The following is a 48,019-nucleotide window of genomic DNA, read 5'->3' as shown; positions in this document are numbered from 1 at the left end:
TACGGACCTACGGCCCTGCGCACCTCACCATGAGGGCTAATCTTCCGCGCAATATGGCACTTTCACCGGAAATGGGTTTCATGCAGCCGGAATTGGTTTAATGCGACGTTGCTTATTCCATCCTCATCCTGAGGCGCGAGCCCGGAGGGCGAAGCCTCGAAGGACGAGGATGGCCCGGGATAGGTGGCAACCGCGTTATGGGAGGAGCGCAAAAATCCCGCCAACGTCGCCTTTAGGCTCGACTCTTTCGAAATTTCATGTCACTCCGCTGCCATGAACCCCGATATCAAAATTTGCGGTCTGAAGACGCCGGAAGCGGTGGATCGTGCTCTCGAGCGCGGCGCCACCCATATCGGCTTTATCTTCTTTGAAAAAAGCCCGCGCTATATCGAGCCGGATCTCGCCGGCGAGCTTGCCGAGCGCGCGCGCGGCAAGGCGAAGGTTGTCGCCGTCACGGTCAACCCGACCAATGACGATCTCGATGAGATCATGTCGCTGGTGAAGCCGGATATGCTGCAGCTCCACGGCAATGAGAGCCCCGAGCGTGTCTTGACCATCAAAGCGGTCTATAATGTCCCCGTCATGAAGGCCATGTCGGTGCGAGACGCCGACGATCTGAAGCGGGTGGAATCCTATATCGGCATTGCCGACCGCTTCCTGTTCGACGCCAAGCCGCCTGTTGGTTCGGAGCTGCCGGGCGGAAATGGCGTATCCTTCGATTGGAGCCTAATGAGTTGGGTCGACGATCGAGTGGACTATATGCTGTCCGGCGGTGTCAACAAGGACAATGTCGCCGAAGCATTGGCCTCCACCAAGGCCAGCGGCATCGATCTTTCCTCGGCGCTGGAAAGTGCGCCTGGTGTGAAGGATCTCGGCAAGATCGACCAGTTTTTCGACGCTTTTGCAGAAGCATGTCTGCCGGAACCGGCAGCAGGGAGTAGAAAGTGAACCAGACGCCTAAACCCAATTCCTTCCGCTCCGGCCCCGACGAGGATGGCCGTTTCGGCATTTACGGCGGACGTTTCGTAGCCGAAACGCTCATGCCGCTGATCCTGGATCTGCAGGAGGAATGGGCGAAGGCGAAGGACGATCCCGCGTTCCAGGCGGAGCTGAAGGCTCTCGGCACCCATTATATCGGTCGCCCGAGCCCGCTTTATTTCGCTGAGCGCCTGACGGCCGAGCTTGGTGGCGCCAAGATCTACTTCAAGCGTGAAGAGCTGAACCACACCGGCTCGCACAAGATCAACAACTGCATCGGCCAGATCCTGCTCGCCAAGCGCATGGGCAAGACCCGCATCATCGCTGAAACCGGCGCCGGTCAGCATGGCGTGGCCTCGGCGACGGTTGCCGCCCGCTTCGGCCTACCCTGCGTCGTCTACATGGGCGCGACCGATGTCGAGCGCCAGGCGCCGAACGTCTTCCGCATGAAGCTCTTGGGCGCCGAGGTTGTTCCGGTAACGGCCGGCAGCGGCACGCTGAAGGACGCCATGAACGAAGCCCTTCGCGACTGGGTCACCAATGTCGATGACACCTATTATCTGATCGGTACGGCCGCCGGCCCGCATCCCTATCCGGAAATGGTTCGCGATTTCCAGGCCGTGATCGGCACCGAAGCCCGCGCGCAGATCCTGGAGGCCGAAGGCCGCTTGCCGGATCTCGTCATCGCGGCTGTCGGCGGCGGCTCGAATGCCATCGGCATCTTCCATCCGTTCCTGGATGACGAGGGCGTCAAGATCGTCGGCGTCGAAGCCGGCGGCAAGGGTCTGCAGGGTGATGAGCATTGCGCCTCCATCACCGCCGGTTCGCCCGGCGTGCTGCATGGCAACCGCACCTACCTGCTGCAGGATGGCGACGGCCAGATCAAGGAAGGTCATTCGATTTCGGCCGGCCTCGATTATCCCGGCATCGGCCCGGAACATTCCTGGCTGAATGATATCGGCCGCGCCGAATATGTGCCGATTATGGACCATGAGGCGCTCGAAGCCTTCCAGACGCTGACGCGCCTTGAAGGCATCATTCCGGCGCTCGAGCCGAGCCACGCGCTCGCCGAAGTGATCAAGCGCGCCCCCAAGATGGGCAAGGACCAGATCATCCTGATGAACCTCTCCGGCCGTGGTGACAAGGACATCTTCACCGTCGGCAAGATTCTGGGAATGTGAGTTAGACGCCATGACCGCACGTATGGACAAACGCTTCGCCGCTTTGAAGGCTGAAGGCCGCCCGGCACTCGTCACCTATTTCATGGGCGGCGATCCCGACTACGAGACCTCCCTCGGCATCATGAAGGCGCTGCCCGAAGCCGGCGCCGACGTCATCGAACTGGGCATGCCCTTTTCCGATCCGATGGCCGACGGCCCGGCGATCCAGCTTGCCGGCCAGCGCGCCTTGAAGGCCGGCCAGACGCTGAAGAAGACGCTGCAGCTCGCTACCGATTTCCGGAAAGTCGATGCCGATACGCCGATCGTGATGATGGGCTATTACAATCCGATCTACATCTACGGTGTCGAAAAATTCCTCGATGATGCGCTGGCTGCCGGCATCGACGGCCTGATCGTCGTCGACCTGCCGCCGGAAATGGATGACGAGCTTTGCATTCCGGCGATCCGCAAGGGCATCAACTTCATCCGCCTGGCAACGCCGACCACCGACGACAAGCGCCTGCCGACGGTTCTGAAGAACACGACCGGCTTCGTCTATTACGTCTCTATGAACGGCATCACCGGTTCGGCGCTGCCCGATCCGTCGCTGGTGTCGGGCGCCGTCAAGCGCATCAAGCAGCACACCGAGTTGCCGGTCTGCGTCGGCTTCGGCGTCAAGACCGCCGAGCACGCCAAGCTGATCGGCGCTGCCGCCGATGGCGTCGTCGTCGGTACCGCGATCGTCAATCAGATTGCCACCAGCCTCACGAAGGATGGCAAGGCAACAGCAGACACCATCCAGGCTGTCGCCACCCTGGTGCGCGGCCTGTCGACGGGAACGCGTTCCGCCCGCCTTGTTGCCGCCGAATAGCTTTCCCATATAGGCCTCTCATCAATCCCCTGCGGATTGAGGGGAAAAGCCTATGGGCATTTGGTGACGACTAGGATATCGATTAATTCGGTCGATTAGGAGTTTCGAATTGAACTGGATCACGAACTACGTCCGCCCGCGGATCAATTCCATGCTGGGCCGTCGCGAGGTTCCGGAGAATCTCTGGATCAAGTGCCCGGAAACGGGCGAAATGGTCTTCCACAAGGATCTGGAAGAGAACAAGTGGGTCATCCCCGCATCCGGCTTCCACATGAAGATGCCGGCCAAGGCCCGTCTTGCCGATCTCTTCGACAACGGTGAATACGAAGCCCTGCCGCAGCCGAAGGTCGCGCAGGACCCGTTGAAGTTCCGCGATTCGAAGAAATATACCGACCGCCTGAAGGACAGCCGTTTGAAGACCGAGCAGGAGGATACGATCCTTGCCGGCCTCGGCAAGGTTCGCGGCCTGAAGCTCGTGGCGGTCGTGCATGAATTCAACTTTATCGGCGGTTCGCTCGGCATGGCCGCTGGCGAAGCCATCGTGAAGGCTTTCGAGCGCGCTATCGCCGAAAAATGTCCGCTGGTCATGTTCCCGGCTTCGGGCGGCGCCCGCATGCAGGAAGGCATCCTGTCGCTGATGCAGCTGCCGCGCACAACGGTCGCCGTCGACATGCTGAAGGAAGCTGGCCAACCCTACGTCGTGGTTCTGACCAACCCGACGACCGGCGGCGTCACGGCCTCCTACGCAATGCTGGGTGACATTCACCTTGCCGAACCCGGCGCCGAAATCGGCTTTGCCGGCAAGCGCGTGATCGAGCAGACGCTGCGCGAAAAGCTTCCCGAAGGTTTCCAGACTTCGGAGTATCTGCTGGAGCACGGCATGGTAGACATGGTCGTCAAGCGTCATGACATTCCGGACACTTTGGCGACGCTTCTGAAGATCCTGACCAAGGCGCCGGCAAACGACGTATCGGTCAAGAACAAGAATGGCGCGGCACTGGCGATAGCAGCGAGCGCCTGACATCATCGATTGCCGACGGGCGGAGGTGCGGGATGACGTCTATGGATCAGTCCGCAATGAGCGAGGCAGCACGCGAGATCGAGAAGCTCATGGGGTTGCACCCCAAGGGCTTCGATCTTTCTCTGGAACGAATAACCCGCCTGCTCGACGTCCTCGGCAACCCTCATAAAAAATTGCCGCCGGTGATCCATGTCGCCGGCACCAATGGCAAGGGCTCGGTGACGGCCTTTTGCCGCGCGCTGCTCGAAGCGGGCGGCTATAGCGTGCATGTCCATACCTCGCCGCATCTCGTCAACTGGCACGAGCGCTACCGCATCGGCGTCAAGGGCGGCCGCGGCAAGCTCGTCAACGACACCGTGTTCGCCGATGTACTCAAGCGCATCGCCAAGGCAAATGACGGACAGAAGATCACCGTTTTCGAAATCCTGACGGCCGCGACCTTTCTTCTCTTTGCCGAGCATCCGGCCGATGTCGCGATCATCGAGGTCGGACTTGGTGGCCGTTTCGATGCCACCAATGTCCTTTCCGATCCGGCCGCTTCAGTCATTATGCCGATCTCGCTCGATCACCAGCCCTATCTCGGCGACCGCGTCGAACTGATCGCAGCGGAAAAGGCAGGCATCATGAAGCCGGGCCATCCCGTCGTCATCGGCCATCAGGACTATGATGCCGCGCTCGACGTGCTGATCTCGACGGCCGAGCGGCTTCGTTGCCCGACCGCCGTCTTCGGCCAGGATTTTTCCGCCCATGAGGAATATGGCAAGCTGGTCTATCAGGACGAGTTCGGCTTGGCCGATCTGCCGCTACCACGCCTGCCGGGCCGTCACCAATATAGCAATGCCGCTGCCGCCATACGCGCCGTCAAGGCCGCCGGTTTCGTCGTCACCGAGGCGATGATGGAAAAGGCGATGACATCGGTCGAATGGCCGGGCCGCCTGCAGCGGCTGACCGAAGGCGAACTGGTTGCGCATGCGCCGGAACGCGCCGAGATCTGGGTCGATGGCGGCCACAATCCCGGCGCCGGCGAAGTTATCGCCGAAGCCATGGCCAATTTCGAGGAACGCCGGCCACGGGCCTTGTTCCTGATCACAGGCATGATCAACACCAAGGACCCGATCGGCTATTTCAAGGCCTTTGCCGGCTTGGCCGAGAAAGTCTATTGCGTGCCGATCCGAGGCAGCGAAGCCATGGTCGATCCGGTCATCCTGGCCAATGCCGCCTATGATGCCGGCCTCATAGCCGAGCCCATGTCCAGCGTCGTCGAGGCGCTGGATGCCATCAAGGCTCTGGCTGTGCCAAATTCGCCGGCACCGCGCATCCTGATCGGCGGTTCCCTCTATCTGGTCGGCGATGTCCTTGCCGACAACGGCACACCGCCGCGGTGATTTTGGTCGGGTGGTCAGCCACCCGCCCTCGTGCTTCGAGATGGCCTGGGGCCTCCTCAGCATGAGGGCTGACCTTTGCGCCCAGCCGCTCCGGGCTCATTTCGTCGTTGCCTCTGCGTTGCCATGGCGACGAGCCTGCTCCATCCTCCCCCTGAGGCGCGAAGCCTCGAAGGGCGAGGATGGCCCGTGCTCTCCGACCAACAAAAAACCCCGCCGAAGCGGGGCTCTTGTTCCATACGATCGATACCGATCAGGCTGCGCTGGAAATCCAGCTCTGCAGGGCCGTCTTGGGAGCGGCGCCGACCTTGATGTCGGCAACTTCGCCGGCCTTGAACATGGCGAGCGTCGGGATCGAGCGAACGCCGAACTGGGCGGCCAGTTCCGGGTTTTCGTCGATGTTGAGCTTGGCAACCTTGACCTTGCCTTCGAACTGCACGGCGAGTTCTTCCAGAGCCGGGGCGATCATCTTGCACGGACCACACCATTCGGCCCAGAAATCAACGACGACAGGCTCTGCAGACTGCAGCACTTCGGTGGCGAAGTTGGAGGTATCGACTTTAACGGTAGCCATAGGCTGCTCCTTACCAGGATTTGCGGGTTGCTAGATATGTGATGGTGCGGTGCCCAGATGTCAATATTTGGTATTTCACTTTGTCTCGAGCTCCGCAAGCGCCAATGTAAGCGCCCTGTCGGACAGCGTATGGATCGAGGCATTTTCGGTGTAGACCAGCATGCAGTCGATGCGTTTTCCTGGATAGAGCGGCGCAAGAATCTCGCGGTAGATGGCAAGCTGCGCCCGGTGGGCAAAGGGAATAGCGCTTTCCTCAGCAGGCGGCACGCGATTCGTCTTGTAGTCGAGAATGATGACGCGATCATCCAGGTCCGCGAGGCGGTCGATGCGGCCTGAAACGGCATAGGACTGGCTGCCGAGCTTCAGCGTGCCCATGATCGAGACTTCGGCCTGCGCATGAGTGCTGAACGTGCCTTGCAGATCTGGGTGCACCAACAGCGCCAGGACCGAACCGACCAGCGCATCCCGCTCGGCCTGCGGCCAGAAACGCGCCGCCCGTTCAGCGTAGCGTCGGGCGGCATCGGCGCGTTCCTCGGGCGCGATTTCAGGCAAGGTCTGCAGCATACGGTGAATGAAACGACCCTTCTGCAGGGCGCGGTCGGATTTCGCCTTCTCGCCGAAGAGCGCTGACGTGACAAGCAGATCGTCGGCTTCCTCATCGATGACCGTGCCGACGCCGGAGGGGCTTAGCGGCCGTGGTAGGCTTCTTTGCGGCGGCAGTGGCCGATTGAGACCATCAGGCAGGCCGACGCGCTCCGAACGCTTCTCATGCCCTTTTTCGGTCTCGAATTCGAGCTGGACCTGGGCAACCCGCCAGCTCAAGCCCTGCCAGTCGCCATCCGGGCCGGTGAAGGTCTTCTGCGTGCAGTTCAGTTCATGCCCGCGCAGCGCTGCGGAAATCATCGCATGCCAGGTATCGGCATTCTCGCGGATGCCGCGGTAGCCGCAAATGATCAGGCGGTCGGCGGCGCGTGTCATGCCGACATAGAGCAGGCGGCGATATTCCTCCTCCGCCAATGCCTGCAGCCGCGCCGTATCGGCCTGTGTCAGCGAATTGGCGAGCGCCGAGACCGGAACCCAGACCGGCAGCGGGATTTCGTCCTTACCGGTTTCGATCAGCCGCATCTTTGGCAGATGGGTATGGGTAAAGGCCTTGCCGCCACCATCGACGAGGAAGACGATCGGTGCCTCCAGCCCTTTCGAGGCATGCACGGTCATGATCCGCACCTCGTTGCGGTCCTTGTCCTGCTCACGCTTGACCGTTGGCGCTTCCAGCTCCAGCGTCGAGATGAAGGATTGCAGGCCGGGCAGGCCGCTCGTCTCGTGATCGAGTGTGAAGGTCAGGAATTCGTCAAGGATATCGCTGACTTCGGTGCCGAGCCGCGCCAGAAATTTCCGCCTGCCGCCGAAGCTGCCAAGCACGCGCGCATAGAAATCGTGTACGGGCAGGCTCTTGGACAGAGCAAGAAAGGTTCTCAGCCGTTCGACCACCTGCCCGAAGCGGTCATGTCCGTCTGCGGCAAATCTCTGCAGGTGGCTCCAGACGCCTTCCTCGTCATCGCGATAGGCGGCGACCGCAAAGACATCCTCTTCGCTGAGGTCGAACAAGGGGCTCTTCAGCAGCGCACAGAGCGAGAGATCGTCCTCCGGCAGCAACAGGAAACGGCCGAGCGCCAGAAGGTCCTGAATGGCGATATGGCTGGTCAGCACCAGACGATCGGCGCCGGCGACCGGAATGTTGCCGCGCCGCTTCAGGGCGCGGGTCAGCGCGTTGACGAAGCTGTCGCGCTTGCGCACCAGCACGAGAATGTCGCCGGCTTCGATGAAGCGGGCTTTACCCTTCTCGATGATCGTTTCCCGGCCGATGAGATTGCCGATCGTATGCGCCATCCGCCGCGCCAGGATGGCAGCAGGTGCGCTCTCCGGGGTCGAATCGAACGGTGCCGTCCAGTCCTCTTCCTTGGCGGCCGGCTCCGGCGCAATCATTTCCCAGAGGTCGACGGCGCCGGGATGGCCGATGCGGCTGGAACGATGCACGACAGGCTCGTTAACGGCGCTAAGCCCCCGGGCATTCTCCGGACTGGTGAAGACATGATCGACGGCGCCGAGCACATCGGCCGTCGAGCGGAAGGACAGCGGCAGGCGGATCGATGAGAATTGCTGACCGCTCGCTGCCACGCGCCGTCTTGTGCGGTCGCTCTCCTCGGAGAATCGTTCGGGACGGGCGCCCTGGAACGAATAGATCGATTGCTTCTCGTCACCCACGGCAAAGATCGTGCGCAGCGTCGGCCGGGCGCTGTCACCGGAGAAGAAATCCTCTGCCAACGACTGGATGACGCTCCACTGGATCGGACTCGTATCCTGCGCCTCGTCGACGAGAATGTGATCGATGCCCTGATCCAGCTTGTAATGGATCCACGGCCCGACATCCTTCTTGGTCAGAAGATCGGCCGTGCGGGTGATGAGATCTTCGAAATCGAGCTGGCTGCGCCGCTTCTTCAGTTCCTCATAGTCGCGGTTCAGACGATCGGCGAGAATAAGCGCGGCATGGGTGGCCCGATACATCCGCATCAGCTTCAGCCGGTCGCGGCTGGCAACGACATGGGCTCGCGCCGCAGCCACGGCATCGGCGAGGGCAGGCGCATCGGCGAGCATTGCCTTGACGAAGAACTGGCTGTCCGATTTCGGCTCGCCCTTGGCGGTCAGCATGGCCTTTTCGAGGATCTCGGCGCGGGCGAGCGGATCTGCCTCGCGCTTGGCAAGGCGCAGCGCATAAGCCACTTCCTGCGCCTTGGCGCCCCCCTTGTCGTCGGCAAGCGTTAGGTAAAGCTCCAGCGTTGCACCAGACAGACCGGGCAACGGCCAATATTGCTCAGCAATGCTCGTTTCCGTCTCACCGGGCGAAAGGCCAAGTCGAGCAAGCAACGCAGTTTCGACGCCCCCGTTGCGTTCGGCCGTCTCGGTAAAGCGGCGGATCGCATTGCGATTGGCAATGATATCGCCAAGCAGCGTCTCAAGGCCGGATTCATCACCGAGATCGAGCACATAGTCGAAAGCACGCGCCAGTTCGGCGTCGCCGTTCGGCGTCGTTGCCGTCAGCAACGCGCGGCGGGCATCGTCGAGCAGCACTTCAGCGGCGCGATCGTCGAGAACGGAGAAATGTCCGGCGACGTTTGCTTCGAGCGGGAACTGGTGCAGCAAGGCCTCGCAAAAGGCATGGATGGTCTGGATCTTCAGCCCACCCGGCGTTTCCAGCGCCTTGGCAAACAGCCGGCGCGCCTCGGCGAGCTTGAAGAGATCAGGCTCCTTGCCCTCGATATCGGCAATGCGCGTCTTCAGCTCCTCATCCGGCATGGTTGCCCAGGCCGCGAGCCGATCGAAGACGCGGTTCGACATTTCGGAAGCGGCGGCCTTGGTATAGGTCAGGCAGAGGATCGCCGAGGGCCGCGCGCCGGAAAGAAGCAGGCGGATGACGCGTTGCGTGAGCACATGTGTCTTGCCGGAACCGGCATTGGCCGAAACCCAGGCCGAGCGTTCGGGATCGGAGGCGATCGATTGCTGGATCGTCGTCCAGCTGATCCAGACGCCGGGATCGTCGCTTTCGGGCAGGATGGCGATATCATCGGCGGGAAAATCACTCATCGCCGCCGCCTTCCTGCTCGGTCTCGGCCGTCGACCATTCCGAAACGCGGGCGAGGTGATCGTAGTCACCGCCATATTCGAACTGCTGGGCCGGGATCAGCCGCGAGGAAAACCCCTTCTCGCCCGATTGCAGCAGCGAGACGAATTTCACCAGCTGGTCCATCGATTCCTGCGCGAGATCCATAGCCGACTTGGTTTCCGTCTTGCCGCCGCGGCTGGAATGCTCATTGTTGACCTGGTCGACCTTGAAGCGATCGCCGGGCCGCAAGCGGACATAGAGCAGGTTTTCGGGTATGAGTGCGCCGATATTGCGGAAGGCACCGGCCTTCAGCGCATAGGCTTCCAGTGCCAGCTGTGGATCGAGCAGCGCACGCGCCTGTGGCGGAGAGGGATTGTAGCCGGTCTTGTAGTCGATGAGATCGGCACCCTCGTCGCTTTTGATGTCGATACGGTCGGCAACGCCGGTCAACCGAATGCCGATCGGCTCGATCTCGACGCCGGCCGGCACCTCCGTCGCCGTTTTGCGAACCGCCGGCCGCCGTTCCGCTTCCCAGTCAAGGAAGGCGCGCGCCACTTCGCGGAAACGCGGTCGCCAGACGCTGTCGATATGAACGGGCAGCCGCTCGGCATCGAAGAGCTCGGCGATGATCCGATCCATGGCCAGCGCCGCATCCGGCGTGCCGGCCACATGCCCTTCGCGGACGAAACGATCGATGATCTTGTGATAGAGCGTACCACGTTCGGCTGGGCCGGGATCGCGATTGAACGGCTCCACAGGATCGAGCCGCAGCACGCGCCGGGCGTAGATCGCATAGGGATCGCGCCGGAGTCGCCCCACTTCGCTGAAGGAATAGCTTTTCGGCTGCAGCTCTGCAGGGGGCTTCGGTGCCGGCCGCAGCGCCGGCGCCTGGTTTTCTCCCTCGTCGATCATCCCTGCCCACTGGCGATACTGGTCGCCGCGCGCCTTCATTGCGTCCTCTAATTCTTTGCCGCCAAGCGCTATCAGCCGCTGCAGCCAGCGCGACGCGACTGTCGGTGTCGAGCCCTGACGCAGCGCGCGGGAATAGATCAGATCGCGCGTGCCGTTCGCCATTTCGAAATCGTGCGCGAGCTGGCCGATGCGGCGCTCCGGCGGCTCCAGGCCGATCTCTGTCTTCATGCCGCGCGAAATGAAGGGATTGTTTGCCGTCTGCCCCGGCCAAGATCCTTCGTTCAACCCGCCGAGGATCAGCGTGTCGACGCTCTGTAGGCGTGCTTCCAGCGTACCGAAGATGAAGAGGCGAGGATGGCTGAGCGCGCGGGGTTTCACCGCCTGACCCACGCAGAGCGCTGCCATGATATCGATCCACTGCACACCGTCGGCTTCGAGCTGGCCATCGGTCTCGATGACGTCCCGAAGCAGGCTGGCAAGCGTGTCCCCGGCTTCGCCCGCCCAAAGGCCCGCCAGGCTGCCACGTTCATCGACGGCTGTGGCTTCCAGGGCACGGCCTGTGCGTTCGGCCCAATTCGAAAGTGTGAGGAGACCCTCTGACGCGGGCAGGGAAAGCGCCGATATCAGCGGTTCGCATGCCGCGGTCACTCGCTGGGCGAGCGCCCGCGCATGCTCGATGGCCTCAGGCGGCAGCGCTTTGCGCCATTGCGGCGCGTGGCGGTCATGGGCCTGCTCCGCCACGCGGTCGTCGAGCAGGGCTTCCAGCCTGCCGATATCGATGTTGTCGACACCGCCCCTGAGCGCCAGGATCTCCAGCGCATCGACGCCTGGCTGGTGTATCTCTGCCGGCAGGCCGAACAAGGCGAGGGGATGCTTGAGCAGTGAGACGACCGCAACGGGATCGGCAGGGCGAAGGGATGCCTCCAGCAGCAATTGCAGCAACGTACCCTGTGGCGTGGCATTCAGCGGCGTTCCGGCCGAATCGTCGGCGGTGATGCCGAAACGGGCAAGCTCGGCCGTTACGCGCCGCGCGAGATTGCGGTCGGGCGTGATCAGGGCTGCCTGGCTTTCACCGCCGTTGCGCCCCGGCTTGTCCAAAGCGAGCCGCAAGGCGATGGCGATAGCGGTCGCCTCCTCGCGCTCATTGGCCGCCTCGATCAGCGCCACGTCGGCGAACGCATTCGAGATGGCATCGGGAGCGAGCGTCTTGCGCCAGCTTCCCCAGCCGCTCGTCGCCTTGGCCGGCGCCAGCGCTCGCGACAGAATCTGCGCCCGCATCTGCATGGTATCAGACGCATCCGCGACAGGTTCGACATCGCGCCGGGTGACGTGCAATCGTTTCAGCAGCAGCGAAAGACCATATTGCGGATGGCTGCGGGTGGTTGGATCGGCTCTCTCGCCAATCGATGTCTCCGGCGCCACCAGCTGCCAATCTTCCTCCGGCATCGCAAGATCGAGGCCAGGCAGGACGATCACGCCCTGCGGCAGGGCGGCGACGGCTGCGATCAGTTCCGCAGTGGCCGGCACCGAGCCCGTCGAGCCGGCAATGATGACTGGGCCAGGGTGCCGCATGGTGGACATACGCTGCGCTTCGGCACGCAGAATGGCGTTGCGGTTGCGGGCGGGCGATGATTTGCCGAGTTCTTCGAGGCGCGCCGGCCAGAAGGCGCTGGCGATCGCCAGGAATTCGGCCGTCAGCTGCCACCAGAGCGCATGATCCTCCGCGCTGAGGCTGGCAAGCTCGCTCCATTCGCGATCCTCGGTCTCCAGCGAATCGATGAGCTCGGCGAGATTGCGTGCGAGCCATATGGCATCCGCCGGGCTGGCCGGCGCCACCAGCGGCGAATCGGAGTGAATGTCGCGGACGATCTGCGGCAGCTTGTTGCGCCACGCAAGGATCAGCCGCGCCAGCTCAAGAAGCCGCGCCGTATTGGCAAGCGGTTGCGCGAGATCCGCCGTTTCGGGCAAGGCTTCTTCGAAATAGCCGCTGTCATCGTCCGTTTCGCCCAGCGGGCGAATGATCGGCAGGATAGCGGAGCGGCCGCCGAGCAGATCGACGAATTCCGAGCGCAGCACGCGCGCCGCGCGCCGCGTCGGCAGGAAGATGCTGACCTTGGCGAGCGACAACGGGTCGCTCGGATCATGGCGGAAATGCTCGGTCAGCCGCCCGTCGCAGAGCGCCGTCGCCAGCGTTTTCAGGAAGGGCAGGCCTGCCGGAATCGTCAGAATGCGCTGCCGGTGTCCGCCTGCCATAGGCTCACGCAAACGCCCGGAAAGTCCGGATCGTTTCCTCCGCCTCGCCAACAGCCTCCGGCGTGCCGACAGTCAGCCAATGGCCGTCGAGCATGGTGCCATAGAGCCGGCCGCGCTCGATGGCCTTGTCGAAGTAGATATTGACGTTGAAGGCATCATCAGGCGCATCATCGAGGAAAGAGGGGCTCATCGCGATTGCGCCGGCATAGACGACACCGTCGCGTCCGACATCGCGGTAGCGGGCGAGCCTTCCGTCTTGCGCCATGGCGAAGTCATTCTTGCCGTTATGGCCTGTGGTCCGTTCTAGTTCGACGCAGAGCATAGCCATGTCCATGAGCTGCTCGTCGTAGAATCCGGCTAACTTTTCCAGATTGGTGGGATGGCCTGGCTTCTCGCCGATCCAGAACAGATCGGCGTTCATAACGAATACCGGATCGCGGCTCAGAAGTTTCAGGCCTTTGACGAGGCCGCCGCCATTGTTCATCAGCGCGTCCCGCTCGTCGGAAATCAGGATTTCAAGGCCGCGATAGCTGCGGAGATGCGCCTCCATCTGGTCGGCATGGTGATGGACGTTGACGACGGCCCGCTCGACACCCGCCTGCACCAACGCATCCAGCGCATAATCGATCATCGGCTTGCCGGCGATCTTCACCAGCGGCTTCGGGATAGTGTCCGTGATCGGCCGCATGCGGGTTCCAAGCCCCGCCGCCAATACCATGGCTTGCTTGATGGTCATTTCGTCTCGAACTTTCGATTCATATCTTCTTTCCATAGCACAAGGCCGGAAAGCCGTCGCCAGTCCCTGGCTGTTATGCTCGACCGATTCCGGCCTTTTCGCACCATTCTCGCAGAGGTGCGAGCGCTTCGTGCTCGAAGGCGATGGCGAGGTAGGCGAGTGTGCGCGGCATGTGCTTCAGATATCCCGGCTTGCCGTCGCGTTGGAGCAGCCGCACCCAGAGGCCGGCAAGCTTGCAATTGCGCTGTGCCGACATGATCGCCCAGCTCTTCAGGAACTTGGCTTCGTCGAAGCCGCCCTGAGCATGGCGCAGTGCGAGATAATCGACCATTAGCTGGTCATGCAGATCGCGTTCGATCGTCACGCGCGCATCCTGCACCAGCGAGGCGACGTCATAGGAGGTCGGCCCGATCATCGCATCCTGGAAGTCGATGAGGCCGATACGCTTTATGCCCTGTTCATGCGCCCGCCAGATGATGTTTGGCGAATGCATGTCACGCAGCAGCAGGTTCTTTTCCGCATCCTCGAGCTGATCGATCAGCTTGTCCCAGATCGCGAGATAGTCGGCCCGTTCCTCATCGCTTGCCGGCGTGCCGCGCTTCCAGGGTAGATGCCAGTCGAGCAGCAGCCGCGCTTCCATCTTCATGGCGGTCCGGTCGAAATCCGGAATGTGATGGATGTGATCCGGCGTGACTGGAATATCGCCGGGAATCGAAAGGCTGTGTAGATGCGCAAGGCAGGCAACGCTGGCCCGATAGCGCTCGGCAATCGGCTTGCCTTCGGCATCGAGAACGCCATCGGTGCCGAGGTCCTCGATCAGAAGAATACCCTTGTCGTAATCGGCGGCAAAGATTTCCGGAGCGGCAAAGCCGTTTTCGCGGAGGATATTGGCGATCGCCACGAAGGGATAGGCATCCCAAGCCAGATGCGCGACCTTCGGATAGGGTTTCCCATCGAGCACCGGCGGCCCTTCCGGGAGGCGCGGCCAATCCATCAGGATCACGCGGCTGCCGCCATCCTTTGGATAGATGGACTCATAGGCACGCAGCGAGGCATCGCCCGTGAGGAAACGTCTGGCGGCACTGCGATAGCCGTGCGAATCGAGAAAGGCGCGGATGGCCAATACGCGCTCGATGCGCGCCATCTGCTTGGCCGGTGCCGCAATCACGGCGCACCGCCCTTCGCCTTCATGCGTCAGCTTGAGGTCGACGCGCTCTTTTGGCAATTCGTCCTCGGCCATTTCAGGCCATTCCACAAGGCAGATCCCGGTCTGCAGGGCCTCGTCGAAGCCGAGTTCCGTCAATTCGCTGGGATCGCCGAGGCGATAGAGATCGAAATGCGAGACGGGGATACGCAGCTCGTAGGATTGCACGAGCGTAAAGGTTGGGCTTGGCACGTCCAGTTCGGCATCGTCGGCCATGGCGCGCAGCAGCGCGCGTGCCAGCGAGGATTTCCCCGCACCGAGATCGCCTGATAGCGCCAGACAGTCGCCGACCTTCAGGGCCAGCGCCAGATCTTCGCCGAGCTGAGCCGTGGCGGCGTCATCTGCGAGGAAAAGCGAAATGCTGCTCTCTGAGGCTGTCATTCTGCTGCGACGGAGTGAGGCAGTTCCGCCGAAGGAATCCGGCAGGTGACCGTCGTTCCCTTGCCCGGCTGGCTTTCGATCGAAACCTCGCCTTCATGCAGGCTGACGAAGCTTTCGACTATGGAAAGGCCGAGGCCGGCGCCGCTGCGCTTGCCACCCTTGCCGCCGGAGGCGAAGCGGTTGAAAACCGTGTTGATCAGATCCTCGGGAATGCCTGGACCTTTATCCGAGACAGAGAAGACGAAATCCGTGCCTTCGCGTCCGCATTTCAGCGAGATCGTCGATCCCTCGGGCGCGAAATTGGCGGCATTGGTCAGAAGTTTCAGCAGGATCTGCTTCAGCCGCTGCTGATCGGCAACGATAGAGCCGAGATGCGCCGGCACGGTGATTTCAAGCATCACGCCGCTTTCCTGCAGCCGGTCGGCGATCTGCATCGAGACTTCGTCGAGCAGGTCGTTGAGCATGATTTCGGAATAGTTCAGCCGCATGATGCCGGCATCGAGCGTCGCAAGATCAAGAATGTCGTTGACCAGCGTCAGCAGCACGGACGACGAGGTGGAGATATGGTCGATATATTCGGCCTGGCGCTCGTTCAGCGAGCCGATGCCCGGCGTCTTCAGGAGGTCGGTAAAGCCGATGATATTGGTCAGCGGCGAACGCAGCTCGTAGGAGACGTGCTGGACGAAATCGTTCTTCAGCTCGTCCGCCTTCAGCAGCGCTTCGTTCTTCTCGGTCAGGGCGCGCTCGGCGCGCACGCTGTCGGTCTTGTTGACGAATGTCAGCATGGTCTGTGCATTCGGCAGAGGAATGACGGCGTAGTCGAGTACAAGATTGGAGTAAAGTTCCAGCGTGCCCTGCGATGAGGGCCGCTCGTCGTCGAAACTGGTGATCTGCTCGGCAAACCGCTTCCACCCGTCCGGCCGGTCGTAAGAAGGCGCGCACGCCTCGGCCAGGGCTTGAATATGCGTCCCAGGCTTCGCCTGTGCCTCTGTGATGTTCCAGAGAATGCGGAAGGCCGGGTTCGACAGGCGGATGCGGCCATCGGGACCGAAAACGGCGACGCCTTCGGACAGATGGTCGATGGTTTCACCCTGGACCTTGAGCAGCGTGTTGTAGCGGGTTTCGAGATCGACCTGTTCAGTCAGGTTCTCGAACACCCAGGTCGCACCCCCTTGAGGATGCGCCGTGGCGAAGACCCGGAGAATCTGGCCGTTCGGCAGATGCCAGAGATCGGTCTGTGTATCGAGTGCGCGATAGACCGAAAGAACACCGTCCTTCCACGTCTTCCAGTTCAGCTGCTCGGGCAGCTTCTTGGCGCTGCGCAGCCTGTCCAGAAGCTCGCTGTTGTCGGGGCGCTTTTCGAGGAATGCGATGTCGAGTTCCCACAACTGGACGAAAGCCTGATTGTAGAATTGCAGCCGCCGATCGCCGTCGAAGATCGCAACCGGCGTTGCCAGATGATCGAGCGTCTCGGCGTGGCTCTTCAGCGTGCGTGCGAGCTCCGCCCGAACGCCTTCCGCCTCGGAGACGTCGATGGCGATGCCGGCGGAACCGTTCGGAGCCTTCACATCGACGACATCGAAGAAGATGCGGTTGCCATGCACGACGGTTGAAATCTTGTCGTGGAATGGCGACTCCGGCGTGGCTGCCGCACGAATGCGCTCGCGGGTCACGGTCGTCAGGAATTCCCGTCCCTCTCGCACGGCCTCATCGGTCGAAACTGCTTCCACGGCCTCGCCATAGGCCTGATTGACCCAGGTGAGCTTGCCTTCCGCATCGCGCTGCCAGACCGGCAGGTCGATGGCATCGAGCAGGTTCTGGAAGGTGGAGATCGAGGTCATCAGCCGGTCGCGTTCGATCTTCAGCTCGGCGAGTTCGGCGCGCAGGTTGTTGAGCGCGATGAAGCGGACGAAGGCGCGCCCGCCGGAAATGCGGCCTTGCGCTTCCAGAATTTCGTCGCGATTGGTCTCGACCACCATGTCGAAGCTCTGGCCGCTGCTGCGCAGCGTGTCGATAGCCTTGTCAAGCTCGCCGGCCGACCATGATTTCAACCAGCGGCCGAAGGCGAGGAATTCATTGTCCTGCGGCGCGCCGGTCTCGACCGGAAGCTGGCCGAGCAGTTCGGGCCGCGCATTCGGGCCATCCCAGATGACGATGCGGCGGTTCTTGTCGGCAATCAGCGCCTGATATTGCGAAATACGCTGGTTGGCGTCCGAAAGGGCCGTACGGATCTCGCGGCTTTCGCTTTCCATGTTGCCGCGTTGGCGCACCATCCACATGGTCGAGAGGAGCGCGGCGGAGATCACGCCGATAATGACGGAGAAGACGGCCATTTCCGAAGAGGTGAAAAGGCGCATGCTCGCCTGCGCGGCATCATTGCTCTGAGCGAGAACGGGACCTGCCAGGCCGGTCATGAGACCGCCGAAAACGCTGAGCCGCAGTAAGCGGGCCAGACGCGCCAGCCGACCTTTGCCCTGCTTCGTTTTTGTTGAAAGCCGATATGCACTACCCCGCTGCAACCGCGTCGCCACTCGATGTAGCGCTGGTTGATGCAGGTTGTCTTCCCCTTCAAACATAAGAGGTCTGTCTCCGTCCTATAATGTGCCGCATCCTGACAAGACATCCCATTTTCATGGCTCCGGGCACGCCCGGTTCGTCACGAATCAAGTGTAAAAACAATACTGCCTAGGAGAATCTGGGGGAAGGGAGCTGGCTAAAAAATAAGCCCCGGCATTTGTCAATGCCAGGGCCACAAGATGTTGTGGATACTGTTTTAATAATCAGTATCTGTAGTGGTCTGACTTAAATGGACCCTGCGGCGTCACGCCGATATACGCAGCCTGCTCGCTGGAAAGCTCCGTCAGCTTCACGCCAAGCTTGGCAAGATGCAGACGGGCAACTTTCTCGTCGAGGTGCTTCGGCAGAACGTAGACTTCGTTCTTGTACTGGCCGGGTTTGGTGAAAAGCTCGATCTGCGCCAGCGTCTGGTTGGTGAAGGAGGCCGACATCACGAAGGACGGGTGGCCAGTGGCGTTGCCGAGGTTTAAGAGGCGACCTTCCGACAGCAGGATGATGCGGTTGCCCTTGGCGAACTCGACCATGTCGACCTGCGGCTTGATGTTCGTCCACTTCAGGTTCCGCAGGGCGGCAACCTGGATCTCGTTGTCGAAGTGGCCGATATTGCCGACGATCGCCATGTCCTTCATCGCGCGCATATGGTCGATGCGGATGACATCCTTGTTGCCCGTCGTGGTGATGAAGATGTCGGCCGAGGAAACGACGTCCTCGAGCTGAACGACTTCATAGCCGTCCATGGCAGCCTGCAGGGCGCAGATCGGGTCGACTTCCGTGACCTTGACGCGGGCGCCGGCGCCGGAGAGCGAAGCGGCAGAACCCTTGCCGACATCGCCGTAACCGCAGACGACGGCGACCTTGCCGGCCATCATGACGTCGGTGGCGCGGCGGATACCGTCGACCAGCGATTCCTTGCAGCCATACTTGTTGTCGAACTTCGACTTGGTGACGCTGTCGTTGACGTTGATGGCCGGGAAGGGCAGCAGGCCCTTCTGGCTGAGCTGGTAGAGGCGGTTGACGCCCGTGGTGGTTTCCTCGGTCACGCCCTTGATGGCGTCGCGCTGCTTGGTGAACCAGCCAGGCGTTGCCTGCAGGCGCTTCTTGATCTGCGCGAAGAGGATTTCCTCTTCTTCCGAATGCGGATGGGAGAGCACGTCCTCGCCGGCTTCGGCGCGAGCGCCGAGCAGGATGTACATCGTGGCGTCGCCACCGTCGTCGAGGATCATGTTGGAGAGGCCGCCATCAGCCCACTGGAAGATCTTGTCCGTGTAGGTCCAGTAGTCCTCAAGGCTTTCACCCTTGACGGCGAAGACCGGAACGCCGGATGCGGCGATGGCCGCGGCGGCATGGTCCTGCGTCGAGAAGATGTTGCACGATGCCCAGCGCACCTGAGCGCCGAGGGCCACCAGCGTCTCGATGAGAACGGCCGTTTGAATCGTCATATGCAGCGAGCCGGTGATGCGTGCACCCTTCAGCGGCTGCGCTTCGCCGAATTCGGCGCGGCAAGCCATCAGGCCTGGCATCTCGGTTTCGGCGATTGCGATTTCCTTGCGACCATAGTCGGCAAGGCCGATATCGGCGACGATGTAGTCCTTTTCAGCGCTCATCAATGAGTCTCCAGCCTGAACGATGCAATCGCGCCGCGGGCAGACGCCTCAGCCGAATGCAACAAGAATTGCACGCTATAGCGTGTAGGAATGATGCCGTGTAGCAGGCTTCAGGGTGGAAATCAATGATGATATAAAGAAGTCTTTATGTCTTTATATCCACAGGGGGGGGAGGCGGAAAAGCCTAGATTTCCTCGCCGAACTTGTTGGCGACGAGCTGGTCGAGCGCCTCGAGCGCTTCGGCGGCCTGATTGCCGCTTGCCGTGACAAGCACGCTGCAGCCGGGGCTGGCGGCGAGCATCATGAGGCCCATGATCGAGGTGCCGCCGACGGTGGTGCCGTCCTTTGAAACGGTGATGGCGGCGTCGTAGGCTTCGACGGTCTGCACGAATTTAGCCGACGCGCGGGCATGCAGACCCCGCTTGTTGATGATCAGGAGTTCCCGGGAAAGCTCGGTCATGGGGGCGGTGTTTGCCTCGTTATTTGCCACTGAGCACACGGCTGGCCACGTTGATATATTTGCGCCCGGCCTCTGAAGCTTCCACCAGGGCCCTTTCCATGTTGTTGTCGCCGCGCACGCCCGCGAGCTTGATCAGCATCGGCAGATTGACGCCGGCGATGACCTCGGTGTGGCCGCTATTCATGACGGAGATTGCGAGATTGGAAGGAGTGCCGCCGAACATATCGGTGAGGATGATGACGCCGTGCCCGTCGTCGGCACCGGCAACGGCCTGCAGAATATCCTGCCGGCGCTTGTCCATGTCGTCTTCGGGACCAATGCATACCGTTTCTATGAACTTCTGCGGACCAACGACATGCTCGACAGCATGTCGAAACTCTTCAGCCAGCTTGCCATGAGTGACAAGCACAAGTCCAATCATGATATTACTGCTCCCATCGCATACGCAAACAGGTGGCCCATATCGCAATGCAGCAATGTCGTCCACCAGTGGGGGGACATCTTGGCGATGAAAAGACGAAGTGCAAGCTTAAAATACAGGATTTACGCGCCTATGCGGGCCTAAATGGCCGATTCACCAAAACTCGCGCCGATTTTCGCCATTATTATGGCAAGCGGATTCGCAGAGGTTGCGGCCAATCGGATCAATGGCAACCGAGCAGATGCGGTAATATCGATCTGCTCATCCTCGGGTGGTAGTCTTTCCGCCGTTGCCGGGTCGACAGAGCGAACGGCAAAATGCATTTCGGCCTCGGAAATATAAGGCATGCGAACGATACCGGTGTAGCGGATTTCCATAAGCCCTGCGATCGAGGGCGGGCATTTCGCAATGATGGAGCCGTTCTGTTCGGCAATCAGCACGCGGTCGTCTGCGACCAAGCTTGCCGTCAATCCCAGCGGCTTGGCAGCCGCAAGGCAGGAGAAGGCGAGGGCGGATTTGCCGCTGCCCGAAGGGCCAAGGAACAGCAGCCCCGTCCTGCCGATGACGATCGCCGTTGCGTGGATATTGGTCGCCTCACCCGTCATGCGGCCGCTCACGCCGTCGTCTGGGCCGGCAGCGACAGGATGAAGCGGGCGCCAAGCAGCGTCGAGCCGTCGCTGTCGACGATATTCTCGGCGCGCAGCGAGCCGCCATGCGCTTCGGCGATCTGCCGGCTGATCGACAGGCCGAGGCCGGAATTCTGCCCGAAACCTTCGGATTCGGGCCGGTCGGTATAGAAACGTTCGAAGATGCGGTCGATATTTTCGGCCTGAATGCCGGGACCGTTATCCTCGATATAGATGACACAGCGCGTCCGCGTCCGCGTCAGCCGCACGGTGATCTTGCCGGTTTCCGCGGGGACGAAGGATCGTGCGTTTTCGATGAGGTTGGTGACGATCTGGCCGATGCGCAGATCGTGGCCGTCGACGGAGAATTTCGCCTTGTTGCCTGGCTTGCGGTCGACAATATAGTCGATCTCGACAGCTTTCTTGCTGTGCCCGACCTGTCTGGAAATATCGATCATGTCGCGCAGCAATGCTTCTAGATCGAGCGACTTGGCATCCGAACGGGCGAGTTCGGCGTCGAGCCGCGATGCATCCGAGATGTCGCTGATCAGGCGGTCGAGGCGGCGCACATCGTGCTGGATCACGTCCATCAGCCGCTTCTTGGAATCGTCGCTCTTGGCGAGCGGCAGCGTTTCCACTGCGCTGCGCAGCGACGTCAGCGGGTTCTTCAGTTCATGACTGACATCGGCCGCGAAGCTTTCGATCGCGTCGATCCGGTCATAGAGCGCCGACGTCATGTCACGCAGCGCAATCGAGAGATTGCCGATTTCGTCCTGGCGGGCCGAGAAATCCGGGATTTCCTCGCGTTCCTTCGCCCCGCCGCGGCGCACGCGGATGGCCGCGGCCGAAAGCCGGCGCAGCGGATTGGCGATGGTGGAGGACAAAAGCAGCGACAGCACGACGTTGACCAGCGTCGCGACGCCGAAGACGCGCATGATCGCGAGACGTTCGGCATGAACGATCTTGTCGATATCACCAGCCTGGGTCGACAGCAGCAACACGCCGAGAACGGCGCGGAAGCGCTGGATCGGCACGGCGACCGAGACGATCAGTTCGCCCTTCTCCGTGGTGCGGACCACGGCGCCGCGCACGCCGGTCAGCGCATTCATGACCTCGGGATAGATGGAGCCGTCGCCGCCAGGCGCTTCCTTATAGACAGGCAGGTTGCCGGGCTGCAGCATCTTGTTGAGCAAGCCGCTGAACCAGTCGGACCAGCTCTGCTTCTCGTCTTCGACGGGCGGCAGGTCGTAGCGCAGCACCTGGCCGCGCGAATAGAGATGGCGGCTGTCGAGCAGCAGGTTCGCGTCGGCATCGAAGATGCGTGCGCGCGTGCGCGTCGGCGAGATCAGCCGCGTCAGCACCGGCGCCACCTTTTCCGGATCGATCGGGAATTCCAGATCCTCGTCGTTCGGAACGGGCGTGATGCTCTGGCCGGCCTGCAGCTCCAGCAGCTTTTGCGGATCGATGGTGATGGAGTTGGTGTCGACCGATGCCGAAGCCGAGACGGCACCGGCGATGATCTCGCCCTGCGTCAAGAGGCTTTCGACACGGGCATCGATCAGGCCCTCGCGGAACTGATTGAGATAGAGAATGCCGCCGACCAGAACGACGAGGGCGGCCAGATTGAAGAATAGGATGCGCCGCGTCAGGCTCGAAAAGACGGCATTGCCGAAGATGCGGCGGATCAGGACGAAGGGATGAGTCCAGCGCCGGCGCGCGATTCGAGCGCCGCTCGGGCTTTCCGAGTCGTCTATATCCCTGTCCTGCACCAGCTGTGCCAAGCCTATGGCCCTTTCGAAGAACGGGGTCGGCGACCCCGTCCGCATGCTCTTAATCCATTGCCCGCCGTATGGTCCAGTTAACTATCCGTATGGTCTAGCTAACTATTATGCTGCTTCGCGGAAGCGATAGCCCACGCCATACAGCGTCTCGATCATATCAAATTCGAGGTCGACCATCTTGAATTTCTTGCGCAGCCGCTTGATGTGGCTGTCGATCGTGCGGTCGTCGACATAGACCTGCTCGTCATAGGCCGCATCCATCAGGGCGTCGCGGCTCTTGACCACGCCGGGGCGCTGGGCAAGCGAATGCAGGATGAGGAACTCGGTGACGGTGAGCGTCACCGGCTCGCCCTTCCAGGTGCAGGTATGGCGTTCCTGGTCCATGACAAGCTGCCCGCGTTCCAGCGAACGGGCCTGCTGCGCAGCACCCGGCTTGGCAGCGGCTGCGCCGCCGGCAGCGTTTGCGGCGTCACGGGCGGAGGCACGGCGGAGAACAGCCTTGACGCGTTCGACCAGCAGGCGCTGCGAGAACGGCTTGGTGATGAAGTCGTCGGCGCCCATCTTCAGGCCGAAAAGCTCGTCGATCTCTTCATCCTTCGAGGTGAGGAAGATCACGGGCAGATCGGACTTCTGCCGCAGGCGGCGCAGGAGCTCCATGCCGTCCATGCGGGGCATCTTGATATCGAAGATCGCCAGTTGCGGCGGCCGGGCAAGCAGGCCGTCCAGCGCCGAAGCTCCGTCCGTGTAGGTTTCTACCTTATATCCCTCTGCTTCCAAGGCAATCGATACGGAAGTCAGGATATTGCGGTCGTCGTCAACGAGCGCGATTGTCAACATGGTGTTCGTCTCCGTCATCAGTGCGCGTCTCCCGGATTTGGAATCCAGCCCAGGCGGTCTGCCAGCTCGGTCGGCGGTAACCTGGCGCGCTTATGGGGATAAAGGTGGAACAAATTGTGGCAAAGATAAAGGGGAGGATTGTTGTGAGGAAAAACCCTTGCGCAGAGGTTGTGTGACATGACGTCCCTCCACCCTCTATTCAAACGATTTAAAATTGAGGAAATTTATTTAAATCGATTAAATAACTGATATCATTAAATATTTCTCGCTTCTGGCTCTTGTGCTTTTAAAAAGAGCCCTCTACGCTTTAATTAGTTCTAACGGCCAAGCCCCTTTGTAGAGGAAAAAGTGATGGAGCAATTCGGCGTCCGCAATCCCGCGACTGAACTGGGATCGATCGGCCTGGGAGCCGCCGCCAGTGTGCGCTACAACCTCATGGAAGCTCACCTTTACGAAGAGGCGATTCGCCGCCGCGAAGCCGATCTGACCGCCGATGGCGCGCTCAGGGCCTTGACCGGCCAGCACACCGGCCGTTCTCCGAAGGACAAGTTCGTGGTGCGCAATGCCACCACAGAAGACCAGATCTGGTGGGATAACAACAAGCCGATGTCGCCGGAGCATTTTGAGCTCCTGCATGAGGACATGCTGGCCCATGCCCGCGGCAAGGATCTCTTCGTGCAGGATCTGATCGGCGGCGCCGATGTCGACTATGCTTTGCCAACGCGCGTCATTACCGAATTCGCCTGGCACTCGCTGTTCATCCGCAACCTGCTGATCCGCCCGGATCGCGCGGCGCTGGAAAGCTTCGTGCCGCAGCTGACGATCATAGACCTGCCGAGCTTCCGCGCCGATCCGGAGCGCCATGGCTGCCGCACGGAAACGGTGATCGCCTGTGATCTCGTCAATGGCATCGTCCTTATCGGCGGCACCTCCTATGCCGGCGAAATGAAGAAATCGGTCTTTACCGTCCTGAATTACCTGCTGCCGGAACGCGGCGTCATGCCGATGCATTGCTCGGCCAATGTCGGTCCCGAAGGCGATGCCGCGATCTTCTTCGGCCTGTCGGGCACGGGCAAGACGACGCTGTCGGCCGATCCGACCCGTACGCTCATCGGCGACGACGAACATGGCTGGGGTGAAAACGGCATTTTCAACTTCGAAGGTGGCTGCTATGCCAAGACCATCCGTCTTTCGCCCGAGGCCGAGCCGGAAATCTACGCCACGACGCGCCGCTTCGGCACCGTGCTGGAAAATGTCGTGCTCGACGAGCACGGCCGGCCGGATCTCGATGACGGTTCGCTGACGGAAAACACTCGCAGTGCCTATCCGCTGCATTTCATCCCGAACGCCTCGGAATCCGGCATCACCGGTCATCCCGAGACGATCATCATGCTGACGGCAGATGCTTTCGGCGTCATGCCGCCGATCGCCAAGCTGACGCCGGATCAGGCGATGTACCACTTCCTGTCCGGCTACACCGCCAAGGTCGCCGGCACGGAAAAGGGCGTCGTCGAGCCGGAAGCCACCTTCTCGACCTGCTTCGGCGCTCCCTTCATGCCGCGCCATCCGGCCGAATACGGCAACCTGCTCAAGGAGCTGATCGCCCGCCACGGCGCCCGTTGCTGGCTGGTCAACACCGGCTGGACCGGTGGCGCCTATGGCAAGGGAAGCCGCATGCCGATCAAGGCGACACGCGCTCTGCTCGCGGCCGCTTTGAAGGGCGATCTCGATAATATCGAATTCCGCACGGATGCGAATTTCGGCTTCGCGGTTCCGGTCGCGGTCGACGGTGTCGATACTGCGATCCTCGATCCGCGCTCCACCTGGGCCGATGGCGAAGCCTATGATGCGCAGGCCAAGAAGCTGGTGCAGATGTTCGTCACCAACTTTGCGAAGTTCGAGGATCATGTGGACGGCAACGTCCGTGATGCCGCTCCGGGGATGCCGGTCGCTGCGGAGTAAGTGGCTCCCGCGGGAGCAATGACTCACGTGAAACCCACTCGCCCTCGTGGTTCGAGACGGCCCTTCAGGCCTCCTCACCATGAGGGCTAGTCTTTTTCGCCGAAGCAACAGGTCACTCCGTCCTCATCCTGAGGCGCATTCCAGCGCGAAGCGCTGAAATGCCTCGAAGGACGAGGCGGCCCCAAACTCGCCACAACCATATTTTCAACCGCGCATCAATGTGGGATAGACAGGCGCGGAGAAAATCATGGCCAGCGAAGCGCTTTACATTAACGACCGGATCACGATTGCCGGCTGGGAGCTGACGGAACAATTCGTTCTGGCTGGCGGTCCTGGCGGCCAGAACGTCAACAAGGTCGCAACCGCAGTTCAGCTTTTCTTCAACGTTCAGAATTCCCCATCGCTGACGGATCGCGTCAAGGCGAATGCGGTTAGACTTGCCGGTCGTCGCGTCTCCAAGGAAGGCGTTCTGATGATCGAGGCCAGCCGCTTCCGCAGCCAGGATCGCAATCGCGAGGATGCGCGCGAGCGGCTGAAGGAACTGATCCTCCAAGCGGCCGCTCCGCCCCCGCCGCCGCGCCGAAAGACCAAGCCGACGAAGGGATCGATCGAGCGCCGGCTGAAGGAAAAATCCGGGCGCTCCGAGGTCAAGAAGATGCGCGGTAAGGTCGGCGGCGACTAGGTTGGTTTTCGGGCTGCAGTTTTGATTTGGCTGGGTCGAGATGATGATGGTCAGGTGATTTTCATTTTGTCGCACCTATGTGCCTGGCCCCTCATCCTAACCTTCTCCCCGCATGCGGGGAGAAGGGACGACAGCGTGAAACGGCGGCCTTGGTTCCCTTTGGCGACAGCTGGCTTGAGGCACGAAGAACCCCTCTCCCTGCCCTGAGCTTGTCGAAGGGGCGGGGAGAGGGCTGGGGTGAGGAGCCAGGCACAATAGTTCGGCAATAACACGCTCACCTGACCGGCATCATCGTAGGAAACCAAAATGCTGCTCCCCAACGGAATTCGCCATCTGCCCGGATATCTCGACCGTCCCGCCCAGGAAGCGCTCGTCGAGACGATTCGCGGCATCGTGGCCGAAGCGCCGCTCTACACACCGGTCATGCCGGGCACCGGCAGGGAAATGTCGGTGCGCATGACCAATTGCGGTTCGCTCGGCTGGGTGACGGATAAGCAGCGCGGCTATCGCTATCAGCCGACGCATCCGGTCACCGGCCGCCCCTGGCCGGCCATGCCATCGCAATTGCTGGATTTCTGGCACGATATAGTAGGCTATGAAAAACCGCCTGAAGCCTGTCTCGTCAATTTCTACAGCGATGATGCACGCATGGGCCTGCATCAGGATCGCGACGAACAGGATCTCAAGGCGCCGGTGCTGTCGATCTCGCTCGGCAACACCTGCCTCTTTCGAGTCGGCGGCCTCAGCCGCAATGATCGCACGCTATCCTTCAAGCTTGCGAGCGGCGATATCGTCGTTCTCGGCGGCGAGGGAAGATTGTGCTTTCACGGTGTCGACCGCATCTATCCGGCAACCTCGACACTCTTGAAGAATGGCGGCCGAATAAATCTTACCCTTAGGCGCGTTCAGCCCTGAGCCTCAGAGTTTCCTCAGCGCCACCTGCTCGATCAGATGATTCTTACCCTTCTGCAGGATGAGGTCGGCGCGCGGCCGCGTCGGCAGGATGTTCTGGCGCAAATTCTTCAGGTTGATATTCTTCCAGAGCCCCTCGGCAATCGCCAGGGCCTCGTCCTCGCTGATCGACGCATAGCGATGGAAGAAGGAGTTGGGATCGCGGAAGGCCGTCTCGCGCAGCCGCATGAAGCGGGCGACATACCAGTTGTGGATCAGTTCCTCGTCGGCATCGATGTAGATCGAGAAGTCGAAGAAATCCGAGACCATCGGCACGATCTTGCCGTCAGCAGGCAGATGCCGCGATTGCAGCACGTTGATGCCTTCGAAGATCAGGATATCCGGCCGGTCGACCGTCTTGAATTCGTTCGGCAGCACGTCATAGACGAGGTGCGAATAGGAAGGCGCCTGCACATTCGGCTGGCCGGCCTTGATCGCCGAGAGGAAACGCAGCAGTGCCGCCGTATCGTAGCTTTCCGGAAAACCCTTGCGCTGCATCAGGTTGCGGCGCTGCAGCTCGGCGTTCGGATAGAGAAAGCCGTCCGTGGTGACGAGATCGACTTTCGGGCTCGATGGCCAGCGGCCCAGCAGCTCCTTCAGGATACGGGCCGTGGTGGATTTGCCGACAGCGACCGATCCGGCGATGCCGATGACGAAGGGCGTCTTGGCGATATCGGAAAGACTGAGGAAGCGATTGCGCTGCTCGAAAAGGATCTGAGAGGATTCCACATGCGAGGACAGCAGCCGTGACAGCGACAGATAGATGCGCCGGACTTCGTCGAGATCGATCGGATCGCCCATCGAGCGCAGCCGCGTCACCTCGTCGGCGGTCAGCGTCAGCGGCGTGTCGGCCCGGAATTTCGCCCACTCTTCCGACGAGAAGAAATAGTAGGGCGAGTAGGCTTTGGCCTGAAAAATATCGAGCGTCTCGTGTGTTGGCTCGGTCTTGGTCGCTATCGTCATTGGTTTTACCGGCTTGCCTTCTCTTGAAGGCCGGATTGACTGGTGCGCCTTTCGAGCTCACCCATGACATTCTCTAACGGAATGCCGGCAATCTTCAATACGACTAAAAGATGATATAGCAGATCGGCCGCCTCATAGGTGAGGTTGTCGCGATCATTGACGACCGCCGCCATCACCGCCTCGATCGCCTCTTCGCCGAGCTTCTTCGCCGCTTTCGGCTGGCCGGCGGCAAAAAGCTTCGCCGTCCAGGATTCGTCCGGCGAGGCCTTGGAGCGTTCCTCGACGATCCGTTCGAGGTCGGAAAGGGTAAATCCGCTCATCGCTCGCTGTCTCCTAATCCAGCCGCATCGGAATGCCGCGCTCGGCCATGTAGCGCTTTGCCTCGCCCACCGAATAGGTGCCGAAGTGGAAGATCGACGCCGCAAGTACGGCCGTCGCATGGCCTTCCTTGACGCCAGCGACGAGATCGTCGAGATCGCCGACGCCGCCGGATGCAATGACGGGCACGCGCACCGCATCGGCGATCGCCCGCGTCAGCTCCAGATCGTAGCCGACTTTGGTGCCGTCACGGTCCATGGAGGTGACGAGCAGCTCGCCGGCGCCGCGCTCGACCATCTTGCGGGCAAAATCGACGGCATCGATGCCCGTCGCGTTGCGGCCGCCATGGGTATAGATCTCCCAGGCGCTCAGATTGTCGCCGCCGAGCGCTTCGGTCCGCCGACGCTTGGCGTCGATCGAGACGACGATGCACTGGTTGCCGAATTTATCGGCCGCCTCGGCCACGAAATCGGGATTGTTGACTGCCGCCGAATTGATGGAAACCTTGTCGGCGCCGCAGAGCAGCAGCTTGCGGATATCGGCAATCGTGCGCACGCCGCCGCCGACCGTAACGGGCATGAAGCATTGTTCGGCCGTGCGGGCCACCACGTCAAAGATCGTATCGCGATTGTCGGAGGAGGCTGTAATGTCAAGGAAGCAGAGTTCGTCTGCGCCGGCAGCGTCATAGGCCTTGGCCGCTTCGACGGGATCGCCGGCATCGACGAGATTGACGAAGTTGACACCCTTGACGACGCGGCCGTCCTTGACGTCAAGGCAGGGGATGACGCGGGCTTTCAGGGTCATTGCGCTGCCTCCTTGGCCTGTTTGATCAGCGCCAGTGCTTCCTTCGGATCGATCCGGCCATCATAAAGCGCGCGGCCGGAAATCGCACCTTCCAGTTTGCGGGCATCCGGCTGGATCATGCGGCGGATATCGTCCAGCGAGGCAAGCCCGCCGGAGGCGATGACGGGGATGGAAACGGCATTGGCCAGTTCGAGCGTCGAGTCCCAGTTGATGCCAGTCAGAATGCCGTCGCGGTCGATATCGGTGTAGATAATGGCGGCAACGCCAACGCCCTCGAATTTTTTCGCGAGTTCGATGACGCCGAGTTCGGAAGCCTCGGCCCAGCCTTCAACCGCCACCTTGCCGCCTTTGGCATCGATGCCGACGGCGATGTGACCCGGATAGCGCCTACAGGCTTCGACGACCAGCGCCGGGTCACGCACGGCCACCGTGCCGAGGATGACGCGGGCAAGCCCGCGCGACAGCCAGTTTTCGATATGATCGAGCGTGCGGATGCCGCCGCCGAGCTGCACCGGGTTCTTTGTCGCCTTGAGAATGGCATCGACGGCAGCGCCGTTCACGGTTTCGCCGGCGAAGGCACCATTGAGATCGACGACATGCAGCCATTCGAAGCCCTGGTCTTCAAAGGCTTTCGCCTGGGCGCCGGGATCGGGGTTATAGACGGTCGCCTGCTCCATGTCGCCGAGCTTGAGGCGCACGCATTGCCCGTCCTTGAGGTCGATAGCGGGAAAAAGAATCATGATAACTGTCCTTGAAGCGCGAGCCTTATGGCTTCCAGCGCAGGAAATTGGCGATCAGGGCAAGGCCGAGTTTCTGGCTCTTTTCCGGATGGAACTGAGCGCCGGCAATGTTGTCTCGACCGACGAAAGCGGTCATCGGGCCGCCATAGTTCGTCGTCGCGATCACGTCGTCGCTGTGGTCGGCGGCCAGATGGTAGGAATGGACGAAATAGGCGTGCAGGCCGTCAGGTCCGGTCGTAATCCCGTCGAAGAGCGCGTGCGGATGGCGGATATCCAGCGTGTTCCAGCCGATCTGCGGGATTTTCAGATTGGGATCGCCCGGCGTCATTTCCTTGACGTCGCCCTTGATCCAGCCGAAGCCTTGCGTGATCGTCTTTTCCAGCCCGCGCGACGACATCAGCTGCATGCCGACGCAGATGCCAAGGAAGGGGCGAGCCTTGTGTTCCACCACATCGATGACCGCTTCCGTCATGCCGGTTACGGCATCGAGGCCACGACGGCAATCGGCATAGGCACCGACGCCGGGAAGCACGATGCGATCCGCGGTGGCGACGCGCTCGGCGTCATCGGTCAGGTCGATCTCGGCGTCGATGCCCGCCTCGCGGGCCGCCCGCTCGAAAGCCTTGGTGGCCGAGCGCAGATTGCCGGAACCATAGTCGATAATCGCGACGCGCATGGTCAGCGTCCTCCGTCATAGCCGGGAAGGCCGAAGCTCGGGCCTTGGCGGCTGGTATTCGTGTTGGTGGCCGGGATATCCCAATTTTTCACATGGATATTCGGGTTGGGCGCCTGCGCTAGTTCGGAAAAATGGATTTCCTCTGCCGTCGCCAAATCGTGTGCCGAGACGAGGTTTTCAACCGTCCAGCCGCGGGCGAGGAGATGATTGCTGATCGCGTGCCGGCCCTCAAGAGCCGCAAGGACATGCACGCCGAGCAGAAGCGTGGCTCCAGCGGCGAAAAAGCCCGGCTGCCGCATCAGCTCCAGCGCGATGCCCTGCAGCAGAAAGGCTGCGGCCGCATACAGCCATAGCCGGTGAAAGAGCATCCAGAGCGTCGGAAACAGAAACGCCGTCCATGAAAAGCCGTCGCGGATGAATCGCGTATCATCGCGATACCGATCCGATGCTTCGGACCGGTTCGTCGCTCCGGGCGGAGACAAAATCAGATAGCTTGCCATTCTTCACTTCCCCAGGTTGGGGCTCAGGCGAGCGTGCCTTTTGTCGAGGGCACCCGGCCTGCCTGCCGCGGATCGATCTCGGTTGCGGTGCGCAATGCGCGCGCAACGGCCTTGAAGCATGTCTCGGCTATATGGTGATTATTGGCGCCATAATGATTGAGAATATGCAAGGTGATGCCGGCATTCTGCGCTAAGGCCTGGAAGAATTCGCGCACCAGCTCGGTATCGAAGGTGCCGATCTTCGGGGCGCTGAACGACACGTTCCACACGAGAAAGGGCCGGCCGGAAAGATCGACGGCCGCCTTCGTCATCGTCTCGTCCATCGCGAGGTCGATCGAGGCATAGCGGGTGATGCCGCGCCGGTCACCCAGCGCCTTGGCAATGGCCTGGCCGATCGCGATGCCGGTATCCTCGACGGCATGGTGATCGTCGACATGCAGGTCGCCCTTGGTGTCGATCTCCATGTCGATCAGCGAATGTCGCGACAGCTGTTCCAGCATATGGTCGAAGAAGCCGACCCCCGTCGAAATCGTCGATTTACCGCTGCCGTCGATGTTGACGGAAACGGAGACCGAGGTCTCGTTGGTCTTGCGGGAAACGCTTGCCGTGCGGCTCGCTGCGGTCTCTGCCATGGGCTGCTCCATCGGAATACGGCCGTTCCTTATCAGGCGTATCGGGAAATATCCAGAAGTTACGCGCGGGGCTTATGCGTTTAGCCGGCTTGGCGGCATCATTCGGGCGCGGTTGCCATTTGCAATCGTCAAAACCCCTCTTACATAGGTGCTGACGGGGCCGATACGCGGCCCGGCAGAAAGCCCGCCGAAACGGGGGCAAACAGGTGTTAAATGACGACAATCGTGACTATTCGCAAGGGTGGCAAGGTGGTGATGGCTGGTGATGGCCAGGTGAGCCTTGGCCAGACCGTGATGAAGGGCAATGCGCGCAAGGTTCGCCGCATCGGCAAGGGCGATGTCATCGCCGGTTTCGCCGGCGCGACCGCCGATGCCTTCACTCTCCTCGAACGCCTCGAAAAGAAGCTCGAACAATATCCTGGCCAGCTGATGCGTGCCGCCGTCGAGCTTGCCAAGGACTGGCGCACCGACAAATATCTGCGCAACCTCGAAGCCATGATGCTGGTTGCCGACAAACAAGTGACGCTCGCCATCACCGGCAACGGCGATGTGCTTGAGCCCGAACACGGCGCCATGGCGATCGGCTCCGGCGGCAATTTCGCTCTCGCCGCCGCGCGCGCGCTGATGGATAGCGACAAGTCAGCTGAAGACGTCGCCCGCCGCGCTCTCGATATTGCTGCCGACATCTGCGTCTACACGAACCACAATGTGGTCGTCGAGACGCTCGATGCCGAAGCCTAAGACGTTCCTCTCTTGATAGTTTCCAGCCCTGACAGGGAACATACGAAATGACCACTTTTTCCCCCCGCGAGATCGTTTCTGAGCTTGATCGCTATATTGTCGGCCAGCACGAGGCCAAGCGCGCCGTGGCGATTGCACTGCGCAACCGCTGGCGCCGCCAGCAGCTCGAACCCGAGCTGCGCGACGAAGTCATGCCCAAGAACATCCTGATGATCGGCCCGACCGGTGTCGGTAAGACGGAAATCTCCCGCCGCCTTGCCAAGCTTGCCGGCGCGCCCTTCATCAAGGTCGAAGCCACGAAGTTTACCGAGGTCGGCTATGTCGGCCGCGATGTCGAGCAGATCATCCGCGATCTCGTTGAAGTCGGCATCGGCCTGGTGCGCGAAAAGAAGCGCGCCGAGGTGCAGGCCAAGGCGCATATGAGCGCCGAAGAGCGCGTGCTCGATGCGCTGGTTGGCGCCACTGCCTCGCCGGCGACGCGCGACAGCTTCCGCAAGAAGCTGCGTGATGGCCAGCTCGACGACAAGGAAATCGAGATCGAAGTGGCCGATACCGGCTCCGGCATGCCCGGCGGCTTCGAGATTCCCGGCATGCCCGGTGCCAATATCGGCGTGCTCAACCTTTCCGAAATGTTCGGCAAGGCCATGGGCGGCCGTACCAAGAAGGTGCGCACGACGGTCAAGGATTCCTACAAGGAGCTGATCCGCGACGAATCCGACAAGCTGATCGACAACGAGGCGATCCAGCGCGAAGCCGTACAATCGGCCGAGAATGATGGCATCGTCTTCCTGGACGAGATCGACAAGATCGCCGCCCGCGATGGTGGCATGGGTGCCGGCGTCTCCCGTGAAGGCGTGCAGCGGGACCTGCTGCCGCTTGTGGAAGGTACGACCGTTTCGACGAAGTATGGTCCGGTCAAGACCGACCATATCCTCTTCATCGCATCGGGCGCGTTCCATGTCTCGAAGCCTTCGGACCTTCTGCCGGAACTGCAGGGCCGCCTGCCGATCCGCGTCGAGCTCCGTCCGCTGACCAAGGAAGACTTTCGCCGCATCCTCACCGAGCCGCAGGCGAGCCTCATCCGCCAGTACAAGGCGCTGATGGAAACCGAAGACCTGAAGCTCGATTTCACCGATGATGCCATCGACGCGCTCGCCGATGTCGCCGTACATCTGAATTCCACCGTCGAGAATATCGGCGCCCGTCGCCTGCAGACCGTCATGGAGCGGGTGCTCGACGAGATCTCCTACAATGCGTCGGATCGTGCCGGCGTATCGGTGACCATCGATGCCGCCTATGTCCGCGAGCATGTCGGCGACCTCGCAACGAACACCGATCTGTCCCGCTTCATTCTGTAAGCGGGCGGGTGAAGGCGATCTAAAACAGTAAATACTCGACAACGGGCCGTTAACTTTTTAGTTAGGGGCCTGTTTCCTTATGTCGGATGGCTTTATTCGGCCAAGATTATCCGCCAGTCCGTCGCACGGAAACATCGGTTGAAACTTCGACGGGGCAGCCATCGTGCGACGCATACTGATCACTCTCCTTCTGGCGGTCGCCAGCTTCTCCTGGATACCAGCCTATGCGGATGCGGCGACCACGGTGCCTCCGGGCAACCGCAATGCCGAGCAGCCGCCGGTTCCCGGCGCCTCCGTCCGGCGCACGCGTGGCACGAATTCAACCTTCGAACGCAAGTACCAAAAGGTCCGCGAACTGCTGGCGACCGATACGAAGCTGATGTCGAAGATCAAGTCGACGGCGCGCGCCTACGGCATCGATCCGATCCACATCATCGGCGCATTGGTCGGCGAGCATACCTATAATGTGGATGCCTATGACGGCCTGCAGTCTTATTATGTCAAGGCTGCCTCCTATGCCGGCCAGAGCTTCCGCTTCGCTTACAACGGCGAAAACGTCGACGATTTCGTTGCCCGGCCGCAATTCGACACCTGCAAGGGCAAGGGTGATTCCTACAGCCTGTGGACCTGCCGCGAGGATGTCTGGGACGACGATTTCCGCGGCAGGACGGTTGGCGGCAAGTCCTATCCCGACAATCGCTTCAGTGCCGTCTTCTTCCAGCCCTTCTATGCCGGCCAGACCTTCGGCCTCGGCCAGGTCAATCCGCTGACGGCGCTGGAACTCTCCGATCTCGTCAGCCGCACCTCAGGGATTCCGAAGCTGGATGAGAAGGATGCCGGCGGCGTCTACAAGGCGATCATGGATCCGGATCTGTCGCTCGCCTTCGTCGCCGCCTCGATCCGCAAGTCGATCGACGATTATCGTTCGATCGCCGGCATGGATATCTCAGGCAATCCCGGCATCACCGCGACGCTCTACAATCTCGGCAACTCCCGCAAGCGCGCTGCCGCCCTTGCCGCCAAGAACCGTGGTTCCTCGCAGCCGGTCTGGCCGGAGGAAAATTACTATGGCTGGCTCATCAATGATAAGCTCAGCGACCTAAAATCGCTTTTATAAGCGCGCAGCGCGACGTTTTATCGTCTGGATTTCGCAGGCGGCGTTCCCCATATCGAACGGGTGCGTCGCTCTGACTGCGTTCGTTCGGCAATGGCCGGTTTTCGAGGAGAATTGATCTGATGGACATGATTCCGGAAGCCTTCTCCCCACCGGCGCCGATCCCGCGCACCGTGCCGCCCTCCCGTTTGACGATCATCCGCACGATCCTGCGCAATCCGCTCGAACTCTGGGGCGAGCCTTCCTATGCGCTGCCCTGGATCAAGACCAAGTTCTTCAACGAGCGGACGCTGATCGTCAATGATCCAGGCCTGATCAAGCATGTTCTGGTCGACAATGCCGCCAACTACCGCATGGCCGATATCCGCCAGCTCGTGCTGCGGCCGATCCTGCGCGACGGTCTGCTGACGGCGGAAGGACCTGTCTGGAAGCGCTCACGCAAGGCGGTGGCGCCGGTGTTCACGCCGCGTCATGCCCAGGGTTTCGCCGGCCAGATGCTGAGCCAGAGTCTAGACTATGTGAAGAAATACGAGGATGTCAGCAAGGAAGGCGCGGTGTTCGATATTGCTGCCGACATGACCGAGCTGACCTTCGCCATTCTGGCGGAAACCTTGTTTTCCGGCGAGATCGTCACTGAAGGCGAGCATTTCGCCGATGAGGTCAATGAGCTCCTGCATCGCATGGGCAGAGTCGATCCCATGGATCTTTTGCGTGCCCCCGCCTGGGTGCCGCGCATCACCCGCATCGGCGGCCAGCGCGTGCTCGACAAGTTCCGCGGCATCGTCCGCACCACCATGGACCAGCGGCTGGAAAAGATGCGGAGGGACAGAGCCAGCGCACCCGACGATTTCCTGACGCTCCTTCTCGAAAAGGCCGGTCCGGATGGGCTGACCATGGAAGAGATCGAGGACAATATCCTCACCTTCATCGGCGCCGGGCACGAGACGACGGCCCGAGCATTGGCCTGGACGCTCTATTGCGTCGCCAACAGCCCGCATATTCGCGAGGCTATGGAAGAGGAAATCAACCGGGTACTCGCAACCGATGCGGAGCCAGTCGCCTGGCTCGATCTCATGCCGCATGTCCGCGCCGCTTTTGAGGAGGCGATGCGCCTCTATCCGCCGGCACCCTCGATCAACCGCGCCGCCATCGCTGATGACGAATGGACAAGCGCCAAGGGCGAGCGCGTGACGATAGAGAAAGGCATCACCGTCTTGATCATGCCCTGGACGCTGCATCGCCATGAGCTCTATTGGGAAAAGCCGCGCGCCTTCATGCCGGAGCGGTTTCTTCCGGAGAATCGAACAAAGATCAATCGTTTCCAGTACCTGCCTTTTGGCGCAGGCCCCCGCGTCTGCATCGGCGCGACATTCGCGCTTCAGGAAGCGGTCATCGCCCTCGCCGTGATGATGCGCCGCTTCCGCTTCGACCTGACCGAAGAAACCAATCCCTGGCCGGTGCAGAAGCTGACGACGCAGCCACGCGGCGGTTTGCCGATGCGGGTGAAGAGGCGGTAGTCAGCGAGGAGACCGTCGTAGTCTCGAATATGACGCACCTTTGTTACCCCCCTCTGTCGCTTTCGCGACATCTCCCCCACAAGGGGGGAGATCGTTGGGAGTTTGACGCTCGTTACCGCAAAATAGCAAACCGCGATTTCAACGGGTTCGATCTTTGCTTGAGGTGAAAAGGCGCTGCAGGTTACCAATCTCCCCCCTTTGTGGGGGAGATGTCGCGAAAGCGACAGAGGGGGGTGCGCACCCTCCAGGAACACACCACTGACTGAAGGTAAGAACAGCCTAAACCAATGAAATTGCTTTGTCGCCCGCCGGGGGCGAGATAGGCTCTGTGCTTGCCGCTTCGTTCCTATCTTCATAGACGTCGTGGAAGTTCATAATCATTATCCGGGCCAGAGGTTTTATATCAGCGTGACATCTCATTTCTTGCTCGGCATCGATACGGGTGGAACCTACACCGATGCCGTTCTCTTCCATGAAACCGATGGTGTAATCGCCAAGGCGAAATCGTTGACCACGCGGCATGATCTGGCCGTCGGCATTGCCGGCGCCGTCGATGCCGTCATCGCCAAGGCCGGCATTCCCGTTTCGGCCATCGGCCTCGTATCCCTGTCGACGACGCTCGCCACCAATGCGCTGGTCGAAGGGCAGGGCGGACGAGCCGGGCTGGTCATGATCGGTTTCGGCCCCGAGGATCTCAAGCGTGATGGCCTTGCGGAAGCGCTGGGCTCCGATCCCGTGCTCTTCCTCCCCGGCGGCCACAATGTTCATGGCAATGAAAACCCGCTCGATTTGACGGCTCTGCGCGACGCGTTGCCGGAACTGGCGAAATCGGTCTCCTCCTTCGCCGTTGCCGGCTATTTCGCGGTCAGGAATCCGGCTCATGAAATCAGGGTGCGCGACTGCATCCGCGAGCTCTCGCATCTGCCCGTCACCTGCAGCCATGAGCTTTCTTCAAAGCTTGGCGGCCCGCGCCGCGCCCTGACGACGCTGCTGAATGCCCGCCTCGTGTCAATGATCGACCGTCTTGTCGGCGCCTGCGAAGGATTTCTGACGACGCGCGGCATCTCTGCGCCGATGATGGTGGTGCGCGGCGATGGCGCCCTCATTTCCGCCGATGAAGCCAAGCTGCGGCCGATCGAGACCATTCTGTCCGGTCCCGCGGCAAGTCTTGTCGGCGCGCGTTATCTCACCGGCCTCGACAATGCCGTCGTTTCCGATATCGGCGGCACCACCACCGACGTCGCCGTCATGGAAGATGGCCGGCCGCGGCTGGATGCCGATGGTGCCGTGGTCGGAGGCTATCGCACCATGGTTGAGGCCGTCGCCATGCGCACCTATGGACTCGGCGGCGATTCCGAAGTGAAGATCAACGATCGCGGCCTTATCGCTGCTTTCGAACTCGGCCCGCGCCGCCTGCTGCCGCTGAGCCTTGCCGCTCATACGCATGGTGCCGTCGTGCTTGAGGTCTTGGAGCAGCAGCTGCGGGCGACGCATCTCGCCCGTAACGCCGGCCGTTTCGCGCTCCGCACCGGCGTACCCGATCATCTTGCAAGCGGCCTCACCGGACCCGAGCAGGCGCTGTTCGATCGCATCGGCAGCGTGCCTGTGGCACTCGATAAGCTTCTGGCGATGACGTCGCAGAAGGCGACGCTGGATCGGCTTGTCGCGCGCGGTCTTGTGCATTTGAGCGGCCTGACGCCTTCCGACGCCATGCATGTGCTTGGGAGGCAGGGGCAATGGAACGCTGAAGCGGCCCGCCTCGGGCTGGCCTTGGCGATGCGGCTGAAGGATGGCTCTGGCCGTCCGATCGCCGAATCCGTCGAGGAGCTGGCGCAGAAGATCGTCGATCGCCTCACCCGCCAGTCGGTCGACGTCATTCTTGCCGCCTGCTTGGCCGAAGATGGCGTAGCCGATCTCGATCCCGCAAAATCCATCTCCATCGATCGCGCGCTTCGCCGCGCGCCGGGGATCGCCCGCTTCGCCATTTCGCTCGATCGGCCGCTGGTCGGCCTCGGTGCTTCCGCTCCGGTCTATTACCCCGCCATTGCCGAGATGCTGGCGACCGAGAGTGCCATTCCCGGCGATTCGGATGTGGCGAATGCCGTCGGTGCTGTCGTCGGCCAGGTCCGCACCAGCGTCACGGTCTTCGTCACCATGCCGGAGGATGGCATTTATGTGCTGAATGGTGCCGGTGAGAGCCTGCGCTTTACCGACGAGAGCCACAGTTTCTCCGATGCCCGCGCGCGGGCGATCGAAGCTGCAACGGCGCAGGCAAGGCTGAATGGCGCGGTCGACCTCGTCGTGACAGTGGATGAGCAGGTGGATGCGCCCGAGGTGGAAGGCAGTCGCAAGCTGATCGAGGCCCGGTTCGTGGCAACCGCCACGGGCCGTCCCCGAATCGCCATGGATTGATTATTTCCATAAAGGCATAAATCTTTCGAACTATTGCCAAATTGACAGAAGTGAAACCGTGAGCAAAGTGGCAACATGTAAAAATTGAGCCGTAACACGGCCTTGAGGAGTATATGGCATGATCCGCATTGAAAAACACGGGCTTCAGATCGAACCGGTCCTGTACGATTTCCTCGTCAGGGAGGCGCTCCCGGGTTCGGGCGTGGATGCCGACGCCTTCTTTGCCGGTTTTTCCAAGATCGTCCACGATCTCGCGCCGAGGAACCGTGAGCTGCTCGCCAAGCGCGACCGCATGCAGGCAGCGCTTGACGATTGGTATCGCAAGAACGGCGCGCCCGTCGATCTCCCCGCCTATGAAGCTTTCCTGCGCGAGATCGGCTATATCGTGCCCGAAGGGCCAGCCTTCACGATCTCGACCGCTAATGTCGATCCGGAAATTTCAGAGATCGCCGGCCCGCAGCTCGTCGTTCCCGTCATGAATGCCCGCTATGCCCTGAACGCGGCCAATGCCCGTTGGGGATCGCTCTACGACGCCCTCTACGGCACCGATGCCATTCCGGAGACCGATGGCGCCGAAAAGGGTAAGGGCTACAATCCCAAGCGCGGCGAGAAGGTCATCGCCTGGGTTCGGGATTTTCTTGATTCCACAGTGCCCCTTGATGGCGCAAGCTGGAAGGATGTCACCGGCTTCGCTGTAAAGGATGGTGCCTTGGCGGTTACGACCGAGGGCGGCGCCGTAAAGCTCGCCGATAGCAGCCATTTCGCCGGCTATCTCGGTGATGCCGCCACTCCCACTCATATCCTGCTGAAGCAGAACGGCATCCATATCGAAATCGTCATCGACACGAACACCGCCATCGGCAAGACCGATCCCGCCGGCATTTCCGACGTCCGTCTGGAATCGGCAATCACGACGATCATGGACTGCGAGGATTCGATCGCAGCTGTTGATGCGGAGGACAAGGCCGAGGTCTATCGCAACTGGCTCGGCCTGATGAAGGGCGATCTGACCGAGGAAGTCGCCAAGGGCGGCAAGACCTTTACCCGCCGGCTCAACCCCGATGTCACCTATACGGCGCCGGATGGCGGCACGTTCGATCTGCATTGCCGCTCGCTGATGCTGGTGCGCAATGTCGGCCACCTGATGACCAATCCCGCTATTCTCGACCGTGATGGCAATGAGGTGCCGGAAGGCATCATGGATGCCGCCATTACCAGCCTGATCGCGCTCTATGACATCGGCCCCAATGGCCGCCGCAAGAATTCCCGCACCGGCTCCATGTATGTCGTCAAGCCAAAGATGCACGGGCCGGAGGAAGTCGCCTTCGCGGTCGACATCTTCTCGCGCGTCGAGGATCTGCTCGGGATGCCGCGCAATACCATCAAGATGGGCATCATGGACGAGGAGCGCCGCACGACGGTCAACCTCAAGGAAGCGATCCGCGCCGCCCGCGAGCGCGTCGTCTTCATCAATACCGGCTTCCTCGATCGCACCGGTGATGAAATCCATACTTCGATGGAAGCAGGCCCAATGATCCGCAAGGGCGACATGAAGCAGGCGGCCTGGATCGGCGCCTATGAGAACTGGAACGTCGATATCGGCCTGGAATGCGGCCTTTCCGGTCATGCCCAGATCGGCAAGGGCATGTGGGCCATGCCGGATCTGATGGCGGCCATGCTTGAGCAGAAGATCGCCCATCCCAAGGCCGGCGCCAACACCGCCTGGGTGCCATCCCCGACGGCCGCGACGCTTCACGCCACCCATTATCATCGCGTCAATGTCGCTGATGTGCAGAAGAGCCTGAAGAGCCGCGCCCGCGCCAAGCTTTCCGACATCCTGTCCGTGCCCGTCGCCTCGCGGCCGAACTGGACGCCGGAGGAAATCCAGCGGGAAATCGACAATAACAGTCAGGGCATCCTCGGCTATGTCGTGCGCTGGGTGGATCAGGGCGTCGGCTGCTCCAAGGTTCCGGACATTAACAATGTCGGCCTCATGGAAGACCGCGCTACGCTGCGCATCTCGGCGCAGCACATGGCCAACTGGCTGCATCACAAGGTCATCACCGAAGCGCAGATTCTGGAGACGATGAAGCGCATGGCGGCCGTTGTCGACCAGCAGAATGCCGGCGATCTCAATTACATCCCCATGTCAGGCAATTTCGACGGCTCCGTCGCCTTCCAGGCCGCCCTCGATCTCGTCCTCAAGGGGCGCGAGCAGCCGAATGGCTATACCGAACCGGTCCTGCATCGCCGCCGCATCGAGCTGAAGGCAAAGCAGGCGGGGTGAGCCTCACCCGCCCTCGTGGTTCGAGGCTCCGGCCCCTTCCAGGAGCCTACGCACCTCACCATGAGGGCTAACTTCGGAGCCAGGCCTCAGATTGAACTGGATTGATGCCGCGAAGCGCGCTCCATCCTCACCCTGAGGCGCGGAAGCCCTGAGCTTGTCGAAGGGCTGAAGCCTCGAAGGGCGAGGATGGCCCCGGGGCTTCTGACCAACAACAAAAAAGGCCGCCGGATACCGATCCAGCGGCCTTTTTCAATCCGAATGTCCAGTGATTACTGGATAACGATAACCTTGGTGCTGCGGCCCGGAAGAACGCGGCTGTAGAGATCGATCACGTCCTGATTGATCAGGCGGATGCAGCCCGAGGAGGCAGCAGTGCCGATCGAAGCCCATTCCGGCGTGCCGTGCAGGCGGAACAGCGTGTCCTGGCCCTTTTCGTTGTAGAGATACATGGCGCGTGCACCGAGTGGGTTGGAAAGGCCCGGGTTCATGCCGCCATCGACATACTTGGCGATTTCTGGACGGCGGACAGCCATTTCCTTCGGCGGATGCCAATTCGGCCATTCCTGCTTCCAGGCGACGTATGCAGTGCCGGACCAGGAGAAGCCCTGCTTGCCGACGCCGATGCCGTAGCGCATCGCTTCGCCATTGCCGAGGATGTAGTAGAGATGACGCTCGCGCGTGTTGACGATGATCGTGCCTTCCGCTTCATCCGTCTTATATTCGACGATCTGACGGCGGAACTGCGGCTTCACCTTCTGGATCGGGATCGCCGGCAGCTGAAAGCCATTGTCGGTCGTCACGCCGTAGTCGCCATCGAACGTCTTGATGGTTTCGGTGGCCGAATTTGCGGTAGCGGCCGGCGCTGCTGCGGCGGTGGTGGCATAGCCAGCCGATGCGAGCATTGCGACAAGGCCGAGTGCGGTCATAGCATTACGGATGCGCATGGAAGTCTCTTGAATTTTCGTGGCGGGAAATGGATGGCTGTAAACCATCTTTGTCTAAAGTTTATTTTCCATTAAACTTGGCTTTGCAAGCTGCTCTGGCCCTACAAAAATAGCGCCGGCGCGCAAATTAGAAGGACATGGTTTTTTTGCAACAACGCCAGGCCTGTCGCCGAGACAATTCATGACGATTTTGAACGTTTACAATAACAATCCGTTAATAGATGGGCGGCAGTCGGAACGGGCCATGCTTGTACGCAAAGGCGTGCAACTATTACTGCACGACATGCGTCATGCCGTGCTACCGGAGCTGCCGCTCGCCAGCGGTCGCCGCGCCGATCTCATCAGCCTTTCGGAGAAGGGCGAGATCTGGATCATCGAGATCAAGACCTCGATCGAGGATTTCCGCGTCGACCGCAAATGGCCCGAATACCGGCAGCATTGCGACCGGATGTTCTTCGCGACGCACAAGGATGTGCCGCTGGATATCTTTCCGGAGGATTGTGGGCTGTTTCTGTCGGACGGCTACGGCGCTCACATGCTGCGCGAAGCGCCGGAGCATCGCCTGCCGCCGGCGACGCGCAAGTCGGTGACGCTCAATTTCTCACGTGCCGCCGCCCAGCGCTTAATGCTGGCCGAATGGGCGACGGGTAAAGATTTTGCCTTCTCCCCTCGAGGAGAAAGCGCCCGAAGGGCAGACGAGGGGGGCGAGGAGCTTTAGCTTCCAACGCTTTTTGCAACGCGCGCTTACAGCGTCCTTCTCCCTATTTCGGCGCCCGCTTGGCAAGGATGCGCTGTAAGGTCCGGCGATGCATGTTGAGGCGCCGTGCCGTCTCGGAAACATTGCGCTCGCACATTTCATAGACACGCTGGATATGTTCCCAGCGCACGCGGTCAGCAGACATCGGATTTTCCGGCACTTCGGCCTTCTCGCCGGGGCGCTGCGTCAGCGCGGCATAGACGTCGTCGGCATCGGCAGGTTTGGCGAGATAGTCGAGCGCGCCGAGCTTGACGGCGGTGACCGCCGTCGCGATGTTGCCATAGCCCGTCAGCACCACGATATGTGTGTCGTCGCGCCGCTGACGGATGGCTTCAATCACATCGAGCCCGTTGCCGTCGCCGAGGCGAAGGTCGACCACGGCATATTTCGGCGGGGTCGCCTTGGATTTGGCAACGCCTTCCGCCACCGATTCCGCCGTCTCGACCACAAAGCCGCGTGCCTCCATTGCCCTCGCCAGCCGGCGTAGAAAGGGACCATCGTCATCGACGATCAGCAATGTAGCATCCGGGCCGATATGGGCCTCGGCATCCTTGGCCCCGACCGGCGGAGCAGCACTTTCCTTATCCGTCATGTTATCTTCTATCCCGGCGACCATCCGCCTGCGTATTCAACCGATTTTGACGATGGCAGTTTTAAGCCGCGAAAATCATTTTGTCGAATTACTGTCGATTAATACGCGCGGCCATTCGACGCGGACGCGCGCTCCCGGCGTCTCCGGATCGCGATTACCGAAGGAAAGGGTAGCACCCGAGCGCTCGAGCAGCGTCTTGGCGATGAAGAGCCCAAGCCCGAGGCCACCTGCCGTGTCATCCCGCTGGCGTGAGGTGACATAGGGTTCGCCGATCCGTGCCAGTATTTCAGGCGAGTAACCGCCGCCATCGTCCTCGATGATAATAGTCAGAGTTTCGGCGGTGTATTCCACCGTCACCGTCACAGTCTTGCGGGCATAGTCGACCGCATTTTCGATGAGGTTGCCGAGGCCATACATGATGCCGGCATTGCGTGACAGAACAGGTTCGCCCGCCCGCGGGCTCTTCTCGATGAATTCCAGATTGATCCCGAACTCGCGGTGCGGCGCGATCACCTCTTCCATCATCGACGACAGCGTCAGCCGCCGCATATGCGCTTCGTCCTCGGAGGAGAGCGTCGTCAGTCGCCTGAGAATATCGCGGCAGCGCTCGCTCTGGCTGCGCAGCAGCGCCACATCCTCCCGGAAGCGGTCATCCTCGCGCAGTTCCCGCTCCATCTCCTTGGCGACGACGCTGATCGTCGCAAGCGGCGTGCCGAGCTCGTGCGCCGCCGCCGCTGCCAGCCCGTCGAGCTGTGACAGGTGCTTTTCCCGCTGCAGCACCAGCTCCGTCGCCGAAAGAGCATCCGCAAGCTGGGAGGCTTCCATGGAGACGCGATAGGCATAAAAGGCGGCAAAGGCCATGGTGGAGGCGATAGAGCACCACACGCCGAGCTGCATGACGCTATGCACGCTGACCGAAACGCCCTCATACCAGGGCAGGGGGAAGGGAGAGAATGCCAGACCGGTAATGCAGATCATTGCAAGTACGATGAGCGGCATGCTGTAGCGGATCGGCTGCGAGGCGAAGGAGATGATGACAGGCACGCAGACGAGCGCCGAGAAGGGATTGGCAAGCCCGCCGGTGATCAGCAGCAGTCCGCAGAGCTGCAGGAGATCGAGGCTGAGCAGCGCGAAGGCTGCCGGCGGCTCCAGCCGGTGCGTGGGCGGATAGCGCAGCGTCAGGAAGAAGTTGATCCAGGCAAGGCAGGCGATCAGTACGCAGCAGGGCAGCAGCGGCATGGGAAATTTCAGCCAGAAGGCGACGATCATCACGGTCACCGTCTGACCGCCGACGGCAAGCCAGCGCAGGCGCACCAGCGTCTGCAGTCTCAGCCGCCGGCTGGTATGGTGGCCCTCCTGCGCCTTCATTTCGGCTTCGGAGAGCTTTTCCAGTCCCCGGAAGAAGCGTGCCATCGTCATGTCCCCCTTGGCTTGGCGCGTGTCGTCGGCAAGGCCTCGGCCGGATCTTCCGGCCAGGGGTGCCTGGGGTAGCGGCCGCGCATATCGGCGCGCACATCCTTCCAGGATCCGGCCCAGAAGCCCGGCAGGTCGCGCGTCGTCTGGATCGGGCGATGTGCCGGCGATGTCAATTCCAGCACCAGCGGCAATCTGCCGCCGCCGATGGCCGGATGCTGCTTCAGCCCGAACAGCTCCTGCACCCGAATGGTCAACAGTGGTTCCTCGCCATCATATTGAATGGGATGGCGCTGGCCGGTCGGGGCCTCGAAATGCGTCGGTGCCATTCGAGCGAGATCGCGCTGCAGCTCGTGCGGCACGAGAGACATCAACCCGTTGGAAAGGCTGCCCGCGGAGATATCGGAGAGGCCGCGCGCGTCGGGCTGAAACGGCATGAACCATTCCTCAAGCCGAGCAAGCAGCGCCTCGTCGCTCATATCGGGCCACGGATCGCCGATCGTCCGATGCAGGAAGCCGATCCTGTCCCGCAGCTGCGTGGCTTCCTTGGAGAACGGCAGGACACCGATCCCGAGTTCGCGTATGCCGTCGGCCAGCGCCTTTGCCGCCTGTTCACCGGAAGGCCGGGGCAGAGGCGTCTCTTCGAAGATGATGGCACCGAGCCTTGTCGCCCGCCGCGCCCGCACCTGACGACTTGCCTTGTCGAAAAAGCTCTGATCGTCCGTGCGGATTTCGCCAGGGAGATGTTCTTCGACATTGGCGCGGGAAATCTCCGCCGCAGCAAGAACGCGCGCCTGCGCCGCACGTCCGGTCAGGTCGGCGATGACAAGCATCTGGGAGCCGGCAAGCCGTTCGGTCTCCGCCAGTTCCGCGCCGCGCCCATTGGCCATGACGAAGCGTCCCCGCCCGCCACGCTGCAGGGCGATGCGGTCGGGAAAGGCATGCAGCAGCAGCGCGCCGGCAAGCGGAGGAATAGAGGAAAGGGTGCCGCCGTTGCCACCGGCCGCTTGAGCGAGACGCCCGGCAAGACGACGCGCGGCCTCGGCCCGTTCACCCTTCTCGGTCTTGAAGCGCCGCAGCCGGTCTTCCACGTCGATACTCTGCCCACCAAGCCCCTGTTCCGTCAGCAGTACGGCAAGCAGCGCCGCTTCGCGCGCCTGGCCGAAGTCACCAGCCGAAATCACCATCGCCGCCAGTCGTGGCGGCAGGGCGAGCTCGCGCATCAGCCGTCCGCGCGCCGTCAGCCCGTTTTCCGCGTCGAGCGCACCCAGCTGTCGCAGCAGGGCTCGTGCTTCGGCAAGCGTGGTCGCAGGCGGTTGGTCGACGAAGGCAAGCACTGCCGGATCCTGCACGCCCCAATGGGCGAGATCGAGCGCTAGGCCCGAAAGGTCGCTGGAAAGGATCTGCGGCGGCGTGAAGGCCGGAAGCGCCGCGGTCTGCCCCGGATGCCAGAGCCGGATGGCGATGCCCGGTTCGGTTCGTCCGGCGCGGCCGGCGCGCTGATCGGCGGAGGCGCGCGACACGCGCATCGTCTCGAGCCGCGTGATGCCAGTGGAAGCCTCGAAAACGGGCAGGCGCTGCAATCCGCTGTCGATGACGATGCGCACGCCATCGATGGTGATGGAAGTTTCGGCGATCGAGGTCGCCAGCACGATCTTGCGCGTGCCCTGCGGTGCTGGCCGAATTGCCGCATCCTGTTCCTTCTGGCTGAGATTGCCGTAGAGCGGCGCAATCATCGTCTCCGGCCGGAAGCGGCCCTCCAGCCGCTCCACCGTGCGGGTGATTTCCGCCTGCCCGGGCAGGAAGGCGAGGATGGAGCCCTGTTCGCGCGCGTGCGCATCAAGTATCGCCCGCGTCACCGTATCCTCGATCCGCTCTCCCGCTGGCCGATCCTGATGACGGATATCGATCGGGAAGCTGCGACCCATGCTTTCGATCACGGGCGGGTGGTCGAGGAGTGCAGCGACACGCTCCACATCGAGCGTTGCCGACATGACGAGAATGCGCAGATCCTCTCGCAGCGCCGATTGCACATCGAGCGCCAGCGCCAGTCCGAAATCCGCATCCAGCGAGCGCTCGTGGAATTCGTCGAAGATGACGGTGGAGACGCCTGAGAGTTCGGGATCGTCGAGGATCATCCGCGCGAACACACCTTCCGTCACCACCTCGATGCGGGTCTTGGCGGAAATGCGGTTGTCGAGCCGCATGCGGTATCCCACGGTATCGCCCACCTGTTCGCCAAGCAGCGAGGCCATGCGGGCAGCAGCGGCTCTTGCGGCCAGCCGCCGCGGCTCCAGAAGAATGATCCTGTCATCGCCGCGCCCGGCTTCGCCCAAGAGATAAAGCGGCACCAGCGTCGTCTTGCCGGCGCCGGGCGGCGCGGAGAGCACGGCACGCCGCTCTTTAGCGAGTGCTGCACCGATATCGGTAAGCACATGCGAGACCGGCAGTTCCGGCAATAAGGGCACTCTATATGTCACGCCCGCCTGCCTCGCATATATCCATGGGCAAAAACTTGCATTTGCCGGGCCGGCGCGGCCTGCGCCTGCCTTTTATCGAGAAGCACCATATCCGCTCCCTTCAATCTCTCGATGTCTATTAGGTCTTGGGTGTCCGGCTGGCAATGAGAGGCGGATCCGATGCTTGCAACAGGGCGCAAGTGGCCCTTTAGGAGCGCTTTTCTGAATGATTCCAGCAGACGGCGTAAAATGAATCCCGAAATCGCGGCCAATTGCGAAAAAATCTCCAAGATTTCGATCGCATTCACAAATCACCTTTTTAATTCAATCGCTTACAAAAATGTCAGAATTTTTACAGCGAGCCTGTTGACTATATCGGGTTGGGGGGTCTATAAGCCCGATCACTGACGAGGGCGGCGGCGCTGCTGGCGACGAAGTCTCTCGCTCTGGTGTTTCCTGGATTGGCTGCGATGCTGATTGGTGGTTCTGGGCCTGGCCTGGGATTGGCGGGAATGCTGTTTTTGACTGGGTTTTCTGGTCGGTTATTTGACAATTGAAGATGAGAAGAAAGAGAAACGTGGGCGGCGAAGCTTCGCGGGACCGGAAGAGATTTCGGTTCTGGAAAGAGACTTCGACGGTTACGTTTTGAACAAGAGAATACACTTCGTCTTTTTGGCTTCGATGCCTTTCGCCATCCTTACGGATGACGGGATGCGAAGCTGGCCATACGGCGCGCTGTGAAGCGTGTAGTTTGGTTT

At 61.4% G+C, this 48,019-nt stretch carries 38 protein-coding genes; 15 read left to right on the top strand and 23 right to left on the bottom strand.

The features are described 5' to 3' along the window. Positions 1-273 precede the first annotated feature (273 nt). The 5 genes from AC13QY_RS31205 to AC13QY_RS31185 all read left to right on the top strand — a co-directional run bounded on the left by AC13QY_RS31205 (position 274) and on the right by AC13QY_RS31185 (position 5,415). Positions 274-948, top strand: coding sequence for a phosphoribosylanthranilate isomerase (locus tag AC13QY_RS31205; RefSeq protein ID WP_069613928.1), 675 nt, complete (start codon positions 274-276; stop codon positions 946-948). Further along, positions 945-2,159 (top strand): tryptophan synthase subunit beta, encoded by a 1,215-nt coding sequence (gene trpB, locus AC13QY_RS31200; protein WP_113501789.1) that lies wholly within the window; start codon positions 945-947, stop codon positions 2,157-2,159. The genes AC13QY_RS31205 and trpB overlap by 4 nt, the downstream gene beginning before the upstream one ends. 10 nt (positions 2,160-2,169) lie before the next feature. Next, on the top strand, positions 2,170-3,009 hold the full coding sequence (gene trpA, locus AC13QY_RS31195; RefSeq protein ID WP_113501790.1) for a tryptophan synthase subunit alpha: 840 nt from the start codon (positions 2,170-2,172) through the stop codon (positions 3,007-3,009). A 109-nt stretch (positions 3,010-3,118) separates the two neighbouring features. Continuing rightward, a complete protein-coding gene (gene accD / locus AC13QY_RS31190) occupies positions 3,119-4,030 on the top strand; it encodes an acetyl-CoA carboxylase, carboxyltransferase subunit beta (RefSeq protein WP_069613931.1) in 912 nt (303 codons plus the stop codon). 32 nt (positions 4,031-4,062) lie between these two features. Further along, complete coding sequence (locus AC13QY_RS31185) at positions 4,063-5,415, top strand: bifunctional folylpolyglutamate synthase/dihydrofolate synthase (protein ID WP_488494502.1); 1,353 nt, start codon at positions 4,063-4,065, stop codon at positions 5,413-5,415. Positions 5,416-5,665: 250 nt separating this feature from the next. Here AC13QY_RS31185 and trxA read toward each other — a convergent pair whose 3' ends face one another. The 12 genes from trxA to AC13QY_RS31125 all read right to left on the bottom strand — a co-directional run bounded on the left by trxA (position 5,666) and on the right by AC13QY_RS31125 (position 23,439). After that, positions 5,666-5,986, bottom strand: a complete 321-nt coding sequence (gene trxA, locus AC13QY_RS31180) for a thioredoxin (RefSeq protein WP_069613933.1) — start codon at positions 5,984-5,986, stop codon at positions 5,666-5,668. Positions 5,987-6,061: 75 nt separating this feature from the next. Beyond that, the gene (addA, locus tag AC13QY_RS31175) at positions 6,062-9,628 is read right to left on the bottom strand and encodes a double-strand break repair helicase AddA (protein ID WP_488494501.1); all 3,567 of its coding nucleotides are present in this window, start codon (positions 9,626-9,628) and stop codon (positions 6,062-6,064) included. Next, complete coding sequence (addB, locus tag AC13QY_RS31170; protein ID WP_113501792.1) at positions 9,621-12,812, bottom strand: double-strand break repair protein AddB; 3,192 nt, start codon at positions 12,810-12,812, stop codon at positions 9,621-9,623. Before addB ends, addA begins: the two co-directional genes overlap by 8 nt. Positions 12,813-12,816: 4 nt before the next feature. Then, positions 12,817-13,548 carry a nucleotidyltransferase family protein gene (locus AC13QY_RS31165; protein ID WP_113501793.1) on the bottom strand — a complete coding sequence of 244 codons (732 nt, stop codon included), beginning with the start codon at positions 13,546-13,548 and terminating at the stop codon, positions 12,817-12,819. Positions 13,549-13,621: 73 nt separating this feature from the next. Then, positions 13,622-15,133 carry a tRNA (adenosine(37)-N6)-threonylcarbamoyltransferase complex ATPase subunit type 1 TsaE gene (tsaE, locus tag AC13QY_RS31160; protein WP_113501794.1) on the bottom strand — a complete coding sequence of 504 codons (1,512 nt, stop codon included), beginning with the start codon at positions 15,131-15,133 and terminating at the stop codon, positions 13,622-13,624. After that, complete coding sequence (locus AC13QY_RS31155) at positions 15,130-17,547, bottom strand: PAS domain-containing sensor histidine kinase (protein WP_488494500.1); 2,418 nt, start codon at positions 17,545-17,547, stop codon at positions 15,130-15,132. Before AC13QY_RS31155 ends, tsaE begins: the two co-directional genes overlap by 4 nt. A 366-nt stretch (positions 17,548-17,913) precedes the next feature. Then, a complete protein-coding gene (gene ahcY, locus AC13QY_RS31150) occupies positions 17,914-19,314 on the bottom strand; it encodes an adenosylhomocysteinase (RefSeq protein WP_113501796.1) in 1,401 nt (466 codons plus the stop codon). 184 nt (positions 19,315-19,498) lie between these two features. Then, the gene (locus AC13QY_RS31145; RefSeq protein WP_069613940.1) at positions 19,499-19,774 is read right to left on the bottom strand and encodes an HPr family phosphocarrier protein; all 276 of its coding nucleotides are present in this window, start codon (positions 19,772-19,774) and stop codon (positions 19,499-19,501) included. Between the two features lie 19 nt (positions 19,775-19,793). After that, on the bottom strand, positions 19,794-20,195 hold the full coding sequence (locus tag AC13QY_RS31140; RefSeq protein WP_015338202.1) for a PTS sugar transporter subunit IIA: 402 nt from the start codon (positions 20,193-20,195) through the stop codon (positions 19,794-19,796). 140 nt (positions 20,196-20,335) lie between these two features. Continuing rightward, a complete protein-coding gene (locus tag AC13QY_RS31135; RefSeq protein ID WP_113501797.1) occupies positions 20,336-20,800 on the bottom strand; it encodes an HPr kinase/phosphorylase in 465 nt (154 codons plus the stop codon). Positions 20,801-20,808: 8 nt separating this feature from the next. Then, positions 20,809-22,602: a stimulus-sensing domain-containing protein gene (locus AC13QY_RS31130; protein WP_488494504.1), complete on the bottom strand. Its 1,794-nt coding sequence runs from the start codon at positions 22,600-22,602 to the stop codon at positions 20,809-20,811. Between the two features lie 105 nt (positions 22,603-22,707). Then, the gene (locus AC13QY_RS31125) at positions 22,708-23,439 is read right to left on the bottom strand and encodes a response regulator transcription factor (protein ID WP_210184531.1); all 732 of its coding nucleotides are present in this window, start codon (positions 23,437-23,439) and stop codon (positions 22,708-22,710) included. Positions 23,440-23,790: 351 nt separating this feature from the next. Between AC13QY_RS31125 and AC13QY_RS31120 the strand changes: the two genes are divergently transcribed. From AC13QY_RS31120 to AC13QY_RS31110, 3 genes are all read left to right on the top strand, one after another. Further along, positions 23,791-25,401: a phosphoenolpyruvate carboxykinase gene (locus AC13QY_RS31120; protein WP_488494499.1), complete on the top strand. Its 1,611-nt coding sequence runs from the start codon at positions 23,791-23,793 to the stop codon at positions 25,399-25,401. 247 nt (positions 25,402-25,648) lie between these two features. Next, on the top strand, positions 25,649-26,083 hold the full coding sequence (gene arfB / locus AC13QY_RS31115) for an alternative ribosome rescue aminoacyl-tRNA hydrolase ArfB (protein WP_488494498.1): 435 nt from the start codon (positions 25,649-25,651) through the stop codon (positions 26,081-26,083). Positions 26,084-26,389: 306 nt separating this feature from the next. Then, entirely contained in the window at positions 26,390-26,998 is a 609-nt protein-coding gene (locus AC13QY_RS31110; protein ID WP_488494497.1) for an alpha-ketoglutarate-dependent dioxygenase AlkB, read from the top strand. Between the two features lie 3 nt (positions 26,999-27,001). On the opposite strand, the gene coaA is transcribed toward AC13QY_RS31110, so the two are convergent. From coaA to hisB, 7 genes are read right to left on the bottom strand one after another with little or no spacing between them, the layout of a single operon-like run. After that, the gene (coaA, locus tag AC13QY_RS31105; protein WP_069613947.1) at positions 27,002-27,997 is read right to left on the bottom strand and encodes a type I pantothenate kinase; all 996 of its coding nucleotides are present in this window, start codon (positions 27,995-27,997) and stop codon (positions 27,002-27,004) included. 5 nt (positions 27,998-28,002) lie between these two features. Beyond that, positions 28,003-28,317, bottom strand: a complete 315-nt coding sequence (locus AC13QY_RS31100) for a phosphoribosyl-ATP diphosphatase (protein WP_488494496.1) — start codon at positions 28,315-28,317, stop codon at positions 28,003-28,005. A 13-nt stretch (positions 28,318-28,330) separates the two neighbouring features. Further along, on the bottom strand, positions 28,331-29,119 hold the full coding sequence (hisF, locus tag AC13QY_RS31095) for an imidazole glycerol phosphate synthase subunit HisF (RefSeq protein WP_113233580.1): 789 nt from the start codon (positions 29,117-29,119) through the stop codon (positions 28,331-28,333). Next, positions 29,116-29,859: a 1-(5-phosphoribosyl)-5-[(5-phosphoribosylamino)methylideneamino]imidazole-4-carboxamide isomerase gene (hisA, locus tag AC13QY_RS31090; protein WP_113233579.1), complete on the bottom strand. Its 744-nt coding sequence runs from the start codon at positions 29,857-29,859 to the stop codon at positions 29,116-29,118. Before hisA ends, hisF begins: the two co-directional genes overlap by 4 nt. A 25-nt stretch (positions 29,860-29,884) precedes the next feature. Next, positions 29,885-30,535: an imidazole glycerol phosphate synthase subunit HisH gene (hisH, locus tag AC13QY_RS31085; protein WP_113333874.1), complete on the bottom strand. Its 651-nt coding sequence runs from the start codon at positions 30,533-30,535 to the stop codon at positions 29,885-29,887. Positions 30,536-30,537: 2 nt separating this feature from the next. Further along, on the bottom strand, positions 30,538-31,035 hold the full coding sequence (locus AC13QY_RS31080) for a DUF2628 domain-containing protein (protein WP_488494495.1): 498 nt from the start codon (positions 31,033-31,035) through the stop codon (positions 30,538-30,540). Positions 31,036-31,058: 23 nt separating this feature from the next. Continuing rightward, positions 31,059-31,667, bottom strand: a complete 609-nt coding sequence (gene hisB, locus AC13QY_RS31075; protein ID WP_015338215.1) for an imidazoleglycerol-phosphate dehydratase HisB — start codon at positions 31,665-31,667, stop codon at positions 31,059-31,061. 213 nt (positions 31,668-31,880) lie between these two features. Between hisB and hslV the strand changes: the two genes are divergently transcribed. From hslV to AC13QY_RS31045, 6 genes are all read left to right on the top strand, one after another. Then, the gene (gene hslV / locus AC13QY_RS31070; protein ID WP_095433433.1) at positions 31,881-32,408 is read left to right on the top strand and encodes an ATP-dependent protease subunit HslV; all 528 of its coding nucleotides are present in this window, start codon (positions 31,881-31,883) and stop codon (positions 32,406-32,408) included. 47 nt (positions 32,409-32,455) lie between these two features. Next, positions 32,456-33,766, top strand: coding sequence for an ATP-dependent protease ATPase subunit HslU (gene hslU / locus AC13QY_RS31065; protein ID WP_095433434.1), 1,311 nt, complete (start codon positions 32,456-32,458; stop codon positions 33,764-33,766). Positions 33,767-33,929: 163 nt separating this feature from the next. After that, complete coding sequence (locus tag AC13QY_RS31060; protein ID WP_488494494.1) at positions 33,930-34,883, top strand: DUF1402 family protein; 954 nt, start codon at positions 33,930-33,932, stop codon at positions 34,881-34,883. 119 nt (positions 34,884-35,002) lie between these two features. Beyond that, positions 35,003-36,397, top strand: coding sequence for a cytochrome P450 (locus AC13QY_RS31055; RefSeq protein WP_488494493.1), 1,395 nt, complete (start codon positions 35,003-35,005; stop codon positions 36,395-36,397). A gap of 408 nt (positions 36,398-36,805) precedes the next feature. Then, positions 36,806-38,809 (top strand): hydantoinase/oxoprolinase N-terminal domain-containing protein, encoded by a 2,004-nt coding sequence (locus AC13QY_RS31050; RefSeq protein WP_488494492.1) that lies wholly within the window; start codon positions 36,806-36,808, stop codon positions 38,807-38,809. Positions 38,810-38,927: 118 nt separating this feature from the next. Continuing rightward, a complete protein-coding gene (locus AC13QY_RS31045; RefSeq protein WP_488494491.1) occupies positions 38,928-41,096 on the top strand; it encodes a malate synthase G in 2,169 nt (722 codons plus the stop codon). Between the two features lie 269 nt (positions 41,097-41,365). Here AC13QY_RS31045 and AC13QY_RS31040 read toward each other — a convergent pair whose 3' ends face one another. After that, the gene (locus AC13QY_RS31040; protein WP_095436107.1) at positions 41,366-42,040 is read right to left on the bottom strand and encodes a L,D-transpeptidase; all 675 of its coding nucleotides are present in this window, start codon (positions 42,038-42,040) and stop codon (positions 41,366-41,368) included. A 181-nt stretch (positions 42,041-42,221) separates the two neighbouring features. Here AC13QY_RS31040 and AC13QY_RS31035 point away from each other — a divergent pair, with 181 nt between their 5' ends. After that, entirely contained in the window at positions 42,222-42,758 is a 537-nt protein-coding gene (locus AC13QY_RS31035; protein ID WP_488494490.1) for an MmcB family DNA repair protein, read from the top strand. A 43-nt stretch (positions 42,759-42,801) separates the two neighbouring features. Here AC13QY_RS31035 and AC13QY_RS31030 read toward each other — a convergent pair whose 3' ends face one another. The 3 genes from AC13QY_RS31030 to hrpB all read right to left on the bottom strand — a co-directional run bounded on the left by AC13QY_RS31030 (position 42,802) and on the right by hrpB (position 47,270). Then, a complete protein-coding gene (locus tag AC13QY_RS31030) occupies positions 42,802-43,389 on the bottom strand; it encodes an ActR/PrrA/RegA family redox response regulator transcription factor (protein WP_113333884.1) in 588 nt (195 codons plus the stop codon). 75 nt (positions 43,390-43,464) lie between these two features. Next, the gene (locus tag AC13QY_RS31025) at positions 43,465-44,757 is read right to left on the bottom strand and encodes an ActS/PrrB/RegB family redox-sensitive histidine kinase (RefSeq protein WP_174718616.1); all 1,293 of its coding nucleotides are present in this window, start codon (positions 44,755-44,757) and stop codon (positions 43,465-43,467) included. Positions 44,758-44,804: 47 nt separating this feature from the next. Next, positions 44,805-47,270, bottom strand: coding sequence for an ATP-dependent helicase HrpB (gene hrpB, locus AC13QY_RS31020; RefSeq protein ID WP_488494503.1), 2,466 nt, complete (start codon positions 47,268-47,270; stop codon positions 44,805-44,807). Between the last annotated feature and the right edge of the window lie 749 nt (positions 47,271-48,019).

The sequence above is a fragment of the Martinezella sp. CNPSo 3795 genome (genome assembly GCF_057784475.1).
Note: the sequence above shows the minus strand (reverse complement) of the source record. Positions and strands in the feature narration are given on the sequence as shown.

What these genes read in the sequence shown, in the direction of transcription:
- AC13QY_RS31205 (WP_069613928.1), top strand. Translation starts at nt 274, where the DNA reads ATGAACCCCGATATCAAAATTTGCGGTCTGAAGACGCCGGAAGCGGTG.
- trpA (WP_113501790.1), top strand. Translation starts at nt 2,170, where the DNA reads ATGACCGCACGTATGGACAAACGCTTCGCCGCTTTGAAGGCTGAAGGC.
- AC13QY_RS31185 (WP_488494502.1), top strand. Translation starts at nt 4,063, where the DNA reads ATGACGTCTATGGATCAGTCCGCAATGAGCGAGGCAGCACGCGAGATC.
- trxA (WP_069613933.1), bottom strand. Translation starts at nt 5,986, where the DNA reads ATGGCTACCGTTAAAGTCGATACCTCCAACTTCGCCACCGAAGTGCTG.
- addA (WP_488494501.1), bottom strand. Translation starts at nt 9,628, where the DNA reads ATGAGTGATTTTCCCGCCGATGATATCGCCATCCTGCCCGAAAGCGAC.
- addB (WP_113501792.1), bottom strand. Translation starts at nt 12,812, where the DNA reads ATGGCAGGCGGACACCGGCAGCGCATTCTGACGATTCCGGCAGGCCTG.
- AC13QY_RS31165 (WP_113501793.1), bottom strand. Translation starts at nt 13,548, where the DNA reads ATGACCATCAAGCAAGCCATGGTATTGGCGGCGGGGCTTGGAACCCGC.
- tsaE (WP_113501794.1), bottom strand. Translation starts at nt 15,133, where the DNA reads ATGACAGCCTCAGAGAGCAGCATTTCGCTTTTCCTCGCAGATGACGCC.
- AC13QY_RS31155 (WP_488494500.1), bottom strand. Translation starts at nt 17,547, where the DNA reads ATGACCGGCCTGGCAGGTCCCGTTCTCGCTCAGAGCAATGATGCCGCG.
- ahcY (WP_113501796.1), bottom strand. Translation starts at nt 19,314, where the DNA reads ATGAGCGCTGAAAAGGACTACATCGTCGCCGATATCGGCCTTGCCGAC.
- AC13QY_RS31145 (WP_069613940.1), bottom strand. Translation starts at nt 19,774, where the DNA reads ATGACCGAGCTTTCCCGGGAACTCCTGATCATCAACAAGCGGGGTCTG.
- AC13QY_RS31140 (WP_015338202.1), bottom strand. Translation starts at nt 20,195, where the DNA reads ATGATTGGACTTGTGCTTGTCACTCATGGCAAGCTGGCTGAAGAGTTT.
- AC13QY_RS31135 (WP_113501797.1), bottom strand. Translation starts at nt 20,800, where the DNA reads ATGACGGGTGAGGCGACCAATATCCACGCAACGGCGATCGTCATCGGC.
- AC13QY_RS31125 (WP_210184531.1), bottom strand. Translation starts at nt 23,439, where the DNA reads ATGTTGACAATCGCGCTCGTTGACGACGACCGCAATATCCTGACTTCC.
- AC13QY_RS31120 (WP_488494499.1), top strand. Translation starts at nt 23,791, where the DNA reads ATGGAGCAATTCGGCGTCCGCAATCCCGCGACTGAACTGGGATCGATC.
- arfB (WP_488494498.1), top strand. Translation starts at nt 25,649, where the DNA reads ATGGCCAGCGAAGCGCTTTACATTAACGACCGGATCACGATTGCCGGC.
- AC13QY_RS31110 (WP_488494497.1), top strand. Translation starts at nt 26,390, where the DNA reads ATGCTGCTCCCCAACGGAATTCGCCATCTGCCCGGATATCTCGACCGT.
- coaA (WP_069613947.1), bottom strand. Translation starts at nt 27,997, where the DNA reads ATGACGATAGCGACCAAGACCGAGCCAACACACGAGACGCTCGATATT.
- AC13QY_RS31100 (WP_488494496.1), bottom strand. Translation starts at nt 28,317, where the DNA reads ATGAGCGGATTTACCCTTTCCGACCTCGAACGGATCGTCGAGGAACGC.
- hisF (WP_113233580.1), bottom strand. Translation starts at nt 29,119, where the DNA reads ATGACCCTGAAAGCCCGCGTCATCCCCTGCCTTGACGTCAAGGACGGC.
- hisA (WP_113233579.1), bottom strand. Translation starts at nt 29,859, where the DNA reads ATGATTCTTTTTCCCGCTATCGACCTCAAGGACGGGCAATGCGTGCGC.
- hisH (WP_113333874.1), bottom strand. Translation starts at nt 30,535, where the DNA reads ATGCGCGTCGCGATTATCGACTATGGTTCCGGCAATCTGCGCTCGGCC.
- AC13QY_RS31080 (WP_488494495.1), bottom strand. Translation starts at nt 31,035, where the DNA reads ATGGCAAGCTATCTGATTTTGTCTCCGCCCGGAGCGACGAACCGGTCC.
- hisB (WP_015338215.1), bottom strand. Translation starts at nt 31,667, where the DNA reads ATGGCAGAGACCGCAGCGAGCCGCACGGCAAGCGTTTCCCGCAAGACC.
- hslV (WP_095433433.1), top strand. Translation starts at nt 31,881, where the DNA reads ATGACGACAATCGTGACTATTCGCAAGGGTGGCAAGGTGGTGATGGCT.
- hslU (WP_095433434.1), top strand. Translation starts at nt 32,456, where the DNA reads ATGACCACTTTTTCCCCCCGCGAGATCGTTTCTGAGCTTGATCGCTAT.
- AC13QY_RS31055 (WP_488494493.1), top strand. Translation starts at nt 35,003, where the DNA reads ATGGACATGATTCCGGAAGCCTTCTCCCCACCGGCGCCGATCCCGCGC.
- AC13QY_RS31045 (WP_488494491.1), top strand. Translation starts at nt 38,928, where the DNA reads ATGATCCGCATTGAAAAACACGGGCTTCAGATCGAACCGGTCCTGTAC.
- AC13QY_RS31040 (WP_095436107.1), bottom strand. Translation starts at nt 42,040, where the DNA reads ATGCGCATCCGTAATGCTATGACCGCACTCGGCCTTGTCGCAATGCTC.
- AC13QY_RS31035 (WP_488494490.1), top strand. Translation starts at nt 42,222, where the DNA reads ATGACGATTTTGAACGTTTACAATAACAATCCGTTAATAGATGGGCGG.
- AC13QY_RS31030 (WP_113333884.1), bottom strand. Translation starts at nt 43,389, where the DNA reads ATGACGGATAAGGAAAGTGCTGCTCCGCCGGTCGGGGCCAAGGATGCC.
- AC13QY_RS31025 (WP_174718616.1), bottom strand. Translation starts at nt 44,757, where the DNA reads ATGAAGGCGCAGGAGGGCCACCATACCAGCCGGCGGCTGAGACTGCAG.